Below are 55839 nucleotides of genomic sequence, written 5' to 3'. Positions count from 1 at the left end.
CAGCGGCGATCATTATTCCGTTCGGTCAGGGCAACGTGGCGTGGTTCGGTCTGTTCGCGGTGTTTGCGCTGTTCGTGCTGTACCGCATCAGTCGCTGGTACGCCCATCACTTGAACCTGTTCAAGCTCAAGGCCGGGCAGGCGGCGACTCACGGGCTGTCGAAGGGCAGGGTGATCAGTGCGCTGGTGGTGCTCGGCTTGCTGGTGTTTTCCAAGTATTTCTACATGGCCAGCCTTACCAGCTATTTCACCTTCTACCTGATCGAGAAGTTCGACCTGTCGGTGGCCAGTTCGCAGTTGCACCTGTTCCTGTTTCTCGGTGCGGTGGCGGCGGGGACGTTCTTCGGCGGGCCGATTGGCGACAAGATCGGGCGTAAAGCGGTGATCTGGTTTTCGATTCTCGGCGTGGCACCGTTCACCTTGCTGATGCCGCACGTCGATCTGTTCTGGACCTCTGTCCTCAGTGTGGTGATCGGCTTCATTCTCGCCTCGGCGTTCTCGGCGATTGTGGTGTATGCGCAGGAACTGGTGCCGGGTAACGTCGGGATGATTGCCGGGGTGTTCTTCGGCTTGATGTTCGGTTTTGGCGGGATCGGTGCGGCGTTGCTCGGGCATCTGGCGGATGTGCACGGGATTGAGTACGTGTATTTCCTGTGCTCGTTTTTGCCGTTGTTTGGCGTGCTGGCGATCTTCTTGCCACGAACCAAGAAGGCCTGACCCCACACCATTTCCAACTGTGGGAGCGAGCCTGCTCGCGAATGCGGTGTGGTATTCACAGAGGTGTGACTGACACTCCCTTTTCGCGAGCAGGGGAAATATGTTCAGCAGTAAATTTCAGGCACAAAAAAGCCGCGTATCAAACGCGGCTTTTTCTTGGACGTAACGTTTACACGTTGAAGCGGAAGTGCATCACGTCGCCGTCCTTGACGATGTAGTCCTTGCCTTCCAGGCGCCATTTACCGGCTTCCTTGGCACCGGCTTCGCCCTTGTACTGGATGAAGTCGTTGTAGGCGATGACTTCGGCGCGGATGAAGCCTTTCTCGAAGTCGGTGTGGATCACGCCAGCGGCTTGTGGTGCGGTGGCACCGACGCGGACGGTCCAGGCGCGGACTTCTTCGACGCCAGCGGTGAAGTAAGTCTGCAGGTGCAGCATTTCGTAGCCGGCACGGATCACGCGGTTCAGGCCAGGCTCTTCCAGGCCCAGGGCCTCGAGGAACATGTCCTTCTCTTCGCCGTCTTCGAGCTCGGCGATTTCCGCTTCGATCTTGTTGCACACCGGAACCACCATGGCGCCTTCTTCTTCGGCGATGGCCTTGACCACGTCCAGGTGCGGGTTGTTCTCGAAACCGTCTTCAGCGACGTTGGCGATGTACATGACCGGTTTGGTGGTCAGCAGGTGGAAGCCCTTGATGATCGCCTTCTCGTCGGCGCTCATGTTCTTCATCAGGCTGCGCGCAGGCTTGCCTTCGGTGAAGTGAGGGATCAATTGCTCCAGCAGGGCTTTCTGAGCCACTGCGTCCTTGTCACCACCCTTGGCATTGCGCGCGACTTTCTGCAGTTGCTTCTCGCAGCTGTCGAGGTCGGCGAAGATCAGTTCCAGGTCGATGATTTCGATGTCGCGCTTCGGGTTGACGCTGTTGGACACGTGAATCACGTTGTCGTCTTCGAAGCAGCGCACCACATGAGCGATGGCGTCGGTTTCACGGATGTTGGCCAGGAACTTGTTGCCCAGACCTTCACCTTTCGAGGCGCCGGCCACCAGGCCTGCGATGTCGACGAATTCCATGGTGGTCGGCAGGATGCGTTTCGGATTGACGATGGCCGCCAGAGCGTCCAGACGCGGATCCGGCATCGGCACGATGCCGCTGTTCGGCTCGATGGTGCAGAAGGGGAAGTTCTCGGCCGCGATACCGGATTTGGTCAGGGCGTTGAACAGGGTGGACTTGCCGACGTTAGGCAGGCCGACGATGCCGCAATTGAATCCCATGGTGTTTCCCCTCGGATTAGAGTCAGGCCTTCTGGCTGTGCAGGTTTTTCATCGCGCGGTTCCATTCACCGGCGAGGATATCCGGCAGCACGCCGAGGGCAAAGTCGATGCTGGCATCGAGTTTTTCCTGTTCGGCGCGTGGCGCACGACCCAGGACGAAATTTGAAACCATACTGGCGACGCCCGGGTGGCCGATGCCAAGCCGCAGGCGGTAGAACGTATTCTGATTGCCCAGTTGCGCGATGATGTCGCGCAACCCGTTGTGACCGCCATGGCCGCCGCCCTGCTTGAGCTTGGCGACGCCCGGAGGCAGATCGAGTTCGTCGTGCGCCACCAGGATTTCTTCAGGCTTGATGCGGAAGAAACCGGCGAGTGCCGCCACGGCCTGGCCGCTGCGGTTCATGTAGGTGGTGGGAATCAGCAGACGAACATCCTGACCCTGATGCGAATAGCGTCCGGTCAGGCCGAAATATTTGCGATCGGCCACAAGGTTCACACCTTGCGCGGCAGCGATGCGCTCAACAAAAAGGGCCCCTGCGTTATGCCGGGTCTGTTCGTATTCAGCGCCTGGATTTCCCAGGCCAACGATCAGTTTGATGGCAGTCACGATAGGGGCCCTTCCTTGGAGTGGTCGTTGACATCGCCGCGATCAGTGAAGGCGGCGAAAGTGGACGAAAATTGCTCATTTACCATGAATGTAAACTCCGCGTTCCCGCCCGCTTTCTCGCTACGTTCCAGTCCGCGATGTTTCACTCACTCCGACGAACAGAGTGAAATTACTCTGCTGCGCCTTCTTCGGTAGCTTCTGGAGCAACACGTGGAGCGTGGACGTTGGCTACTGCCTTGTCATCGCCGTGTGCCAGAGCAACGAACTCGACACCTTTAGGAGCTTTGAGATCCGACAGGTGAACGATGGTGCCGATTTCAGCGTTAGCCAGGTCGACTTCGATGAACTCAGGCAGGTCTTTTGGCAGGCAGGAAACTTCGATCTCGGCAACAACGTGCGAGATTTCGCCGCCTTTCTTCACTGGAGCAGCTTCGTTGATGAAGTGCACAGGAACGATAGCGGTCAGTTTCTGGCCAGCGACAACGCGTACGAAGTCAGCGTGCATCACGTGGCCTTTGGCCGGGTGACGTTGCAGAGCTTTGATGACGACGTTTTGTTTCTTGCCACCAACGTTCAGCTCGATGATGTGGCTGTAAGCCGCTTCGTTTTCGAGCAGTTTGGCAACTTCTTTGGCCAGCATGCTGATGGATTCAGGGGCTTTGTCGCCACCGTAAACAACAGCTGGAACCAGAGCGGCGAGACGACGCAGGCGGCGGCTCGCACCTTTCCCCAGGTCGGAACGCACTTCAGCATTCAGAGTAAAATCGTTCATTTTGTATCTCCAAAATAGCCATGACCGAGCGGCGTTTGCGACCAGCGCCAAACACGGTATGGGCAAAAAAGCCCCGCCCCGACAGGTATGCCGGGGCGGGGCGCTTTTCGTCAACGAGACATTTCGAGAAGGGCAGGGCCCTTAACGGAACATCGCGCTGATCGATTCTTCATTGCTGATGCGGCGAACCGCTTCGGCAACAACCGGTGCGATATCCAGTTGACGGATACGTGCACAGGCTTGTGCTGCAGCGGACAGCGGGATGGTGTTAGTCACCACCAGCTCGTCCAGCACGGAATTTTCGATATTCTCGATGGCCCGACCCGACAGCACAGGGTGTGTGCAGTAGGCAAAGACCTTGGCTGCGCCATGCTCTTTCAGGGCCTTGGCCGCGTGGCACAGAGTGCCGGCGGTATCGACCATGTCATCGACCAGAATGCAGGTACGCCCTTCGACATCACCAATGATATGCATCACTTCAGAGTGATTGGCTTTCTCACGGCGTTTGTCGATGATCCCGAGATCCACGCCCAGCGACTTGGCAACGGCACGTGCACGCACGACGCCACCAATGTCCGGGGACACGATCATCAGGTTTTCGAAGCGCTGATCTTCAATGTCATCCACCAGAACCGGGGAGCCGTAGATGTTATCTACCGGAATATCGAAGAAGCCCTGAATCTGGTCAGCATGCAGATCAACCGTGAGCACACGGTCGATGCCGACTACGGTAAGCATGTCAGCAACGACTTTCGCGCTGATAGCCACACGTGCGGAACGCGGACGGCGATCCTGACGGGCATAACCAAAATAAGGAATAACAGCAGTGATACGAGTAGCCGAGGAGCGGCGGAAGGCATCAGCCATCACTACCAGTTCCATCAGGTTATCGTTGGTCGGGGCGCAAGTCGGCTGAATAATGAAAACGTCTTTACCGCGAACGTTTTCATTGATCTCGGCAGTAATTTCGCCGTCGGAAAACTTGCCGACAGAGATGTCACCGAGAGGGATATGCAGCTGACGTACAACACGCCGAGCCAGATCGGGGTTAGCGTTCCCCGTAAAGACCATCATCTTGGACACGCGCAGTACCTAGAGGCTGAGGGTAACCTGGATGAGTATAGAAAATGGCAGGGGCGGCTGGATTCGAACCAACGCATGGCAGGATCAAAACCTGCTGCCTTACCGCTTGGCGACGCCCCTGTATCTGTTGCTTCAAGTGCCTGGCACTTGATTCCTTTTAGAGCAGACTTTGTAGCTTGCGATGCAACATCGAAACGTTGCTTCCTTTTGCTACAAACCCTGTAAGGGTCTCTGTAAGAAGGGCCGAGACTTTATCAGCTTCAGCTTTGCTTGGGAAGCCCCCAAACACACAACTTCCAGTTCCGGTGAGTTTTGCTTCGGTAAATTTACCTAACAAATCCAATGCGTTACGTACCTCTGGATAACGCCTTGCAACCACCGGCAAGCAGTCATTTCGACTGTTTCCCTCGGGAACGGGGCGCACTTTAATGGGCGGCGTGTTACGTGTCAACAAAGGATCGGAAAAAATTTCTGCCGTACTTACAGAGACTTGCGGCACGAGCACCAGATACCACGGTTCTTCGGGGTCGACCGGGGTCAGTTTTTCGCCCACGCCTTCGGCAAATGCCGCGTGGCCACGAACGAAAACCGGCACGTCAGCGCCGAGCGAAAGGCCCAGTGCAGCGAGGCGATCTTCATCCCAGCCCAGTTGCCACAGGTGATTGAGACCGAGCAGGGTAGTGGCCGCGTTCGAGCTGCCGCCGCCGATGCCGCCACCCATCGGCAGCACCTTGTCGATCCAGATGTCGATGCCCAGTGTGCAGCCGGACTGTTGCTGCAGCATTTTCGCCGCGCGTACGATCAGGTTGCTGTCGTGGGGCACGCCAGCGAATTCGGTGTGCAGATGAATCACGCCATCATCGCGCACGGCGAAGGTGATTTCGTCGCCGTAATCGACAAACTGAAACAGCGTCTGCAGTTCGTGATAACCGTCTGCACGGCGCCCGAGAATGTGCAGCATCAGATTGAGCTTGGCCGGCGACGGCAGCGTCAGACGTGGAACGGTCATGGGTTATTGCCCCAATTTACGCGGTTGCCAGGTCTTGATCACCAGCGTCACGTCCAGATCGGTGCCATGCAGTTTGATCCGCTCGGGCAGCCAGTAACCGTTCTGCTCGGCGTAGCTGAGGTACTCGACCTTCCAGCCGTCCTGTTCCAGATTGGCCAGGCGACTGTCGTTATCCAGGGTCAGACGGCTTTTGCTGCTGGGCGCCGGCAGGCCACGGACCCACCAGGCCAGATTCGACACGGGCAACTTCCAGCCCAGTTGCTCTTCGAGCAGCGCTTCCGGCGACTCGGCGTCATAGCGGCCCTGATTGGCGACTTCCAGCGAGACCTTGCCCGGACGCCCGGTCAGACGCGCCGCGCCACGACCCAGCGGGCCGGACAGACGAATGTCGTAATAATCCTGGCGTTGCAGCCAGAACAGCGTGCCGCTACCGGAATCTTTCGGTGCGCGGATGCCGATCTTGCCGTCGATCTGCCAGCCGTCGAGGCCGGTCAGCTGTTGTTTGTTCGCGGCCCACTGAGCCGGACTGCCGTGGCCCTCGACCGATTCGCGAGCACCGAAGCCCGCGCAACCGGCGAGCAGGGCGATGAAACTGAAAACAATAACGTGGCGCAAAAACATGAGTTAAAGAGTCTCGGATCCGGTCAGGCGCTTGATGGTGCTGCGCAGGATGGTGCTGTCGGGCTGATCCTTGAGGAATTTGCCCCAGACTTGTTTGGCTTCGCGCTGATTGCCCTTGACCCACAGGACTTCGCCCAGGTGCGCGGCGACTTCGTGGTCCGGGAAGCGCTCGAGAGCCTGACGCAGATACTTCTCGGCGTCGTCCAGATTGCCCATGCGGAAATTCACCCAGCCAAGGCTGTCGAGTACCGCCGGGTCTTCCGGATTGATCTGGTGCGCCTGTTCGATCAGGGCCTTGGCTTCTGCATAGCGGGTAGTGCGATCGGACAGGGTATAGCCCAGCGCATTGAGCGCCATGGCGTTGTCCGGGTCGCGCTTGATGATCAGGCGCAGGTCTTTTTCCATCTGCGCCAGATCATTGCGTTTTTCCGCGAGCATGGCCCGGGTGTAGAGCAGATTCAGATCGTCCGGGTATTGCTGCAAGGCTTTATCCAGCGTTTTCCAGGCCTTGTCGTCCTGTTTGTTGGCCGACAGGGTTTCGGATTCGATCAAATACAGCTGGATCGCGTAATCCGGCTGGGCATCGCGCTCGGCCGCCAGTTTGCTCTGGGCCTCGGCGGTCTTGCCGTTGTTCATGAGGATGTCGGCCTGACGCAGTTGCGCCGGCAGATAGTCATTGCCCGGGCCGACCTGGGCGTATTCGATCAGTGCGCCCTGTGGATCGTTGCGCTCTTCAGCAATGCGGCCGAGGTTCAGGTGCGCCGAATCGACGTGGCTTTCCCGGGCAATCAGGTCTTCCAGATAACCTTTGGCCTCGTCCCAGGCCTTGGCTTCCAGGCAGACCAATGCCAGCGAGTAACGCAGTTCGTCATCTTCCGGGTATTGCTGAACCAGGGTGGAGAACTCGACTTTGGCGTCGTCCATCCGGTCCTGTTCGACCAAGGTGCGCGCATACGTCAGGCGCAGGCGCTTGTCGTCCGGGTATTTCTTGATGCTTTTGCGCAGCAGTGGCAATGCTTCGTCGCCACGATTCAGGGTTTGCAGCAGGCGCGCGCGCAACAGGATCGGAGCAATCTCGCCTTCTTCCGGCGGGTTGTCTTCGAGCAGGGTCAGGGCGGCTTTATTGTCGCCGTCCTGTTGCAGCAACAGGGCCTTGCCGAAAATCAGCTGACTGTTCTTCGGGTGGCGCTGCAGCAGACGGTCGAAACTTTTCATCAAACCGTTGCGGGTTTCCTGATCGGTATCGGCCGCCGACAGTGCGAGGAAGTCGAAATGAGTGTCGCCCTTGCCCTGCAGGACTTTCTCCATGTAGACCATGGAGTCGTCGTAACGCCCGGCGCGGGCCAGTTGTACGGCGGCGGCGCGTTGCGCTTCGAGGTCGTCCGGGGCGTTTTTTGCCCAGATCAGCGCGGTATCCAGCGCAGGCTGGTCGGCACCGAGGTATTCGGCGATGCGGAACGCGCGCTCGGAAACCCCCGGATCCTGGGTGTTGATCGCCTGGGTCACGTAGTTGTCCAGGGCAATGTCGAAACGATTGCGCTGGCCGGCGAGTTCGGCGCTCAGCAGGCTGAAGACGGTTTCCTCGCTGAACGAGCTGTAAACCTTGGGTTTTTCAGGCGCGGGCGTGGTGTCTTCAACCGGCGGGGTACCGTCCGGCGAAACGGGTGCCATGGCCTGGCAGCCGCTGAGGAAGACAAAAGCAAGGAGCAACGCGGAAGATCTATTCATATAGGAGAAGGACGACTAACCTGCGGTCGGATCATCATGACACAAGCCTTCGGTCAAACATAACCGAGTCTCGAATGTGGCCTTTATAGTGGCCGACAATTGGGACAATAGTCAGCGGTAGTTGTTCTGAATCTGACGAAGTAGGACAATTGCCGGCTTCACGTCACCATCAGCGACCTTGAATGGCCTTCCTTGCACTCGGTATTAACCACAAGACTGCTTCAGTAGACGTCCGCGAGCGCGTGGCCTTTACCCCTGAGCAGCTGGTGGAGGCCTTGCAGCAGCTCTGCCGACTCACCGACAGCCGCGAAGCTGCGATCCTCTCCACCTGCAATCGCAGTGAGCTTTATATAGAACAGGATCAGATTTCCGCTGATCTGGTTCTGCGCTGGCTGGCCGATTATCACCATTTAAGCCTCGATGAGCTGCGCGCGAGCGCTTATGTGCACGAAGATGATGCGGCAGTTCGTCACATGATGCGCGTCGCCTCCGGGCTCGACTCGCTGGTGCTGGGCGAACCGCAGATCCTCGGCCAGATGAAATCGGCCTACGCCGTGGCGCGTGAGGCGGGCACCATCGGCCCGCTGCTGGGGCGACTGTTTCAAGCGACGTTCAATGCCGCCAAGCAAGTGCGTACCGACACCGCCATCGGCGAAAACCCGGTGTCCGTGGCGTTTGCCGCCGTCAGCCTGGCCAAACAGATTTTCAGTGATTTGCAGCGCAGCCAGGCCCTGTTGATCGGCGCCGGCGAGACCATCACGCTGGTCGCCCGCCATTTGCACGAGCTGGGGGTCAAGCGCATCGTGGTCGCCAACCGTACGCTGGAGCGCGCCAGCCTGCTGGCCGAGCAGTTCGGCGCGCATGCGGTGCTGCTATCGGACATTCCGGCAGAACTGGTGCGCAGCGATATCGTGATCAGTTCGACCGCCAGTCAGTTGCCGATCCTCGGTAAAGGCGCCGTCGAAAGCGCGCTGAAGCAGCGCAAGCACAAGCCGATCTTCATGGTCGACATCGCCGTACCCCGCGACATCGAGCCGGAAGTTGGCGAACTCGACGACGTTTACCTGTACAGCGTCGACGATCTGCACGAAGTGGTTGCCGAGAACCTCAAGAGTCGGCAGGGCGCAGCCCAGGCGGCGGAAGAGATGGTCTCGGTCGGCGCCGACGATTTCATGGTGCGCCTGCGCGAGCTGGCGGCCGTCGATGTGCTCAAGGCCTATCGGCAACAGAGTGAACGTCTGCGCGACGAGGAGCTGCAAAAAGCCCTGCGCCTGCTGGCCAACGGCGGCAACGCCGAAGACGTGCTCGGGCAACTGGCCCGTGGCCTGACCAATAAACTGCTGCATGCGCCCAGCGTGCAGTTGAAAAAGCTTTCTGCCGAAGGCCGCCTCGATGCGCTGGCCATGGCCCAGGAACTCTTCGCCCTCGAGGGCTCACCGGATAGTTTTTCGGATAAAAAACCGCAATGAAAGCGTCACTGCTCAACAAGCTGGACACCCTCCAGGACCGTTTCGAGGAACTGACCGCGCTGCTCGGCGACGGCGAAGTCATTGCCGACCAGGCCAAATTCCGCGCTTATTCCAAGGAATACGCCGAACTCGATCCGGTGGTACAAGGTTATAAAAAGCTGCTCGGCGTACAAAGTGATCTTGAAGGCGCCCAGGCGCTGCTCAAGGACAGCGACCCGGACATGCGTGAAATGGCCGTGGAAGAAGTCCGCGAAGCCAAGGAATTGCTGATCAGACTGGAAGATGATCTGCAGCGCATGTTGCTGCCCAAGGATCCCAATGACGGGCGTAACGTCTTTCTCGAAATTCGCGCCGGTACCGGTGGCGACGAAGCGGCGATCTTCTCCGGCGATCTGTTTCGCATGTACTCGCGTTACGCCGAACGGCGTGGCTGGCGCGTGGAGATCCTTTCGGAAAACGAAGGCGAGCACGGTGGGTATAAAGAAGTCATCGCCCGCATTGAAGGCGACAACGTTTACGGCAAGCTGAAATTCGAGTCCGGCGCGCACCGCGTACAGCGTGTACCCGCCACCGAATCCCAGGGCCGTATCCACACCTCGGCCTGCACCGTGGCGGTGTTGCCCGAGCCGGACGAGCGGGAAGCCATCGAGATCAACCCGGCGGATCTGCGTGTCGACACTTACCGCTCCTCCGGGGCCGGTGGTCAGCACGTCAACACCACCGACTCGGCGATCCGCATCACGCACATACCGACCGGCACCGTCGTCGAGTGCCAGGAAGAACGTTCCCAGCACAAGAACCGCGCGCGGGCGATGGCCTGGCTGTCGGCCAAGCTCAACGACCAGCAGACCGCCGCAGCGGCCAATGCGATTGCCAGCGAGCGTAAATTGCTGGTCGGTTCCGGCGACCGTTCCGAGCGTATTCGTACTTACAACTTTGCTCAGGGCCGGGTCACCGACCATCGCGTCAACCTGACCCTGTACTCCCTGGATGAAATCCTCGCCGGTGGCGTTGAAGCGGTGATCGAGCCTTTGCTGGCCGAATACCAGGCCGACCAGCTTGCAGCGATAGGTGAATAAATGACCATCATTGCCAGTCTGCTGCGTGCCGCCGAACTGCCGGATTCGCCAACGGCGCGCCTGGATGCCGAATTGCTCCTGGCAGCGGCACTGGGCAAATCGCGAAGCTTCCTGCACACCTGGCCCGAGCGCATCGTACCCAGCGAAGCGGTGCTGATTTTTACCGAGTACCTGCAACGGCGTCGAAGTGGCGAGCCGGTGGCCTACATCCTCGGTCAGCAGGGTTTCTGGAAACTCGATCTGGAAGTCGCGCCGCACACGCTGATTCCGCGCCCGGACACCGAATTGCTGGTCGAAGCCGCGCTGGAGCTGCTGGCGGCAACGCCGGCGAAAGTCCTCGATCTTGGCACCGGCAGCGGCGCGATTGCCTTGGCCCTGGCCAGCGAACGCCCGACGTGGCAAGTCACGGCGGTGGATCGCGTGCTGGAAGCCGTGGCCCTGGCCGAGCGCAACCGCCAGCGCTTGAGCCTGAACAACGCCACGGTGCTGAGCAGCCATTGGTTCAGCGCCCTCCAAGGCCAGCGCTTCGATCTGATCATCAGCAACCCGCCCTACATCGCCGCTGCCGACCCGCATCTGGTCGAGGGCGACGTGCGTTTCGAACCGGCCAGTGCGCTGGTGGCCGGTGTCGACGGGCTCGACGATCTGCGCCTGATCGTCGCCCAGGCGCCGGATCATCTGGAAGCCGGCGGCTGGCTGATGCTCGAACACGGCTATGATCAAGCCGAGGCCGTGCGTGATCTGCTGCTCACTCGCGGTTTTGAACAAGTCCACAGCCGCATCGATCTGGGCGGCCATCAACGGATCAGCCTGGGGCGCCTGCCGTGCTGAATGATCAGGAATTGCTGCGCTACAGCCGGCAGATTCTGCTGCAACACATCGACATCGATGGGCAACTGAAGCTCAAAGACAGCCGCGTGCTGATCGTCGGCCTCGGCGGTCTCGGTGCGCCGGTCGCGCTGTATCTGGCAGCGGCCGGTGTCGGTGAGTTGCATTTGGCGGATTTCGACACGGTCGACCTGACCAACCTGCAGCGCCAGATCATTCATGACACCGACAGCGTCGGCATGAGCAAGGTCGACTCGGCGCTCAAGCGCCTCGGCGCGATCAACCCCGAGATTCAACTGGTGCCGCACCGTCAGGCGCTGGACGAGGACTCCCTTGCCGCCGCCGTGTCGGCGGTGGATCTGGTGCTCGACTGTTCCGACAATTTCTCCACCCGCGAAGCGGTCAACGCCGCGTGCGTGGCCGCGCGCAAGCCGCTGGTCAGCGGCGCGGCGATTCGTCTGGAAGGGCAGTTGGCGGTGTTCGACCCGCGTCGCCCGGAAAGTCCGTGCTACCACTGCCTGTACGGGCATGGCAGCGAAGCCGAACTGACCTGCAGCGAGGCCGGTGTGGTCGGGCCGCTGGTGGGGCTGGTCGGCAGCCTGCAGGCGCTTGAAGCGTTGAAAGTGCTGGTCGGTTTTGGCGAACCGTTGGTGGGTCGTTTGCTGTTGATCGATGCCTTGGGTTCGCGCTTCCGTGAATTGCGGGTCAAGCGTGATCCGGGTTGCAGCGTCTGTGGTTCGCAGCATGCGTGAGGCGCCGATCGCGGTGTTCGATTCCGGTGTCGGCGGCTTGTCGGTACTGGCCGAAATCCAGCGGTTGCTGCCCCATGAGTCACTGCTGTACTTCGCCGATTGCGGGCACATTCCCTACGGCGAGAAATCCCCTGAGTTCATCCGCCAGCGCTGCAATGTGATGGCCGGTTTTTTCCGTGAGCAGGGCGCCAAGGCCCTGGTGATCGCCTGCAACACGGCGACGGTGGCCGCTGTTGCCGATCTGCGCCGGGATTTCCCCGAGTGGCCGATCGTTGGCATGGAGCCAGCGGTCAAACCCGCAGCTGCCGCTACCCGCAGCGGTGTGGTTGGCGTACTTGCCACCACCGGCACGTTGCAGAGCGCCAAGTTCGCCGCGTTGCTCGATCGTTTCGCCACCGACGTTCGCGTCATCACCCAGCCGTGCCCCGGCCTGGTGGAACTGATTGAAAGCGGTGATCTGCAAAGCGCCGAGTTGCGCACATTGCTGCAGCATTACGTCGACCCGCTGCTGGCCAACGGTTGCGACACGATCATTCTCGGTTGCACTCACTATCCGTTTCTCAAGCCGATGCTCAAGACGATGATTCCCGACAGCATCAGCCTGATTGACACTGGCGCAGCCGTAGCGCGGCAACTGCAACGGTTGCTGGCCGAATGTGATCTGCTCGCCGAAGGGCCGAACCGCCCGGTCAGATTCTGGACCAGTGCCGACCCCGCGTTCTTCCGCAAGACCCTGCCCCTGCTGGGTCAGGTTGCCGGCGACGTCGAAAAATTCAGCTTGTAAAAAAAATGTGAAATAACTAAAAAAACAGCTGAACTTCTAATCAGGCGCTAGCTTCTATAGCGATGAGTTATCTAGAAAACCAAACGATCGTTCCGGAAAAGGAAGTTTCAAAGTGAAGCGACTATTCTGCTTGGCCGCGATTGCGGCCGCACTGATGGGGCAAAGTATTACCGCGCAAGCTGCAGGTGTTGAATTTGCAGTGGGTGCGACCAGCGATTCGACCATGACGTATCGCCTGGGCATGAATTTCGATTGGGACAAGAGCTGGCTGCAAAGTGACGTCGGTCGCCTGACTGGTTACTGGAGCGGTGCCTACACGTATTGGGAGGGTGACAAGACTTCCAGCAACAACAGCCTGTCGTTCTCGCCGGTGTTCGTTTACGAGTTTGCCGGTCAGTCGGTCAAGCCGTATGTTGAGGCGGGCATTGGTGTCGCAGCGTTCTCCAACACCAAATATGAAAGCAACAACATCGGCGGCTCCTTCCAGTTCGAAGACCGCATCGGTTTTGGCCTGCGCTTCAATGGCGGGCATGAAGTCGGGATCCGTGCGACGCACTATTCCAACGCCGGCCTGGCCAGCAGCAACGACGGTGTAGAAAGCTACGCGCTGCATTACACGATGCCGCTGTAAGCAAGATCAAAAGATCGCAGCCTGCGGCAGCTCCTACAGGAAAACCCAATCCCCTGTAGGAGCTGCCGCAGGCTGCGATCTTTTTGCATCTAATCAGCGGTAGGCCGTGGCAATGCCTTTGCGTTCTTCAATGCACTCCGGTGCACCCATCTCGAACTCGCGACAGATCAGCGGACGTCTTTCGTAAATCGTGCACATCATGCTGTCGCGATCCAGCGCCGCGCACCAGCCGTCGTCCAGACGCAGCATGACTTCACCGCCCCACTCATCGGTATCGATAAAGCGCTCAGGCACGCCGGTGTCGGTGATCAGCATCACCTCAAGCTGGCAGCAGCACGCCGCGCAGGTCGAACAGGTGACCGCTGGCTCGGTGATTTGCTGGTGGGGAATGTTTTTCATGCCGGGCAGTGTAAGGCAGCCGCCGGTTGTCGTGTGAAAGGTCTGACAGACGCTCAGTGGCTCAAGCGCCGCGCCATGGCATGCAACAACGGAAACAGCAGGGCCCACAGCAGGCCGATGCCGATCAGGGTCGGCACTTCACCGTAGGGGAATCGCACGCCGGCCAGATGTCCGCCGCCGTAATAGGAGACAGCGCCGCCCACTGCGCCGAGTGCGCTGGCCAGCCACCAGGGACGGGCGCTCCATTGCAGGCAATGACGCAACGTGGTGGCGAGCAAGGCCCAGAGCAGCATTAGCCACAGCGGAATCAGTGGCGACAGATCCTGGAATTCGAACACCCCGGCAGCCCGCAACAGGCTGTCTACCGCCGTGCCGACAATCACCACGCTGAGGATCAGGCGACCTTCCGCCGCCCAACTGCTGATCCAGCCCAGATGAATCACCAGCACCGCCAGCGCCAGCAGCAGCCACAGACTGTTGCCGCCGATGACACAGGCCAGCCAGCCGACCTGAAACAGCACGGCATTGGCCACTCGCTCAAGCATCGAAGCGCCCGAGCAACGGCGCCGGCATGGCCGCCGGTTTCGCCAGCAGCAATTGCGCCGTGCCGATGGTGCGCTCCAGAAACCCGCCTTCGCAGTAGCACAGGTAAAACTCCCACAGCCGCAGGAAGTAATCGTCGTAACCCAATTCGCTCAAACGGCCATGGGCGCGGCGGAAGTTTTCGTGCCACAGGCGCAGGGTACGGGCGTAGTGCAGGCCGAAGTCTTCCATGTGCAACAGGTTCATGTCGGTCTCGCGGCTGACCACTTCAAGCATCTTTTGCACGCAGGGCAGGGCGCCGCCGGGGAAGATGTAGCGCTGGATGAAGTCGACGCCGCGCTTGGCCTGTTCGTAGCGCTGCTCGCGGATGGTGATTGCTTGCAACAGCATCAGGCCGTTGCTCTTGAGCAGGTGCGCGCATTGTTTGAAGTAGGTCGGCAGGAAGCGATGGCCAACCGCTTCGATCATCTCGATCGACACCAGTTTGTCGTACTCGCCGGTGAGGTCGCGGTAATCCTTGAGCAGCAGCGTCACCCGATCCTGCAACCCCAGGGCTTCAATGCGCTTGGCGGTAAACGCGTACTGCTCTTTCGACAGGGTCGTGGTGGTGACGCGGCAACCGTAATGCTGCGCAGCATAGAGCGCCATGCTGCCCCAGCCGGTGCCGATCTCCAGCAGGTGGTCTTCGGGTTGGAGCGCGAGCTTCTGGCAGATCCGTTCCAGCTTGTTCAGTTGAGCCTGTTCCAGGCTGTCCTCGGGCGTGAGGAACTGTGCGGCTGAATACATCATGGTCGGGTCGAGAAACTGTTCGAACAGATCGTTGCCCAGGTCATAGTGCGCGGCGATGTTTTTCTGCGAGCCCTTGCGCGTGTTGCGGTTGAGCCAGTGCAGGCCTTGCACCAGTGGCCGGCTGAGGCGAGCCAGGCCGCGTTCCATGGCGTCGAGTACGTCGAGGTTGCTGACGAACACGCGCACCACCGCGGTCAGGTCCGGCGAACTCCAGTAACCGTGGATAAACGCTTCGCCGGCACCAATCGAGCCGTTACCGGCGACCATGCCCCACACCGCCGCGTCTTGCACATGGATTTCACCGAGCAGGTGGCTGCCCGGCGTACCGAACATCAGGCGCTCGCCGTCCTCGACCACCAACAACTGCCCGTGTTTGAGTCGGCTCAGTTGCCGCAATACGCCGCGCCGCAGCAGCGAGCCGGTCAAGCCGTTGGTGCTGAAGCGACTGACAGTCAGGCTAGAGGATTTCATGGCGGTGCTCCTTGGGAGGCACAGTGGCGATTTGGAAGCTGCCGTCGGCAGCCTGATGAGCAAAAATCGGCGCGCGTTTGAGCAACAGGCGCAGGGCTTGCCAATAAATGGCCAGACAGGTTTTCGCGGTCATCCACGGAAAGCGCCGCAAGTAGCGGTGCAGGCTGCGGCGATCAAGGGGCTCGCGCTGCAATTTCAGCGTGGCGTCGAACAGCTTGAGGTCGCCCTGCCAGTCGGCCATGTGCACGCCGAGGCTTTGCGCGGCCGGGCTGAAACTCATGCGGTACTCCAGATCGCGCGGCAGGAACGGCGAAACATGAAAGGCCTTGGCCACGGCGAAATGCTGATGAAAGTCTTGCAAGTGGGTCGGCGTGCGGGCGGGCAATACGTAGTGATAACGTTCGCGCCACGGCGTGTTGGTCACTTCGCAGAGAATCGCCGCCAGTTGCCCGTCGGCCTCGTGACAATAAAAGAAACTCACCGGATTGAACGCCAGACCCCAACTGCGCGGCTGGGTCAGCAGGCAGACCGAACCTTGCGGCTGGTAGCCAAGGGCGGTTGCGACCTGCTGGCGCACCGCGTCGATCAGGCGCATGCCGCTGCCGGTAAAGGTTTTCAGGTAATCGGTTTCGCGAAACGAAAACGGCGCAAAACGGCTGCGGCTGGCGAACGGCGACAGTTCGAACACGGCGTCCTGTTCGGCCAGATCGAGGTACAGCAGACCGATGCGGTAGCGGAATTCGTGGCGTCTGGGTGAGAAGCGTCGATGGCCGATCCAGCCGCTGTACAGGGCGCTGTTCATAAGCTTTCCCCGAACGCGGCGGCCACGCGCAATGCGCTGACCACGCCGTCTTCATGAAAACCGTTGGCCCAGTAAGCGCCGCAATAGTGGGTGTGCTGCTGACCGTCGATTTCGGCCCAGCGGTTCTGCGCCGCGACCGCCGCGAGGCTGAATTGCGGGTGGGCGTAAGTGTATTTGGCCAGCACTTTGAACGGGCTGATGCCGGCGCTCTGATTGAGGCTGACGCAGAACGTGGTTTCGCTGTGAATACCCTGCAGGATGTTCATGTCGTAAGTGACGGCCGCGTGTGTATGGCCGGCGCCGCTCAAGCGATAGTTCCAGCTGGCCCACGCGAGTTTGCGCGAGGGCAGCAAGCGGGTATCGGTATGCAGCACGACTTCGTTATCGGCATAGGGCAGGGCGCCGAGGATCGAGCGTTCCGCCTGGCTCGGCGTGCCCAGCAGTTGCAGGGCCTGATCGCTGTGGCAGGCGAGCACGACCTTGTCGAAACGCTCGATGCCGGCCGGGCTGTGGATAACCACGCCGTGCTCGTCGCGGTCGATACGGGTCACTGGGCAACTGAGGCGGATCTTGTCCTTGAATGCAGCCGTCAGCGGCGCGACATAGGCACTTGAGCCGCCCTCGATCACTTGCCATTGCGGGCGATCACTGACTGACAACAGGCCATGGTTCTTGAAGAAGCGCACGAAGAATTGCAGCGGAAAATTGAGCATCTCGGCCATCGGCATCGACCAGATCGCCGAGCCCATCGGCACGATGTAGTGCAGGATGAAACGTTCACCGTAACCGCCAGCCTTGAGGTAATCGTCGAGGGTGGTGTCGGCGGCGATCCGCTGTTCGGCGAGGTCGCGCTGGGCTTCTTTATTGAAGCGCAGGATGTCGCGCAACATCCCCCAGAACCCCGGTGACAGCAGGTTGCTGCGCTGGGCGAAGAGGCTGTTGAGGTTGTTGCCGTTGTATTCCAGACCGGAATCCGGGTCGGTCACCGAGAAGCTCATTTCGGTCGGTTTGAACGACACCCCGAGCTGGCCGAGCAAACGAATGAAATTCGGGTAGGTCCAGTCGTTGAACACGATGAAACCGGTGTCCACGTGGTATTCGCGGCCGTCGACGGTTACCTGCACGGTGTGCGTGTGGCCGCCCACCCAGTCGCTGGCCTCGAACACCGTGACGTCGTGTCGGCGATTGAGCAGGTAGGCGCAGGTCAGGCCGGCAATCCCGCTGCCGACAATGGCAATCTTCATATCGGGTCTCGCAGCGGTGGGTTGCTGCGCACCATGCGCTTGCCGATCGCCAGTTGCAGACGCGCCGGCAGTTTCGACAGGGGCCACAGTGCCGCCATGAACAGTGCCGGAAAAGCGATTTCCAGAGGCCGGTTATCGAGATGGCTGAAGATATGCCGCGCGGCTTTATCCACAGGCCAGCTCAACGGCATCGGGAAGTCGTTCTTTGCGGTGAGTGGCGTTTCGACAAAGCCCGGGCTGATGATTGTGACATCGATGCCCTCGACCGCCAGGTCGATACGCAGCGATTCAAACAGGTAACGCAGCCCGGCCTTCGACGCGCCATAGGCTTCGGCCCGGGGCAACGGCAGGTAGGTCACGGAGCTGGCCATGCCGATCAGATGCGGCGCGGTGCCTTTGCGCAGCAACGGCAGGGCGGCTTCGATGCAGTAGCTGCTGGCGAGCAGGTTGGTACGCACTACGTGTTCGATGATCGAGGCGTCGAACTGTCGGGCGTCCACGTATTCGCAGGTACCGGCATTGAGAATCACGCTGTCCAGTGAACCCCAGGCCTGTTCGATCTGCTGACCGATTTCGCGCACGGTCTGACTGTTGGTCAGATCGCCCGCCACCACCAGCACTTGCCCCGGATAGCGTTGCGACAGCACTTTGAGCGGTGCCACCTGACGCGAGCTGACCGCCAGATGCGCGCCACTTTTCAGAATCTCTTCGGCCAGCGCTGCGCCGATGCCGCTGCTGGCACCGGTCAGCCAATACCGCCGTGGAGGTGTACGACTCATCCCATTCTCCTTTTCAGCCAGGCGATCACCCGGCCCAATACGGGTAAATGTTCATACAGCATGGCCCCGGCATCGAAATAATCCCGGTGGCGATACACCTTGTCGCGCCACAGCAGGTGTGAACACCCGGAGACGCGAATCAACTGACCACCCGCCAGGCGCGGGTGGCGATAACTCATGACCCAGCGCAGGTAACCTTCACCATCAGCGATCTGGTCGAAACCGTGAAAGTCGAAGCGCAATTCGCTGACATTGGCGTACAGCTCGCTGAAGTAGTTGCACAGTTGCTTGAGCCCCTGCACTTCATGCAGCGGATCGGTGAAGTGAATGTCATCGCTGTACAGCTCGCCCAGACGTTGCAAGTTGTCTTTGTTCAACTCGGCGAATTGACGGGCGAAGCGGCGCAGGAATTCACTCATGGACTTGTTCCATAGACGAGCGCGACGTCAGGTTCTTGAAGGCGGCCAGCGCGCGTTCGCGCGAAGCCCCGAGATTGACGATCGGCGACGGATAGTTGGCGACGCCGAACAGTCCGCCGGCGCTGGCCGGGTTATGTACTTCTTTCTTGTTCAAGCCAGCCAGCTCAGGCAGCCAGTGCTTGATGAACAGGCCTTCGCTGTCGAATTTTTCCGATTGGCTGATCGGGTTGAAAATACGGAAGTACGGCGCCGAATCGGTGCCGGTCGAGGCGCTCCACTGCCAGCCACCATTGTTCGCCGCCAGGTCGCCGTCGATCAGGTGACGCATGAAAAAGCGCTCGCCTTCTCGCCAGTCGATCAACAGGTTTTTGGTCAGGAACATCGCCACCACCATCCGCAGACGATTGTGCATCCAGCCGGTTTCCAGCAATTGGCGCATGGCCGCATCGACGATCGGCAAACCGGTGCGCGCTTCTTGCCACGCGGCCAGATCGTCCGGCGCATCACGCCAGGCCAGGGCCTCGGTTTCCGGGCGAAACGCGCGGTGACGCGACACCCGTGGATAACCCACCAGAATGTGCTTGTAGAACTCACGCCACAGCAGCTCGTTGATCCACGTCACTGCGCCGACCTTGCCGCTGTCGAACTCGCCCTGATTGCTTTGCAGGGCCGCATGCAGGCATTGGCGCGGCGAAATCACCCCGGCGGCCAGATAGGCCGAGAGTTGACTGGTGCCGGGTTTGGCCGGGAAGTCGCGTTCGCTCTGGTAGTAGTCGATTTGCGCGTCGGCGAAGGTGTCGAGACGGCGCCGGGCTTCCTGCTCGCCGGCCGGCCACAGGGCGCGCAATGACTCGCTCGGTGGTGCAAAACCTTTGATTGAGGCCGGCACCGGATCGCTGTCGATATTCAGCTTCGCTTGCTTGCCGGGGGCTTTTACCAACGCTGGTACCGAGCGATGCAGGCGCTCATAGCAGACCTTGCGGAATTGGCTGAACACCTGAAAGTATGTTTCGGTTTTGGTCAGTACCGTGCCGGGTCTGAACAGCAGTTGGTCGAGGTAGCTGTGAAAAGTGATGCCTCTGGTTTTCAGGGCCGCAGCGACGGCGGCGTCGCGCTGGCTTTCGTGGACGCCGTATTCTTCATTGACGTGCACGGTTTCCACGTTCAGTTGCCGGCAAAGCTCAAGCAACACCGCCGGGGCCTGATCCCAATGGTCGGCAGTGCGCAGCAGCAACGGGATATTCAGCGCACCAAGGCTGGCACTCAATTCACGCAGGTTGCGCAACCAGAAGTCGATCTTGCACGCCGCGTCGTCATGTTCCAGCCACTGCTGCGGGCTCAACAGATACACGGCAACCGTCGGGCCGCGCGCAGCGGCAGCCGCGAGGGCGGTGTTGTCATGTTGGCGCAAGTCGCTGCGCAGCCAGATCAATTGCATCGCGGTTTCCATTAAATCAGCCCACGCTGAACGAGTACCTGATGGGCCGAGAGCGAATCTTCGGCCAGGATCAAATCAGCGATCTCAAGGGTTCTTACGGACAACTCGGTCTGGTGGATGCATACCGTTGGTCCGACGAGCATTTTTGCCGCGCTGATGCCGTTCAGCAGTTTCGGCAACTGCGCCAGGTTCATTGCCTTGCTGGAATACAGCAGCACTCCTCGCGCTTGCAGGTGATCGACCGCCAGCGCCAGTTCTCCGGCCGGAAGAGGCCAGTCGAACACTTGTACCGGGCAGTCGGCACTGCTGATCAGCCACGCGCAGAGCCACAGGTGTGGTTCCAGCGCCAGATCCGAGTGATTGATCAGCAGCAGCGGTGCAGCGTGCAATTGCCGATTGTTATGGTAGATGCGTGCGCCGAATTTGCTGCGCAACCACGAATAAAAGAACACACGTTCCATCTGCGCACCGAACTGTCCTTGCCAGCGCTGTTCGAGTTCGGCCAGCAGCGGCAGGAGTAATTGCTCGCACAGCGTGCGTGGCGGGTACAGGGCCATGGCCTGGTTGATGCTGTCGTCGAGATTGCGCTCATTGAGCTGGATGACGGCGCCGAGCAAGGACTGACGCTGTCGTTGCCAGTCGTTCTCCACCGTCTCGGTAAAAGCTTGCGGCGCGTCGAGCAACGGTTTGACCTGACTGACCGCCACGCCTCGGTTGAGCCAGGTCAGAATGGTCAGGATTCGTTGCACATGTTCGCTGGAGTACAGGCGATGGCCCTTGGGCGTGCGCTGCGGCACGATCAACCCGTAACGGCGCTCCCAGGCGCGCAGGGTAATGGCGTTGACCCCGGTCTGCCGCGCCACTTCGCGGATGGGCAGCCAGCCCTCGTCGAGGGCTTTCTTGAAGTCCGCACCGAGGTCTTCCCGGGCGCTGCTGTCGAGTGTGTCGTTCATCAAATGGCGTTTCGCAGGCTGAGGTTTTCCGGATGCGGCTGCAGGTACACCTGTTGCGCGATGTACGGATCCGGGTGTTGGCGAAAATGATGCTTGAGCAAGGTCAGCGGCACCACCAGCGGCACGATGCCGTGACGGTACTGGCCGATGACATGCTGCATTTCCTGTTTGTCTTCAGGGCTGATCGCCTGTTTCAGATAGCCGCTGATGTGCTGCAGGACGTTGCTGTGGGTGCGGCGGGTGGCGCATTTCTTCAACGCGCTCATCAACTCGCTGAAATAGCGCGGGCCGAGTTCGACCGGATCGGTCTGAGCCATGTTGCCCAGCAATTTGCCCAAAGCTTTGTATTGCTCAGGGTTGTGCGCCATCAGCAGGTATTTGTAGCGCGAGTGGAATTCGGTCAGTGCGCGGCGGCTCAAGCCTTGTTTGAGCACTTGTTGCCAGGCGCTGTAGGCGAGTACGCGGGTGATGAAGTTTTCCCGCAGCACCGGATCGTTCAGGCGTCCGGCTTCTTCCACAGGCAGATCCGGGTGCTGTGCGCAAAACGCCTGGGCATAGATGCCACGGCCGCCGCCATTCACTGGTGCGCCGTTGGCGTGATAGACCTTGACCCGCTCCAGGCCGCATGAAGGCGACTGCTGCATGAAGATGTAGCCGCAGATGTCATTGAGCTCGCCGGCCATTTTCTGCCCGTAGGCCGCCAGCGGTTCGGTGACATTGATTTGCGGGTTGACGGTGCCGACCGCTTCGGGAGTGTCCGGATCCCCGACCAGGCGGATCGGCTCGCGAGGAATGCCCAGGCCAATCGCGACTTCAGGACAAACCGGGACGAATTCGAAATGCTCGGCGAGGGTGCGGCTGCACAGCCGCGATTCCTTGTGCCCGCCGTTGTAGCGCACTTCGGCGCCCATCAGGCAGGCGCTGATGGCGATTTTGGGCCGCAAAGCAGAAAGATTGGACATGCACACCTCGAATCTATTCCTGTACAGGTATTTATTTCTGTACAACTTTTCCTCAGCATAGATTCATGCGTGTACAAGTCAACTCATTTGTATAAGTTTTTCAGGTTTAACGCTGTCAACTGTGGGAGCGGGCTTGCTCGCGAAGGCGTCGGATCAGGGGGTAGTGTTTACTTCCAGCCCTGGAGCCATTCAGTCGAAATTTTCAGGCGCTGCCAATCAAGCCTTTCGCTGCGCTGCGTCAGGACTGCCTGCAACTCGATCTCCAGCACCGTACCTTCTTCATCACGGAACAGCTCGGTGACCAGAAAATGCTTTTCACGGTTTTGCGGGTGGGCTGCTGTCCACTTCGAGAGCAGCAGCTTTTGCGGATTGATGCGGTTCATTGCAGGTGTTCGTGCAAACGGCGGGCAGCTTCCTGGCCGCTGAGCCAGGCCCCCTCGACGCGCCCCGACAGGCACCAGTCGCCGCAGGCATACAAGCCCAGATCGGCGTCGGCCAGCGTGCCCCATTCGTGGCCGGTCGCAGGGCGCGCGTAGAGCCAGCGGTGGGCGAGGCTGAAGGTCGGCGCAGGCATGGCGCTGTGCAGCAGTTCGGCGAAGGCACCGTGCAGTTGCTCGATCACCGCTTCCTTGGGCAGGTCGATGTGTTGCCGGCTCCAAGCGCTGCTGGCGTGCAGCACCCAGGTGTCGCACGTCGTGTCACGTCCCGGTTTGCTGCGATTGCGTGCCAGCCAGTCGAGCGGGCTGTCCTGCACAAAGCAACCTTCGATCGGGGTGTCCAGTGGCGTATCGAAGGCGAGGGCGACGGCCCAGGTCGGGTCCATTTTCACCCCGGCGGCCGCGCCGGCGAGTTTCGGTGCAGCGGCCAGCAATGCGGTGGCTTGCGGCGCCGGGGTGGCGATCACCACATGGCTGAAGGGGCCATGGGTGAAGCCTTCGGCGTCCTGCAAATGCCAATGTTCTTCGCCGCGAAACACCTCGGTGATGCGGCAGGCAAAGTGCACTTCCAGGCCATTGAGCAAGCCGCGGGTGATGGCGCTCATGCGCGGCGTGCCGACCCAACGGGTCTGCTCGTCCGGCGACAGATTCAATTGTCCGCCCTGACAGGTGTAGAGCTGCGGTTGCCATTCGGCGACCCAGCCCTGGCTTTGCCAGCGTTGCACCTCGGTGACGAAACGCCGGTCGCGGGCGGTGAAATATTGCGCGCCCATGTCCAGAGAACCGGCGTCGCTGCGTTTGCTCGACATGCGCCCGCCGCTGCCGCGGCTTTTGTCGAAGAGCTGGACGGTGTGTCCGGTCTCTGTCAGCGCCTGCGCGGCGGAGAGTCCGGCGATGCCGGTGCCGATGATTGCGATAGGTACAGTCATAGGGGCCTCGTTTACCTTTCTGTACAGACTACGCCGTCAATGAAACCTGTACAATTTTGTTTTTTGGTATAACTTCTAGCGTTCTCGTTCTGACAGCTTGGCCTATGGTTAAACAATAGAGCCTGCCCGATAGAAAAGATCCCTGCTTATAAAAATAGACTAGTGATCCGGGTAAAACGCCACGCGAGGAAGAAGTCATGCGCATATTGCTGACCGGCGGTACTGGTTTGATCGGACGTCAGCTCTGTCAGTATTGGTCCAGGCAAGGCCATCAACTGACGGTGTGGAGTCGGCGTCCGGAGAAGGTCGCGCAGATCTGCGGTGCGCAGGTGCGTGGTATTGCCCGTCTCGAAGACTTCGGCAACGAGCCACTGGACGCAATCGTCAATCTGGCTGGAGCACCGATCGCGGATCGGCCATGGACCCATCGGCGCAAAGCGTTGTTGTGGAGCAGCCGCATCACCCTGACCGAAACCCTGCTGGCGTGGCTGGAAACACGACAACAGAAACCGGCGTTGTTGATTTCCGGTTCTGCAGTCGGTTGGTACGGTGACGGCGGTGAGCGCGAGCTGACCGAGGATTCACCGCCGGTGATCGACGATTTTGCCAGCCAGTTGTGCATTGCCTGGGAGGAAACCGCGCAGCGTGCCGAAGCGTTGGGCGTGCGCGTGGTGCTGGTACGAACCGGGCTGGTGCTATCAGCCGAGGGCGGCTTTTTGTCGCGGCTGTTGCTGCCGTTCAAGCTTGGGCTGGGCGGGCCTTTGGGCAATGGTCGGCAGTGGATGCCATGGATTCATATTGATGATCAAATCGCCCTGATTGATTTTCTTCTGCACCGCGATCAGGCGAGCGGTCCTTATAATGCCTGCGCACCGAAACCGGTGCGCAATCGCGAGTTTGCCAAAACGCTGGGCAGCGTGCTGCACCGTCCGGCGTTCATGCCGATGCCGGCCCTGGCGCTGAAGGTCGGGCTTGGCGAAATGTCATTGCTGTTGCTGGGCGGCCAACGGGCCGTGCCGGCACGCTTGCTGGAAGCGGGTTTCACTTTCCAGTTCACGGATTTGCGCGCGGCTCTGGATGATCTCTCCGGCCGCCTTTGAAATAGGACGATGCATGACCGATCACGCCTTGCTTCTGGTCAACCTGGGCTCCCCGGCCTCCACTTCGGTGGCCGATGTACGCAGCTACCTCAATCAGTTTCTGATGGACCCGTACGTGATCGACCTGCCGTGGCCGGTGCGGCGGCTGTTGGTGTCGCTGATTCTGATCAAGCGCCCTGAGCAATCGGCCCATGCCTACGCGTCGATCTGGTGGGAGGAGGGTTCGCCGCTGGTGGTGCTGAGCCGTCGTCTGCAACAGCAGGTGACCAGCCAGTGGACCCATGGCCCGGTGGAACTGGCCATGCGTTACGGTGAGCCGTCGATTGAAACGAAATTGCTGCAACTGGTCGCCGCCGGGCACAAGCGCATTACGCTGGCGCCGCTTTATCCACAGTTCGCCGACAGCACCACCACCACGGTGATCGAAGAAGCCAAGCGGGTGATTCGCGAGAACAAGCTCGACGTGAAACTGTCGGTGCTGCAACCGTTTTACGATCAGCCGGAATACCTCGATGCACTGGTCGCCAGCGCCCAATCGCACTTGCAGCAGGATTACGATCACTTGCTGCTGAGTTTCCATGGCTTGCCGGAGCGGCACCTGACCAAGCTCGATCCGACTGGCAATCACTGCTTGAAAAACGCGGATTGCTGCAAGAACGCTTCGCCGGCTGTGCTGGCCACCTGTTACCGCGCCCAGTGCATACGCACCGCCGCCGAGTTCGCCAGGCGTGCGGGCATTGCCGATGGCAAATGGTCGGTGTCGTTTCAGTCGCGTCTGGGGCGGGCGAAGTGGATCGAACCCTACACTGAAGCGCGGCTGGATGAGTTGGCGAAAAGCGGCATGAAAAAGATTCTGGTGATGTGCCCGGCGTTTGTCGCCGATTGCATCGAGACGCTGGAAGAGATCGGGGATCGCGGCCAGGAACTGTTCCGTGAGGCGGGGGGTGAGGAGTTGGTGCTGGTGCCGTGCCTGAATGACGACCCGCAATGGGCGAAGGCGTTGGCAATCCTGTGTGAAAGAGCGCCGTTGGCCCTCTGAAAGCATCGCGAGCAGGCTCGCTCCCACAGGGGATCTTCAGCGCACCGAAGATCAATGTGGGAGCGAGCCTGCTCGCGAAAGCTATCTGTCAGATAATAAAGATCTAAAGCCTTAGATCAGCGGCTCATCGGCCTTCTTGTTCTTCCAGCCATCATTGCCCGGCAGAATCAGGTTCAGTGCAATCGCCACCACCGCGCACAACGCGATGCCTTTGAGGCCGAAGTCGTCGGGGCCAGTGCCGGTGCCGACCAGCACACCGCCGATACCGAACACCAGAGTCACCGAGACGATCACCAGATTGCGCGCTTCGCCCAGATCGATCTTGTGGCGGATCAGGGTGTTCATCCCCACCGCGGCAATCGAGCCGAACAGCAGGCACAGAATCCCGCCCATCACCGGCACCGGAATGCTTTGCAGCAGCGCGCCGAACTTGCCGATGAACGCCAGGGTGATGGCGAAGATCGCCGCCCAGGTCATGATTTTCGGGTTGTAGTTCTTGGTCAGCATCACCGCGCCGGTCACTTCCGCGTAGGTGGTGTTCGGCGGGCCGCCAAACAGGCCGGCGGCCGTGGTGGCGATGCCGTCACCCAGCAAGGTGCGATGCAGGCCCGGCTTCTTCAGGTAGTCACGACCGGTCACGCTGCCCACGGCAATGACGCCGCCGATGTGCTCGATGGCCGGCGCCAGCGCCACCGGAACGATGAACAGGATCGCCTGCCAGTTGAACTCGGGGGCGGTGAAGTGCGGCAGGGCGAACCATGGCGCCGCCGCAATCTTCGCGGTATCGACCACGCCGAAATAGAACGACATGGCAAAACCGACCAGCACCCCGGAAATGATCGGCACCAGGCGGAAGATGCCTTTGCCGAACACCGCCACGATCAACGTGGTCAGCAGCGCCGGCATCGAGATCATCATCGCGGTCTGGTAATGGATCAGCTCGGAACCATCACCCGCCTTGCCCATTGCCATGTTCGCGGCAATCGGCGCCATGGCCAGGCCGATGGAGATGATCACCGGACCAATCACTACCGGTGGCAGCAGACGGTCAATGAAACCGGTGCCTTTGATCTTCACGGCAAGGCCGAGGAAGGTATAGACGAAACCGGCCGCCATCACGCCGCCCATGGTCGCGGCGAGGCCGAACTGGCCCTTGGCGAGAATGATCGGAGTGATGAACGCAAAGCTCGACGCGAGGAACACCGGCACCTGACGCCCGGTGACGATCTGGAACAGGATCGTCCCCAGACCTGCGGTAAACAGTGCCACGTTCGGGTCAAGACCCGTGATCAGCGGCATCAGCACCAGGGCGCCGAAAGCCACGAACAGCATCTGGGCACCGGACAGCACCGTGCGCCAGAGCGGATCGTTGAACTCTTGCTGCATGTTTACGCGTCCTTCTGCTTGGTGCCGAAGATCTTGTCACCGGCGTCGCCAAGCCCAGGGATGATGTAACCGTGCTCGTTCAAGCGCTCATCGATGGACGCGGTGTAGATGGTCACGTCCGGGTGAGCCTTTTCTACGGCAGCAATGCCTTCCGGCGCTGCGACCAGCACCATCGCGCGGATGTCCTTGCAGCCGGCTTTCTTCAACAGGTCGATGGTCGCGACCATGGAGCTGCCGGTGGCGAGCATCGGGTCGATGATCATCGCCAACCGTTCGTCGATTTCCGGAACCAGTTTTTCCAGGTAGGTGTGCGCTTGCAGGGTTTCTTCGTTGCGGGCGACGCCCACTGCGGAAACCTTGGCGCCCGGGATCAGACTCAGCACGCCTTCGAGCATGCCGATGCCGGCGCGCAGGATCGGCACGACGGTGATCTTCTTGCCGGCGATTTTCTCCACCGACACGGTGCCGCACCAACCTGGAATATCGTAGGTTTCCAGGGGCAGGTCTTTGGTAGCTTCATAGGTCAACAGGGCGCCGACTTCCTGAGCAAGCTCACGGAAATTCTTGGTGCTGATGTCAGCGCGGCGCATCAGGCCGAGTTTATGGCGGATCAGCGGATGGCGGATCTCGAGGATGGGCATGGAAAAACTCCGGCGGCGGGCAAAAAAACCGGCCTAGATTAATCTATCCGAGGGTGATGTCCTATAGGACATTGAGTACGTTAGTCCATTAACGCTTGATTCGACCTCGCGGGATGCGTACCTTTGCCCGCTTTTCCAATTCCGCCACCCCTGGAGAGCGCCATGTCCGCTGATCTCGAGCATATCCGTCAAATCATGCGAGAGGCTGACTGCCTGTACACCGAAGCTGAAGTCGAGGCCGCCATCGCCCGCGTCGGTGCACACATCAACGAACAACTGGCCGACAGCAACCCGGTGGTGTTCTGCGTGATGAACGGCGGCCTGATCTTCTCCGGCAAACTGCTGACTCATCTGCAGTTCCCGCTGGAAGCCTCCTACCTGCACGCCACCCGTTATCGCAACGAAACCAGCGGCGGCGACCTGTTCTGGAAAGCCAAGCCGGAAGTCTCGTTCATCGACCGCGACGTGCTGATCATCGACGACATCCTCGACGAAGGTCACACCCTGGGCGCGATCATCGACTTCTGCAAACACGCCGGCGCGCGCAAAGTGCACACCGCCGTGCTGATCGACAAGGACCACGACCGCAAGGCGCGTCCTGACCTGAAGGCAGACTTCGTCGGCCTGCCATGCGTTGACCGCTACATCTTCGGTTACGGCATGGACTACAAAGGCTACTGGCGCAACGCCAACGGGATCTTTGCCGTTAAAGGCATGTAAGCAAGATCAAAAGATCGCAGCCTTCGGCAGCTCCTACAGGGGGATTGATGTACACCCTGTAGGAGCTGCCGAAGGCTGCGATCTTTTGCTTTTAATCCCATGCTAGAGTGCTCGGCCCCGCCCCCGGAGCCTGTCATGAGCCTTCTGATCCGCAGCTTTGCCGCCCTGTTGCTGACCCTCAGCCTGCCTCTGGCCGCCGCCCCGGCGCCGATGCACAGTCAGTTTCTACCGCCGGACGACCTGACCCTGCGCGACGCTGAGCCCGAGCAGCAACAACTGCTGCAGGTCACCGATTATTCGGTGGTGGTCGGTGCGCAACGCCAGTCCAATCAGCAGCCGATTCCGGTGACCTCACCGCTGATGATCCGCCTCAAGGGCAAGTCGCTGAACAAGGGTGCAACCATCACTCAGGTGCTGGTCAATTTCGATGGCGAAAGCAAAAGCCTGAAAAAACCGGTTTATGACGACAAGAGCAAGACCCTGACCCTGTTCTACCCGTTGGCCCAGTACCGAGTGGTGGTCGATCTGCTGCGCAACGACACCGTGTATGTACAGTTCCTCAGTTATGCCAACGGCCACATCTGGGCCGATCTGCACACCGGGGCCGTGCGTTCGCGTTGAGCCTTGTGGCTGGGCAGGGGTAAACTGCCCGCCCCGTGTAATGTCTGCGAGCTGGAGTCGGCAATGCGTAAAGATAAGAAACAGGTGATTGGTGACGAGATCGGCGATGAGCAGATCAAGCTGTTCCTCGATTTTGAACCGGTCGACGCCACTTCGCCGTCGCTGCACAAACTGATCAAGGCCTACCGTGGCCTGCGCATCGACGATTTCGAGCGCTTCCTGACGTTCTTCGTCGCCGCCGGTTACGACGTGGATGGCAAGGATGAGCAGGGCCAGACGTTTGTTGATCTGATCAAGGATCAGCGTAACGCGGCCGAGTACATCGAGCTGATCGACAAGGCTCGCGGTTAAGATCAAAAGACAAGATCAAAAGATCGCAGCCTTCGGCAGCTCCTACACAGGATTTGTGTTTACCCTGTAGGAGCTGCCGAAGGCTGCGATCTTTTGCTTTTCAGGGTCAATAAAAAACGCCCCGCACTCACTGAGTACGGGGCGTTTTTTTTGCCGCAAGATCAAGCGAAGCTTGGGGTCTCGCTGCTTTCTTCAACCAGTTCCAGGGCGATGTTGTTCTGCGTGTTGATCTTGCGATACAGCGCAGCATCGGTTTCCAGAACCTTTTCACGGGCCGGGAAGATCTCGGCCAGTTTGGCCGCCCACTCACCCTTGGCCTTGGCCGGGAAGCATTTCTCGATCAGTTCCAGCATGATCGAAACGGTCACCGAAGCGCCTGGCGAAGCGCCGAGCAGGGCGGCGAGGGAGCCATCTTTCGCCGCGACCAGTTCGGTACCGAATTGCAGGATGCCGCCCTTTTTCGGGTCTTTCTTGATGATCTGTACCCGTTGGCCGGCCACTTCCAGGCGCCAGTCTTCGGCTTTCGCCTCCGGGTAGAAGCGGCGCAGGGAGTCCAGGCGCTGCTCCATCGATTGCATCACTTCGCTGACCAGGTACTTGGTCAGGTCCATGTTGTTTTTCGCCACTGCCAGCATCGGCCCGATGTTGCCGGCGCGAACGGACAGCGGCAGGTCCATGAAGGAGCCGTGCTTGAGGAACTTGGTGGTGAAACCGGCGTATGGCCCGAACAGCAGGGATTTCTTGCCGTCGACCACGCGGGTGTCCAGGTGCGGCACGGACATGGGTGGCGAACCCACCGCGGCCTGACTGTAGACCTTGGCCTGGTGGTGCTTGACCACTTCCGGGTTATCGCAACGCAGCCACTGGCCACTGATCGGGAAGCCGCCGAAGCCTTTGCTTTCCTCGATACCCGAAGCCTGCAGCAGCGGCAGGGCCGCGCCACCGGCGCCGAGGAAGACGAATTTGGCATCGACTTCACGGCTGTTGCCGCTGTTGACGTCCTTGATGCTGACGGTCCAGCCGGCGCCGTTACGCTTGAGGCCGGTCACGCGCTTGCAGTACTTGACCTGGGTGTCCGGTGCGCTGGTCAGGTGCTTGAGCAACTGATTGGTCAGGGCGCCGAAGTTGACGTCGGTGCCGTTCATCACGCGGGTCGCGGCCAGGACTTCGTCCGGCGAACGGCCCGGCATCATCAGCGGCATCCACTCGGCCATCTTGGCTTTGTCTTCGGTGTATTCCATGTCGGCGAAGGCGTGGTGCTTGTGCAGCACGTTGAAGCGTTCCTTGAGGAACGACACGCCTTTGTCACCCTGGACGAAGCTCAGGTGCGGCACCGGGCTGATGAAGGACTTGCACGAGCCGAAGGTGCCTTTTTTGGTCAGGTACGACCAGAACTGCTTGGACACTTCGAACTGGGTGTTGATGTGCACGGCTTTCTTGATGTCGACGCTGCCGTCGGCGGCCTGCGGCGTGTAGTTCAGCTCGCACAGGCCGGCGTGGCCGGTACCGGCGTTGTTCCACGGGTTGGAACTCTCCGCGGCCCCGGAATCCATCAACTCGACGACTTCCAGCTTGATCGTCGGGTCGAGTTCTTTGAGCAGTACTGCCAGGGTGGCACTCATGATGCCGGCCCCAACCAGAACTACGTCGACTGCTTCGTTATGCGCCATTTAACGCGTCTCCAAAATCTGCAGCACCAAATTGTCGGCATGGCTGCCAGGGCGTGGCGGGGCAGGTCAGTTAAGCCCCGGATAACCCATGGTCAGGTTCGTCATGTCCGAATCTTCGCAATTTTTCGCAACTTCGACGGATGCATGCGGCCTGGCTTCAAGAGTTGCATGAACTCATTTCAGCACGCGGCTGGCAATTCGACTTATGGTCGAGACATCCGTTTTGTGCAACCAAATCCGTAGCGGACAGGCTTCAGGCTCCGATGTTCGAGGTATCCCCGGTCCTGTGTCGTTGGGCTGTTACAGACGCTAATGGTGCATGTTCAGACGCAAAACTATTCATTTGCTCGCCACACTCTTGTGAAGTTGTGAAAACCCGTTTTTTTCACGCTCTTTTGAAGACGTGAACCTCAAAAAAGGGCTGTCCAGGCCTGGCACCGTGCCCGCAAAGGCAAAACAACGCGGTGGCCGAGCATATGACAGCTCTGCAGATTCGCGAAAAGCGGGGTTTTGCCGGAAGAACAGGCAAGCGCGCCAACTTCACTCGATCTGTGTGGGCGGCTCTCTGTGGGCGATTTTGATGGCGAATGCAGGGCATTGCCGGTGTTGCGGGGCCCGATCAGGAGACGTCCTTATAATCGGGGGGAGATTGTATCGAAGAAATGCGGGCAGTTGGTCGAGTTTAATGACTTTTATTAGGCATCCGGTCAGATGCTCAACATCGCCTGGGCACGTGCGCGAGGTTGTTGCTCGATGACCCGGGCGCTGGCGGGCAGCGGCTGGTGCAACCAGTTGAGGCGGATTTCTTCGATTTCCACCCAGCCGTCACCCATTGGCTTGAGGCTGCACTGTTTGAAGGCCTGGCAGTGACCGTTGCGATCCAGCAGGGCGAAGCTGCGGTGCAGCGGACGTGGCGCGAACAACGAGATCAGATAACGCATGGCAAGTACCTTGTTGGGGACTGGTTTGAAGCTTGCCAGGCGGCCGTGACGCCAAGGTGTATGGGCGGTGAATAATCTGTGACAGGAACCGCATTCTCTCGGCTGGGTCAGACATTTGAGTATTCACTGTCGAGTGCTGGTTACCCGCAGTGGCCCACCGCTATACTGCCGGCCTGTTTGTGCCTGATTCTGGAGAAAAGAGCATGTTGCAACGCCTGTTGTTCGGTTTGATCACTGTGACCAGTTTGACCCTGGTTGGCTGCGCCCACAGCCCGCAACAACTGAGCCCGGAACCGAAGCTGACCACGCAGTTGGCCCCGGTCGGCCATGGCCAGCAAGTGGTGGTGCGCGTGGTTGACGGTCGTCCGTCGCCAACCCTCGGCACCCGTGGCGGCCTGTACCCGGAAACCAGCGCCATCACTGTACAGCGCGAGCAGATCCTGCCGAAGTTGCAGGCCCAGGCTGAAGCCGCCGTGCGTCTGCTCGGCTTTACCCCGACCAGCAACGCGATGAATGCGCCGCAATTGACCGTGACTCTGACCGAGCTCAAGTACCAGTCGCCGAAAGAAGGCATGTACGTGACCGAGGCCACCATCGGCGCGACCTTCCGTTCCGACGTGCAGAGCGGCAACCGTCGCTACAGCGGCCGCTACGGTGCTTCGCTGGACCAGCGTTTCGGCATGGCGCCGAACCAGGAAACCAACACCAAGCTGGTCAGCGACGTGTTGAGCGACGCCTTGACTCGCCTGTTCAAGGACCCGACCGTGGGTCAGATCCTCGCCGAGTAAGCTTCGCGGCTGATGTGAAAAAGCCCGGGCCAGTGATGGCGCCGGGCTTTTTAATGTCCACTGATTCCCCGCTGATCCCCTGTAGGAGCTGCCGCAGGCTGCGATCTTTTGACTTTGATTGTCAAAAACAACATCAAAAGATCGCAGCCTGCGGCAGCTCCTACAGGGGGGCGGTGTGGGTCAGGCGGCCTGGGAGTAGAAGTCGAGCACGCTCACGCCCGTCAGCAGGTCAGTCTCCGGCAAATCCGCATGTTGATGCCCGCCGAGGGCGCAATACACCAGCCAGTGGCGATCCTGAACATTGAAGGCGAGACTGCCGACGAGGCTTTGTTGTTCGTCGGACGGGGTGATGAGGTACAGGCGATCCTGGTTTTCGGCGTGAAGCATGTCGCGTTCCATGTGTGTTTCGAGGCGCGCATGGTGGCCGATGTAAATGACGATGCCGTGACACAGGACAGCCATCGGTCGATTGTCAGGTTATTTGTCGCAAAGGGTAGGGCAGGGGCGAAGGGTTTGGGTAGAATCCGCGCCGCGGTCGTCGATCGGGCGCCTGCCACACTGATTCAGATTCGAGGTCTGTGATGTCGCTGCACTTGATGACGCTGTTTACCGCCCATCCCGCCAAATTGATCAACCTGCTGGCGCTGGCTCTGGCTTTCCCGGGCAGTTGGCTGCTGCATGCGACTCGCCGTCGTGAACAACGCGCCATGGCCAGCATCGCCGCACAGCGCCAGGCCCAACCGAACGCCGAACCGATTCTGGATTGGGCGACCTTGCGCATGAACCGCTTTTTCTACCGCTTCGGTTTTGCCTGCCTCGGCCTGGCCCTGATCGTTTCCTGGATCAGCACGCGCTTCTGAAAGCAAAAGATCGCAGCCTGCGGCAGCTCCTACAGGAGATTGGTGTAGGAGCTGCCGCAGGCTGCGATCTTTTGATCTTGCTTTTGTTTTACAACGGCAACCCGGCCTTCACCCGGTACTGATTGCGCACCGGCGTCGCATATTGCAGCACCAGATACGGACGGTGCTCCTCAGGGCAAGCGTCCAGGCGGCTCTGCCATTCTTCCTGCGCCTTGGCCAGTTCGTCGGCGGGGAACAGCTCGGCAGCCTTCGGCACGTTCAGTTGCGGATCGGCGTCGGCCCACTGCGCGTACGCCAGGTAATGCACCGGGAACAGGCGATAACCGCCGAGAATCTGCTTGTCCATCTCGACCGCCAATTGCTTGGTGTCTTCGAACAGCTCGGTGATCGGCGCGGCGAAGTTCACGTGCACCCGGCCCTTGTAGCCGGTGATGCCCTTGGCAATGCTCACATCATCCTCGCCCGGCGCCTTGGCGTAGGTGCCGGTGGTAGCGCGGATGTACAGCTCGCGGGCCTTGGCCTGGTCGCACGGGTCGTATTCGTAACTGATCGACACCGGGGTCAGGTTCAGCGACTGGATCACTTCGCCGAACGGTTCGTCCTTGCGGCTCATATGGAACATTTTGAGGATCGCCGACTCGGTACGGTCGTCACCGTCCTTGGCCCGGCCTTCGGCCTGCGCGATCCAGATCGAGGCGCAATCGTTGCGGATCGAGTGGTTGATGTACGCCGACAGCAATTGATACGCCGCCATCTTCTCGCGGCGCCCGGTGATCGAACGGTGCACGATGAAGCTCTTGTTCAGGCGCATCAGATCGCTGACAAAGGGCTTTTGCAGCAGGTTGTCGCCGATTGCGATGCGCGGCGTCGGCAGGCCGGCGTGGTACACCGCATAGTTAACGAAGGCCGGGTCCATCACGATATCGCGGTGGTTGGCGATAAACAGATAAGCGCTGCCGGACTTGAATTGCTCGACACCCGTGTAGGTCACGCCGTCGGTGGCGCGCTCGATGGTGTGGTCGACGTAGGACTCGATCTTGTCCTGCAACGTCGCCACCGAGGTCACGCTGGCGAACTCACGACGCAGCCGATGGGCTATAAGTGGTTTGAGCATCCAGCCGAAGGCACCGGCAAAACGCGGGAAGCGGAAGTGGGTGAGGATATCTAGAAACGCCTTGTCGCCGAGCAGTCTTGCCAGTACCACAGGTACTTCGCTGTCGTCGTAAGGTCGGATGGCATCGAATTCGCCCATCATGCTCTCTTGTTGGAAACGGCTAGGGTAAGTAAAGGTTTTGATCGAAAACCGACGGGGCACGGTCTGAAAAAGTAGCCAGACAAAAATAGCCCTGCAAATAGACCGGCGATTATACGCACAAGTCACCTGGGAGACCGCGATGCTGGAAAGCGCACTGTATGAATGTCCGTATTGTGGTGAAGAGGTCGAGACAACAGTGGACTTGTCTGACGGCGATCAGACCTACATCGAGGACTGTCAGGTGTGTTGTCGACCGATCACCTTTGTCCTGCAGGTGCATGGCGAGGACTGGTTTCTGGAAGTGTTCAGTGAAAACGAATGAGGGGCGCCCATGCAGCGAATCTACGAGCCGGAAAACCTGATGGAAGGCGAGATGCTCAAGGGCATGCTCGCCAGCGAAGGCATCGAGGCGCACCTGGTGGGCCGGGATCTGCTCGGCGGCACGGGGGAGTTGCCGATTTTTGGCCTGCTGGGGTTGTCGGTCGAAAACGATCAGGCCGAATACGCCCGCGAGCTGATCACCGCGTACAATGCCGCGCTGCCGCTGCCCGGCGATGAACCGGAGAGCTTCCCCGGGACGCTGGTCTGTTAGGCTGACGTTCGTTTTATTGCTGAGTCGTGTTGCCCCATGTGTGGACGTTATGCCCTGTTTCGCTGGAACCGCGACTTCGCGGCCCTGCCCGGATTTCCCGCCGATCAGCAGGCGCAGTGGAATATTTCTCCCAATGATTCGGTGTTGATGCTGCGTGCCGAGGCCAACGGCCAACGCACGCTGGCCCGCGCCCGTTGGGGGCTGACGCCGCCGTGGCTGACCGATCTGTCGAAGACCCCGACGCATGCCCGGGCGGAAACCGTCGCCGAACAACCGATGTTCCGTGAAGCGCTGCGCCTGCGTCGTTGCCTGCTGCCGGCCAACGGTTTCTACGAATGGCGCGGCAATCTGCGCAAGCGCCCGTACTGGCTGACGCCGGGTGAGGGTTCATCGCTGTTTTTCGCGGCGATCTGGGAGGCGTATCCGGTGCAGGAGCAGGTGTGGCTGAGCACCGCGGTCATCACGCAGCCGGCGGCCAGTCAGCGCCGACCGTTGATTCTCGATGAGGCGGGGCAGGCGGCCTGGCTCGATCCTGCGACGCCGCTGCATGTGCTGCAGGGCTTGCTCGCCAGTGAGCCGGCGGCATTGCGCGAGCGGGTGCTGGCGAATCTGGTGAATGATCCGAAGCTCAATGGGCCGGAGTGTCTGACCCCGGGTTGATGTGAAAGCGAAAAGATCGCAGCCTGCGGCAGCTCCTGCATCGATCCTCTAGGAGCTGCCGCAGGCTGCGATCTTTTGACCTTGCTGTTAAACCTTGAACTGATTGATCAAGCGCCGCTGCTGCTCCGCCAGTTTGGTCAGGCCGGCACTCGCCGAACTCGACTCATCCGCACCGCCCGCCACTTCATTCGCTACCTGACCGATATTGATCACGTTGCGGTTGATGTCATCCGCGACGGCGCTTTGCTCTTCAGCGGCACTGGCGATCTGCGTATTCATGTCATTGATCACCGACACCGCCTGAGTAATCGTCTCCAGCGCCTCGGCGGCTTTCGCCGCGTGCTGCACGCTTTCGTCGGTGCGGTTCTGGCTGTCCTCCATGACCCGCACCACGTCGCGGGTGCCCTGTTGCAGTTGCTGGATCATGCTCTGGATTTCTTCGGTGGCCTTCTGGGTCTTCTGCGCCAGATTGCGCACCTCGTCCGCCACCACGGCAAAGCCGCGCCCCTGTTCACCGGCACGCGCCGCTTCGATCGCGGCGTTCAGCGCCAGCAAGTTGGTCTGCTCGGCGATCCCGCGAATGGCAGTCAGGATCGCGTTGATGTTTTCACTGTCCTTGGCCAGGGTCTGCACCACGCCCACGGCTTTGCCGATTTCCAGCGCCAGCGCACCAATCGAATTCGAGGTATCACGGACGATCTGCATGCCCTGGCCAGCGGCCTGATCCGCATGGCTGGCGGCTTGCGCCGCCTGGGTGGCGTTGCGCGCCACGTCTTGCGCAGTGGCGGTCATTTCCTGCACGGCAGTGGCGACCTGATCGATCTCGGCCATTTGTTTCTGAATGCCGATGTTGGTGCGAATGGCGATGTCGGCCGTGTGTTCGGAGGAATCGCTGACGCTCTGCACCGAGGTCACCACCTGCGTGATCATCGCCTGCAACTTGGCGAGGAAGGTGTTGAAGCCTTTGGCAATCGAGCCGAGTTCATCGCTGCGATCACTGCTCAGGCGGCGGGTCAGGTCGCCTTCACCTTTGGCAATGTCATCGAGCATGGCGACCATCTGCTTCAGGGGGCGGGCGATGCCGTGCCCCACCAGCCAGATCACCAGCAAACCGATGGCGGCAATGATCAGGCCGACCATGGCCATGCCGAAGGTGTCGGACTTGCGTTGCGCATCAAGGTCGGCCTGAAGTTTTTGCAGATCCGCCATCACCGCGTTCAACGGCAGTTGCAGCATCAGGGTCCAGCGCGCGTCGGTCTGGCCGATGCCGAATGGCAGGTACAACTCGATACGGCCCTTGTCCTTGTTGACGGAGTAGGTGACTTCGCCGCGTTTGAGATTGGCCATGTTGGCAATTTGTTCGGCGTCGAGAATGTCGCTGACCTTTTCACCGAATTTGCTCGGGTCCTGGGTGTAGGCCACGATCCGCCCGTTACCGCCGATCAGGGCCATTTGCCCGGCGCCGCTGTACAGCTTCTGGTTGGCGGCGAGGAGCATGTCCTGAATGAAGTTCACCGACAGGTCGGCGCCGACGATGCCCTGGAACGCGCCGTTGAGCATGATCGGTTCAATGAACGAGGCGAGCATGACGACTTTGTCGCCGACTTTGTAAGGTGCCGGATCGATCACGCAGGGTTTTTTGGTTTCCTTGGAACAGAGGTAATACTCACTGGCGCGCACCCCTGTGGACAGGGTTTTCTGATCGTCGACATCGGCCAGTTTGTCCACGCCCAGACTGCCGTCGGTATTGCGGAACCACCACGGCAGGAAGCGTCCGTTGGCAGGGTCGATACCGATCACGGCGCTGCCGACGTAGGCCGCGTCATTGTGATCCAGTGCGTTCTTTTCCCAACCGATGTAGGTACCGAGAATCTTCGGGTTCTGCTCGACGTTTTCCTTGATCAGGCTGATCAATTGCTCGCGGCTGATGCTCAGTCGCGGCTGGCCGTCGGCGCCCGGTGTACCGAGCAGCGCATTGACCCGCACCAGTCCGCCGGCAATCAGCAGCGGCGCTTCGAGTTCGCGCTGGATCTGGCTGACCTGGGTCTGCGCCAGCGAGGTCAGGCGCTGTTCGATGACCTGCTCGAACTGCACCTGGGTGCGCTGTTGCACCATCTCCTGGGTGCGGGCGCCGGAAAACAGCGCGTACAGCACCAGCGCGGCGACCACGCTGAGGACGATGGCGCCAGCCAGGGCGGCGACGGAAAACTGGATCGACTTGAACTTCATGGGAGCTCCGCACGCAAGAGGACGTCTGCGCTGTTGTATCGGCAGCAGGCATTGCGCCATGAGTGGCGAGCGGAACATTCGGCGGGTGATGTCGCAAATGGATCGGTGCGCGACGCAGCGGCAACAGGCAGGCCGGTTGCTGTGAATTTTTTACGACAGCAGTCGTGGGAAACTTCCGAAAGACGCTGCAACACGTCTGTTGTATCTGGCGCCGATACAATTCACCCCCTACGATACGCGGCAGGTTTTCAGGGAGCTTTTGAATGAACAAGACATTGGTTGTAAGTGCACTGAGCGCAGCGCTGTTGCTGGCCGGTTGTCAGTCGGTCAACACCACCAGCGGCGGAGCCGTGGGCGTGGAGCGCAAGCAGTACATGTTCAGCATGCTGTCCTCGCAAGAGGTCGACCAGATGTATGCCCAGTCCTATCAGAAGACCGTCGGCGAGGCGTCGAGCAAAGGCGTGCTGGACAAGACCAGCCCGGAGGCCAAGCGGGTTCAGGCGATTGCCAACCGGCTGATCGCCCAGGCACCGAATTTCCGCCCGGATGCCGCGCAGTGGCAGTGGGAAGTCAACCTGATCAAGAGCGATGAGCTCAACGCCAACTGCGGCCCTGGCGGCAAGATCATTTTCTACACCGGGCTGATCGACAGCCTGAAGCTGACCGACGATGAAATCGCCGCAGTCATGGGCCACGAAATCGCCCACGCCCTGCGCGAGCACGGTCGTGAAGCGATGTCCAAGGCTTATGGCATTGAAATGGCCAAGCAGGGTGCCGGTGCGCTGTTCGGTCTGGGCCAGGACAGCCTGGCGCTGGCCGACACCGTGGCCAACTACGGCATGACCTTGCCCAACAGCCGCGCCAATGAAAACGAAGCCGATCTGATTGGCCTCGAACTGGCCGCGCGCGCCGGCTATAACCCGAATGCCGCGATCACCTTGTGGAACAAGATGAGCAAAGCCTCGGAAGGCGCACCGCCGGAATTCATGAGCACTCACCCGGCCTCGTCCAGCCGGATCGCCTCGTTGCAGGCGGCGATTCCGAAGGTGATGCCGCTGTACGAGAAAGCCCCTAAATCCTGATGGTTTTGCCGCAAGGCTGATGGCCCCTTCGCGAGCAGGCTCGCTCCCACCTTTGGAATGCATTCCACTGTGGGAGCGAGCCTGCTCGCGAAGAACGATAACTCGGTCTACCGACTTACGGGTTTAAATCCAGCCACTGCTCTGCATCGCCTTGTACACCGCAACGATCGCCAGAATGAAGAACGCCGAAGCCGCCAGGCGACGGATCAACGTCAGTGGCAATTTCTCCGCAGCAAAGTTACCCGCCAATACCACTGGCACGTTGGCAATCAGCATGCCTGCCGTGGTGCCGATAATCACCAGCCACAGCTCAGGGTATTGCGCCGCCAGCATCACGGTGGCGATCTGGGTCTTGTCACCGATTTCCGCCAGGAAAAACGCGATCAGCGTCGTCAGGAACGGGCCGAACTTGCGCGCGGTGCTGGCTTCATCGTCATCCATCTTGTCCGGGACCAGCGTCCACAGTGCAGTGGCGGCGAAGCTCGCGGCAAGAATCCAGTGCAACACCGAGTCGGAGAAGAAGCTGCCGAACCAGGCGCCTACCGCACCGGCTGCTGCGTGGTTGGCCAGGGTCGCGGCGACGATACCGGCAATGATCGGCCAGGGTTTGCGAAAGCGAGCGGCGAGAATCAGCGCGAGCAGTTGCGTCTTGTCGCCGATTTCGGCCAAGGCAACGATTGCGGTGGGAACGAGTAACGAGTCCAGCATCAGGATTTCCTAAGGGGCGGGTCGACACGGCTATGACACGTACAGCCTTCCCGCCCCGGGTAAGGTGTGCGTGTCATAGGTCTTGTCAAACCCTGCGATCCGTCTGGTGCGGACGCTTGGGTCGCATACGCCATGATCTGAGGATCAAGTATGTTGACGTATGCCGGACGAGCTTGGCGCTCGTGGGAGACTACTCCCCTAGGACGGAGCGGATTCTGCCTAGGCAGAATCCATTCGGCAAGTGCTAATTTTCAGCCGCGCTTGGCCCGGTAAATCCGGAAACCATTGCCTTCGGCTTTGATCGCGCACACGCCCAGATGCTCTTCGATCAGTGGCTGATACTTCAGGAAGCTGTTCGCAACCAAGCGCAGTTCGCCGCCGTTTTTCAGATGTTTGGCTGCTTTTCGCAGCAAGTTCTCGGTAGCGAAATAATCCGTATGCACCCCGACATGGAACGGCGGGTTGCTCAGAATCGCGTTCAAACCCATCGGTGCAGCGTCGATACCGTCGCCGGTCAGCACTTCGGCTTCCAGACCGTTGGCCGCCAAAGTAAGACGACTGCTGGCGGCGGCGAAGGCATCGACGTCGAGCAGGGTCACCTGATTGTGCGGATAACGCCGTTTGACCGCCGCGCCCAAAACCCCGGCGCCACAACCGAAATCCAGCAGATGACCGCTCGGCAGTTTGTCCAGATGCTCCAGCAGCAGCGCGCTGCCACGATCCAGCCGGCCATGACTGAACACACCGGGCAGGCTGATGACTTTAAGCGGGCCTTCGGCCAGTGGCAGCTCGTAAGTCTGCGCCAGGCTTTCCAGCGATTTGGCTTCCGGCGCGTTGGCGACAGTCACTTGCCACAGTTGGCAATGGCGCGCGCTGTCGAGTTTGCGCGGTTTGCCAAACGGGTTGAGCTGCTTGGAAGCGCCCTCGATACCGCTGCGTTTTTCCCCCACCAGAAACACCTCGCGCCCGGGCAGACGTGCGGCCACCGCGTTGAGGATGTAATCGGTCAGGTCCTTGGACTTGGGCAAAAACACCACGGCGCTGTCGAACTCGCGCTCCGGCACGTTTACGCCGAAATGGCTGCGACCTTCGAAACGTGCATCGAGTGCGGCCTGATCGCCGGCATGCCAGCACCAGCCGAACGCATTGGGCAGGCGCCCGAGCAGATCGTCGGCAGGCAAACCGGCCAACAACAGCGAACCCTGGAATAACTCGGCCTGACGAAGCAGTACTTCACTGCGCGGATCCATAACTGCTCCTTGGAAAAAAGTGCCGCAGTTTATCAACTGACGACCCGCAGCGCTGTACCGCTGAAGAACGCCTGGGCGTTTTCGGTCAATTGGCCAACGATACGTTGCCGCGCTTCGCGACTGCCCCAGGCGTTGTGCGGGGTGATGATCAGCCGTGGAATATCGCCCGCCAGCAGCGGATTGCCGTTGACCGGCGGTTCGACACTGAGCACATCGGTCGCCGCACCGCCGAGGTGACCGTTGCGCAGGGCGTCGGCCAAGGCTTGCTCGTCGATCAAGCCGCCACGGGCGGTGTTGACCACGAAGGCGCCCGGTTTCAGCGCCGCCAGCTCGCGGGCGCCGATGAAGTGTCGAGTGTGTTCATTAAGCGGGCAGTGCAACGTCAGGGCGTCGATCTGCGGCAGCAGTTCGTCCAGGGGCAGACGATCCGGGCGTGCCGGGCGGCCGGGAATCTGCCCGAGCAACACGCGCATGCCAAACGCTTCGGCCAAGCGCGCTACCGCACCGCCGAGTTCGCCATGACCAAGCAGGCCGAGGGTTTTGCCCTCCAGTTCGACGATCGGATAGTCGAGCAGGCAGAACTGTCTGGCCTGCTGCCAGCGACCTTCGCCGACGGCTTTTTGATAATCCGCGAGGCGGGTGGCGAGGTTGAGCAGCAACATGATCGTGTGCTGCGCCACCGACGGTGTGCCGTAACCCTGGCAATTGCACACAGTGATGCCGTGGGCGCGGGCCGCGTCCAGATCGACGTTGTTGGTGCCGGTGGCAGTGATCAGGATCAGTTGCAGATCGGGGTTGGCGGCCATCGTGGCGGCGTCGATGCGGATCTTGTTGGTGATCGCCACGCGGGCACCCTGCAGGCGCTCGCTGACCTGTTCGGGCAAGGTCTGGGCAAACAACTGCAGGTCGCTGAAGCAGGCGCGCAACGGGCTGAGGTCAAGATCGCCGAGATCCAGAGACGGGTGATCGAGGAATACGGCGCGGCGCGGGTTCGTCATCAACTGTACCTTTTGTGCTTGGAACGGAAGGCGTAATCTGCCGAGCCTACCAGATGAAACAATTGGTTACGCACAGCGCCCGCAATACCCTGTGGCGAGGGAGCTTGCTCCCGCTCGGCTGCGCGGCAGCCGTAACCTGAAACACCGGTGTGCCTGACACAGCACGGTGAATGGGTTTGGGTCTGCTTCGCAGCCCAGCGGGAGCAAGCTCCCTCGCCACAGGGTTTGAGCCAGTTGATGAATTGTTTTTACTCATTAAAGAGGAGCCCCCATGTACTGGACCGAGTTCTTGACCGTTGCCCTGATCCACCTGCTGGCCGTGGCCAGTCCCGGCCCGGACTTTGCCGTGGTGGTGCGTGAGAGCGTGACCCATGGTCGTCGCGCCGGCACCTGGACCGCGCTGGGTGTGGGCACGGCGATTTTCCTGCATGTGGGTTATTCGCTGCTGGGCATCGGCCTGATCGTGTCGCAGTCGATCGTGCTGTTCAACGCCTTGAAATGGGCCGCCGCCGCGTACCTGCTGTACATCGGCTTCAAGGCCTTGCGCGCGCAGCCAGCGAAAACCGTTACCGATGATCTGCACAAGGAGGCAGGCGTGCGCACCGCGCGCGGCGCCTTCACTTCGGGCTTCGTGACCAATGGTCTGAATCCGAAAGCCACGCTGTTCTTCCTGTCGCTGTTCACCGTGGTGATCAACCCGCACACCCCGCTGGCGGTGCAGGCCGGGTACGGGGTTTACCTGGCGGTGGCGACTGCGACCTGGTTCTGTCTGGTGGCGATGCTGTTCAGCCAGCAACGCGTACGCGCCGGTTTCGCCCGCATGGGCCATTGGTTTGACCGCACCATGGGCGCGGTGCTGATCGCTCTCGGCGTGAAAATCGCGTTCACCGAGTTGCATTGATCTCAGAACCGCGACTTAAAACTGTGGGAGCGAGCCTGCTCGCGAATGCGTTGGATCAGTCGACATTACTGGTGGCTGAAAGACCGCTTTCGCGAGCAGGCTCGCTCCCACAGGGCCTTACACAAGCTCGCTGAGTTTACTCAGATTATTCAAATACTCCCGGGGATTTTCCCCGAGCAAACGGCGAAACATCGCGCTGAACGCCCGCGCGCTGCCGTACCCTAGGTCCCGCGCCACGCGCTGCACGCTGTCCCCGGCGAGCAGGCGCGGCAGCGCTTCCATCAGGCGCAGTTGCTGGCGCCAGGCGTTGAAACTCATCTTCAGTTGTCGCTGGAACAGCCGCGCCAGAGTGCGTGAGCTGGCGCCGACCTGCTGCGCCCAGTCTTCCAGGGTGTTGGGGTGATCCGGGGTGTGCAGCAACGCCAGACAGATGTTCTGCAGGCGTCGGTCGGTGGGCATTGGAATGTGCAGCGGCAGGTTTTCCAGGCTGGCGAGCTCTTCCAGCATCAACTGCTGGATCAGCGGATTGTCCGCGTGCGGCGGGCCTTGTACGGCGCGCAGGATCAGCTCGCGCAGTAACGGCGTCACCGCCAGCACGCAGCACTGTTGCAGGCTGGCCGGTGACAGCTCGGGGGCAATGAACAGCGAGCGCATCTGCACATCGCCGGACATGAATATCTCGTGCGCGACTTGCGGTGGAATCCATACCGCGCGGCTTGGCGGAATCACCCAGGCACCGAGGGCGGTGACCACCCGCATGATCCCTCTGACGGCATACAGCAACTGCGCCTCGCGGTGCAGGTGCAGCGGCTGGTGCGCGCCGTCCAGATAATCTCGGGGATAGGCACTCACCGGGCCGTGTTCGAAGTGGCTGATCAACATGTCGGATTCGATGACCTGGTTGGCAGGTATGCGCTTTTTTGCCAACTTAGCATAAAGCCGCTGACAACCCTCCACCCATAACAAACACAAGCGTGCTGCCATGAATCAATCTCGAAATGTGATCCGCTACGTCAATGCTGCCCATGTGATCGATCACATGTTCATGCTGATTTTCCCCGCCGCCGTGCTCGGCATGACCCAGGCCTTCGGCCTCGACTACGCCGCGCTTATTGGCCTTTCGCTGGGTGGGTTCATTGCCTTTGGCGCCTGTTCATTACCCGCCGGCTGGCTGGGCGATCACTGGAGCCGGCGGCAGATGATGCTGGTGTTTTTCTTCGGCATCGGCGCCTCGGCGATCTTCACCGGGCTGAGCACCAGCCCGACGATGCTGGTGATCGGGTTGACCCTGATCGGAATTTTCGCCGCGATCTACCACCCGGTGGGCACCGCGATGCTGGTGGCCTACGCGCAGAATCGCGGGCGGGAGATCGGCATCAATGGCATGTGGGGCAACCTCGGCGTGGCGTTCTCGGCGCTGGTCACCGGGTTGCTGGTGGCGCAGTTCGGCTGGCGTTCGGCCTTTGTGTTACCGGGCGTGGTGGCGATCATGCTGGGAATCGGCTTTGCCGTGCAGGTGCGCGAAGAGCCGATCCCGCAGCGTCCACACACCGCACTGAAGGGCGCTGCCGGGCAGCGGATTTCGATGGTCATGGTGTTTGGTGTGCTGGCACTGGCGACGGCCACCGGCGGTGTGGTGTTCAACGCCACCACCATGACCTACCCGAAGCTGTTTGAGGAACGTCTGCATGACTTGTTCGCCTCGCCGCAAACCCTCGGCGTGGTGGTCAGCCTGGCGTATGCCTTCGGTGCGGTGGCGCAGTTGAGCATCGGTCAAGTGCTGCACCGGATCAGTCTGAAATGGCCGTTTCTCGTGCTGACGCTGTTTCAGGCGCCGTTGCTGTACGGCATGGCCCATGTCGATGGCTGGGCGGTGATCGTGCTCGGTGCGGCGTTCATGTTCGTGGTGTTCGGTCAGGTCACGGTGAACGACTCGATGGTCGCCAATTTTGTCGCGCCGCAGTGGCAGTCACGGGTCTTCGCCCTGCGTTACTGCCTGTCGTTCGGCGCCAGTGCGACAGCGATTCCGCTGATTGCCTATGTCGAGCCGCGTCATGGTTTCGTAGGGCTTTACTTGATTCTGGCGGGTTTCGGCGCATTGACCTTCCTTGCTGCGCTGGTTTTCCCACGGACACCTTCCGAAGCTGCTGTAGGGCAAACGGCCTGATCGGCGCTGAAATACCGGCAAATGCTGGCGCAAAGCTAGCATTTGTACGGCTGTGCAAATCATTCCTTCGGCTGATTTGGCTGGGGTATAACGGCTCTAGAGTAATGCTCTCTACGCCAACACCGTGCAGCCAGAAAAGGGATTCATATGTTGCAGACTCGCGTCATTCCCCCGGCCGATGGGGCCTACCAGTATCCATTGCTGATCAAGCGGTTGCTGATGTCCGGCGCCCGTTACGAGAAAACCCGCGAGATCATCTACCGAGACCAGTTGCGCTACAGCTATCCGACCCTGATCGAGCGGGTTGCGCGGCTGGCCAACGTGTTGACGGCGGCCGGGGTGAAGGCGGGTGACACCGTGGCGGTGATGGACTGGGACAGCCATCGCTACCTGGAATGCATGTTCGCCATCCCGATGATCGGCGCGGTGATTCACACCATCAACGTACGGCTGTCGCCGGAGCAGATCCTCTACACCATGAACCATGCCGAGGACCGCTTCGTGCTGGTCAACAGCGAGTTCGTCGGACTGTATCAGGCCATCGCGCCGCACCTGACCACGGTGGAGAAGACCCTGCTGTTGACCGATCTGCCGGAAAAGACCGCCGAGCTGCCGAATCTGGTCGGCGAGTACGAGCAACTGCTGGCCGCCGCCAGTGCGCACTACGACTTTCAGGATTTCGACGAAAACTCCGTCGCCACCACGTTCTACACCACCGGCACCACCGGCAATCCGAAGGGCGTGTACTTCACCCATCGGCAACTGGTGCTGCACACCATGGGCGTGTCGACGATCATGGGCGCGATCGACAGCGTGCGCCTGCTCGGCACCAACGACGTGTACATGCCGATCACGCCGATGTTCCATGTGCATGCCTGGGGCCTGCCGTACGTGGCGACGATGCTCGGGCTCAAGCAGGTTTATCCGGGGCGCTACGACCCGGAGTTCCTGGTCGAGCTGTGGCGCAAGGAGAAGGTCACGTTCTCCCACTGCGTACCGACCATCCTGCAAATGCTGCTCAACGCCAAAGGCGCGCAGGGCACCGATTTCGGCGGCTGGAAAATCGTCATCGGCGGCAGTGCGCTCAATCGCACGCTGTATGAAACCGCCAAGGCCCGGGGCATTCAGTTGACGGCGGCGTACGGCATGTCGGAGACCGGGCCGCTGGTCTCGTGTGCGCACCTCAACGACGAATTGATGGCCGGCACCGAAGACGAGCGCACCACTTACCGGATCAAGGCCGGTGTGCCGGGGCCGTTGGTGGAAGCGGCGATCGTCGACGCCGAGGGCAACTTCCTCCCTGCCGATGGCGAAACCCAGGGCGAGCTGGTGCTGCGCGCACCGTGGCTGACCGAAGGCTATTTCAACGAGCCGCAGAAAGGCGCCGAACTGTGGGCCGGCGGCTGGCTGCACACCGGCGATGTGGCAACACTCGACGGCATGGGCGTGATCGACATCCGCGACCGCATCAAGGACGTGATCAAGACCGGCGGCGAGTGGATCTCTTCGCTGGATCTCGAAGACCTGATCAGCCGTCATGTGGCGGTACGTGAAGTAGCAGTGGTGGGCATCGCTGATCCGCAGTGGGGCGAACGGCCTTTTGCGCTGCTGGTGATCCGCGAAGGGCACGAGATCGGCGCGCGCGAGCTCAAGGAACACCTCAAGCCGTTCGTGGAATTGGGGCACTTGAGCAAGTGGGCGATTCCGAGCCAGATCGCCCTTGTTACGGAAATTCCCAAGACCAGTGTCGGCAAGCTCGACAAGAAGCGCATCCGCCTCGACATCACCGAATGGCAGGCCAACAACAGCACCTTCCTCTCGACACTTTGAGTGTCTGCTGGCGCGCCGAAAACGGCGCGCCAGACCCACCAAGCAAGCGCTTGGCTTGTTAAATCGAAAAAATCAGCCATCCTTGCCGAGCCGACATCTGTCGGACTGGCGAAAGGACTGTTCCAGAGTGGCCGGCAGCTGCAAATCACACTTTAGAGGGATCAAGCGATACCCGCCTGCTGGCTATAGTCCGCTCAAGGATTTTTAAGAACGAGGCACACGCACGACACGGGGCGATGCAACTTTGGAGTGACGTCGGGCGGCTACTGGCTCCCGGTCTTCCAGGCGTTTTTAAAAGTACTCAATGCCATAACAATAATGCACATGGAGTAGCGTCGATGACATCAGTAAACCAGTTCTGGCGCCGGGCTAAACTGCCTCTGGCCGTCAGTCTTGCCTCTACGCTCGCCGGGCCCGCATTCGGCGTCAGTTTCAACGTCGGTGAAATCGAAGGTCAGTTCGACTCTTCGCTCTCCCTGGGCATGAGTATCTCGACTCAGCAGCCGAACAAGGACCTTATTGGTGTCAACAACGGCGGCAAGGGCCTGTCCCAGACCTCCGACAACGGCCACCTGAACTTCAAGAGCGGGCAAGCCTTCTCGAAGATCTTCAAAGGCATCCATGATCTCGAATTGAAATACGGCGACACCGGGGTCTTCGTCCGGGGCAAATACTGGTACGACTTCGCGCTGCAGAACCAGGACCTGGAATACAAGGACGTCAGCAACCACAACCGCGATGTGGCGGCGCGTTCTTCCGGCGGGCAGATCCTCGACGCCTTCGTTTACCACAACTACTCGATTGCCGATGAGCCAGGTTCGGTGCGCCTGGGCAAGCAGGTAGTGAACTGGGGCGAAAGTACCTTCATCGGCGGTGGCATCAACTCGATCAACCCGATCGACGTGTCCGCGTTTCGTCGTCCGGGTGCCGAGATCAAGGAAGGTCTGATCCCGGTCAACATGTTCTATGTGTCGCAGAGCCTCACCGAAAACCTTTCGGCCGAAGGTTTCTATCAAATCGACTGGCAGAAGACCGTCACCGACAACTGCGGCACGTTCTTCTCGCAGCCGGACATCGTCACCACCGGTTGCGACGACAACCTGCGGGTATTGAACAAGCGTTCGACCATTCCGGGGATTGCGCTCGGGCCGTTGGCCAACGCCGGTGTCGACGTCAACGAAGAGGGTGTGCTGGTGCGCCGTTCGCCTAATCGCAATGCGCGTGACAGCGGACAGTGGGGCGTTTCCGCCAAGTACATGTTCGACCCACTGGCCACCGAGTTCGGTGCCTACTTCATGAACTATCACAGCCGCGCGCCGATCTTCAGCGCCACCGGCGCGCCACAGTCGATCTATAACGGCGTGGCAGCATTGCCGGGGCCATTCCGGGCGCTGGGGCCACTGGTGGTCGCGGGCAACTCGGAATACTTCATCGAATACCCTGAAGACATTCGCCTCTACGGTCTGAGCTTCTCCACCACCCTGCCTACCGGTACGGCGTGGAGCGGTGAGGTCAGCTACCGGCCGAATGCGCCGGTACAGTTGAACTCCACCGACATCCTGTTCGCCGGCGTGCGTCCGCTGGGTGGCACGTTGAGCAATGCATCGGTCCTCAACGGCGTGCCGGGCCAGGACCTGCACGGTTACAACCGCAAAGAGATCACCCAACTGCAAACCACCCTGACGCACTTCTTCGATCAGGTGATGGGCGCCAACCGCTTGACCCTGGTGGGTGAGGTCGGCGTGACCCACGTCGGTGGCCTGGAGAGCAGATCCGAAGCCCGCTACGGCCGCGATCCGGTGTTCGGCCCGGGTGAGTTGCCTGCCACTGGCGGTCTGAACACCTGCTCGCAGATCCTCAACACCTCGACCATCAACGGTGCCGGTCCGGGGGCGTCGCGCGATAACGTGTCCAGCAACTGCAACAACGACGGTTTCACCACCTCGACCTCGTGGGGCTATCGCGCTCGTGCGATCTGGGATTACAGCGACGTGTTCGCCGGTGTGAACCTCAAGCCGAACGTGGCCTGGTCGCATGACGTGAAAGGCTACTCGCCAGGCCCTGGCGGCAACTTCGAGGAAGGTCGCAAGGCGATCAGCCTCGGTCTGGATGCCGAATACCAGAACACCTACACGGCGAGCCTGGCCTACACCAACTTCTTTGGCGGCGACTACACGACCGTGGACGATCGTGACTTCGTTGCCCTCAGTGTTGGCGTGAACTTCTAAGCACAGTTTTTTCAGGACGAACACACATATGAAAATAACAAAGAGTCTGTTCCAAGCCGGTGTTCTGGGGCTGTCGCTGCTGGCGACCAGCGTCATGGCGGCCGTTCCAGCCGCCGAAGCCGACAAACTGGGCAAGAGCCTGACGCCGATGGGCGCTGAAATGGCCGGTAACGCCGACGGTTCGATTCCGGCCTGGAAACCGCTGCCGAAAAATGCCGGCACGGTCGACAGCAAGGGTTTCCTGTCCGACCCGTTCGGCAGTGAAAAACCGCTGTTCACCATCACCGCGCAGAACGTCGAGCAGTACAAGGCCAAGCTTGCTCCGGGCCAGTACGCAATGTTCAAGCGCTACCCGGATACCTTCAAGATGCCGGTGTACCCGTCCCATCGCGGCTCGACCGTGCCGGATGCCGTGTTTGCCGCGATCAAGAAGAACGCCACCACCACTAATCTGGTTGCCGGCGGTAACGGTCTGGAAAACTTCGACACCGCCGTGCCGTTCCCGATTCCGAAAAGCGGTCTGGAGGTGATCTGGAACCATATCACCCGCTATCGCGGTGGCAGCGTGACCCGCCTGGTCACCCAGGCCACGCCGCAAACCAACGGCTCGTTCAGCCTGGTGTATTTCCAGGACCAGTTCGTGTTCCGCGACAAGATGAAGGACTACGATCCGGCCAATCCGGGCAACATCCTGTTCTACTTCAAGCAGAAAGTGACCGCGCCGGCACGTCTGGCCGGTACCGTGCTGCTGGTACACGAAACCCTCGACCAGGTGAAGGAACCGCGCAAGGCCTGGGTTTACGCCACTGGCCAGCGCCGTGTACGTCAGGCACCGCAAGTGTCCTATGACGGGCCGGGTACTGCCGCGGACGGTCTGCGTACTTCCGACAACCTCGACATGTACAACGGTGCACCGGATCGCTACGACTGGGCGCTGGAAGGCAAGAAAGAGATGTACATCGCCTCCAACAGCTACAAGATCGACTCGCCGACCCTCAAGTACGCCGACATCATCAAGGCTGGCCACATCAATCAGGATCTGACCCGTTATGAGCTGCGTCGGGTCTGGCACGTGGTGGCGACCCTGAAACCGGGTCAGCGCCATATCTACGCCAAACGTGACTTCTACATCGACGAAGACACCTGGCAGGCAGCGGTCATCGACCATTACGACGGTCGCGGTCAGCTGTGGCGTGTGGCCGAGGCGCATGCCGAGGATTACTACGACAAGCAAGTGCCGTGGTACGCGCTGGAGGCCCTGTACGACCTGCAATCGGGCCGTTACCTGGCACTGGGCATGAAGAACGAAGAGAAATCAGCATATGACTTCGGCTTCTCTGCCACCAAGAGCGAATTCCAGCCGGGCAACCTGGGCCAGGACGGTATCCGCTAAGCTTTGACCCGAGGCCGCATCCTCGAAAAAACGCCCCGACTGGTTCGGGGCTTTTTTTTGCGTCGGGATTTTGCACACGAGCGCCTGCCGGCTCGTAGTCTTTTTGTAGCCATTTGTAGCAATAACCTTCAAACCCTCTACGTTTACCGCTAGTCTGCGGACATCTGCTACGCCGCCAACAGCCATTCAAACAAGAGCCGGCCATGACTGATCTGTCCCCGCTTCCGGATCCTGCAAGCGCTGCCGTCGCAACACTGGACGGGCGTTTTTTTCGCCCGCCGTTGCCCGACGGCCATGTGTTGCGACCGCGTCTGTGTGAGCGCCTGAGTGCGGGGCTTGCGGGGCGTCTGTTGCTGGTCTGTGCGCCGGCAGGCTTCGGCAAGAGCTCGCTGGCGGTGGAGTTCTGTCAGAGCCTGCCGGCGCACTGGCGAAGCCTCTGGTTGGGCCTGAGCCCGCGGGATAACGATCCGGGACGTTTTCTCGAGCGCTTGCTGGAAGGGTTGCAGGACTACTTTCCGGATCTGGGCAGTCGCGCGCTGGGCCTGTTGAAGATGCGCCAGCGCCATCAGCCCTTTGCCTTCGAAGAATGGCTCGACGGCTTGCTCGATGAGCTGGCGCTGCAACTGCAGCCAACGGCGCCGCTGCTGCTGGTGCTCGATGATTACCATCTCGCCCAAGGCCCGGTGCTCGACCGCTGCCTGCAGTTTTTCCTCAATCACTTGCCCGATGGCTTGCTGGTCATGGTCACCAGTCGGCAGCGTCCGGACTGGCATCTGGCGCGCCTGCGCCTGTCGCGGCAACTGCTGGAACTGCACGAGCAGGATCTGCGTCTGACCCATGATGAAGCACTGACCCTGCTTGATCGACACAGCAGTTCATTGCGCGGTGAAGCCCTGGAAAATCTGATCCAGCGCAGCGAAGGCTGGGTGGCCGGGCTGCGTTTCTGGTTGCTGGCGGCATCTGAAGCCGGCAGCGAGGCCGCGTTACCGCAAGCGCTGAACGGCGGGGAGGGGCTGATTCGCGACTATCTGCTGGAGGAAGTCATCGATTGCCTGCCCGCCGAGGTACAGGCATTTCTCTACGACACCGCGCCTCAGGAACGCTTTTGCAGCGAACTGTGCGACGCGGTGCGTGAAGCCCACGACAGCGCCGAAATCCTGCGGTTTCTGCTGGCGCATCAGGTGTTCCTGGTACCGCTGGACGAGCACGGTCACTGGTATCGCTATCACCATTTGTTTTCCGATCTGCTGCGCAGCCGGCCCGTGACCCAGACGCTGGTGCCGGCGGCGACCCTGCATCTGCGCGCCTGCCGCTGGTTCAATGCTCAAGGGCTGCTCGACGAAGCGGTGGAGCAAGCCTTGCGCGCCGGCCACCTGGATGTGGCGGCGAATCTGGTGCAGAACCTGTCCGAGGAACAACTGCTCGCCGAGCAGAACGTGGGCATGCTGCTGCGCTGGAAAATGGACTTGCCCGACAGTCTGCTGATCAGCACGCCACGCTTGATCGTGCTGTACAGTTGGGCGCTGGGGCTGGCCTGTCAGTTGGATGCCGCTGAAGAGCTGGCCAGTCATTTGAGTCGCTTCCTGCCGGCGCCTTCGGCCTCTGCGCAGAAGTCGATGCTTGCACAATGGCTGGCGCTCAGCGGGATCATCGCCCGGGGCCGTGGCCAGCGTGAACTGACTCACCGCTATTGCAGCGAAGCGCTGGAAAGCCTGCCGGTAAAACGTTACGGGCAACGCCTGATGTGCTTGTCGACCCTGTCCAATCTGGCAATCGCCGACGGCGACCTGTGGCGCGCCCGGGGTTTGAACCGTGAGTCCCTCGAGCTGGCGCAGCGGGTCGGCAACCCGTTGTTTGAGGCGCTGGCGCATTACGACCGGGCGCGGGTGTTGCAGGCCCGTGGCGAGATACTGCGTGCGCTGGATGAAGTGCATCAGGGCCTGGAACGATTGCGTGGACTGTCCCCGCAACGTCTGTATGCGGTACGTGCGCGGCTGACGCTCTACGAAGGTTTTCTGTTGTCCATGCGCCTGCAACCACAGCAGGCCCGTGCTCGATTGCTGAGCGGTCTGGCGGAAGCGCGGGCCTGTCGCGATATCAGCGTGTTGATCGGACATTGCGTGATCGCACGTCTGGACGGCAGCTCAGGTGAGTTTGCCAAGGCCTTTGCCGAACTCGCTGAAGCCGAGCGCCTGATGCACATCTGGGACGTGCCGCCGATCTACTACCTGGCGATGATCACCCTGGTCAAATGCGAACTGTGGTTGGCCCAAGGGCGCATCGATCTCGCCGAAGCCTGGCTGGCGCGACTGGGTCAAACCTACACCGGCGAACACGCTGCCGCACCACCGGAATTCCATCCACAGCTGCCACTGCATGTGGAACTTCAACGGGCGCTGCTCGATTTGATTCAGGGGCAGCCGATGCTCGCTGAAGGACGGTTGAACGTGTTGCATGAGAATGGTCAGCAGACTGGGCGGCAGTTGCTCAGTGTGATGGCGTTAACGCAGAAGGTGGCGTTGTTACTGGCGGGTGGACGTGAGCCCGAAGCGCGCACAGCGTTGAATCAGGCATTGGACGCGGCTGCCGGAGGTGTACTGCAACCGTTCGATGTATTGATGAAAGGGCATGGCGACTGGTTGCGTGGGCAGGTGCAAACTTCCCCAGCGTTGCTCGGCCAGCAATTACTGAAACAATTTCCGCCAGTAGCCTTCCGTCCGGCCGCAGAATCCGCTTGCACTGAACAGCTGAGTAGCCGGGAACTGGCTGTACTGCGCCTGATCGCCCAAGGATGTTCGAATCAGGAAATCAGCGAGCAGTTGTTCATTTCACTACACACCGTGAAAACTCACGCCAGTCATATCAACAGCAAGCTTGGGGTCGAGCGGCGCACACAGGCAGTGGCCAGGGCCAAGGAGCTGGGGTTGCTGGCTTAAGGAATAAATTGCGCGAATAAAAACACCCCGCCTGGGCGGGGTGTTTTTATTGATCGGTTTCGATTGCTCGAGCGTGCAGAGGTTAGACGATTACGTCGTTGGCATTGAGCGAGTTGACACCCACCATGTGCACTTCGAAGTAACCGCCTGCGTCGGCGCTCATGTTCCCCGACAAAACACTATCCACGAAACGCAGTTGCCCGAAGCCGGTGAATTCATTCGAGCCAATGAAGGTCATGTGCTGGATGCCGACGGTCTTCGGGTTGCTGTCAAAGGTGGAGAAGTCGATCTTGTCTCCTTCCAGGGCGTTGAAATCGGTAATGACGTTTTGAGGAGAGGGTCCGCCCATTGCGGCATTGATAAGGAACAGGTTGGTGAAGGCAAAGGTGTCGGCACCGGTGCCACCGTTCAGTGTGGTATTGCCGATTCCGGCGTATAGCGTGTCGTTACCTGCTCCACCGTACAGCTGGTCGATACCGTCAAAGCCCTGGAGTTCGTTATTGCCAGAGTTTCCGATCAGGATGTTATCGCGATTGTTGCCTCTCAGGTACACATCTGCATTGCCTGTTATCGTGCCGTCCTCGAGGTCATACGCAAGGGTGTAGTCGACCGAGGTCAGGACAAGGTCGTGACCTTTATCCGCGGCCTCCATCACGACGTCATTGACGTTATCCACGATATAGGTATCGTCGCCGCCCCCGCCAAACATTTGATCGGCACCAAGGCCGCCATCGAGAATGTTGTTGCCTTCGTTACCATTCAAGAAGTTATTCTGCGCACTACCCGTCAGATTCAGATTGGCGTTGCCAATCAAGGAACCGATTTCGACGTTGTCCGAGAGCGTGAAATCGACACTGGACCAAACGGTATCATTTCCTTCATTGGCAAGCTCAATGACAACGTCCTGAAGATTATCGACGAAGTAGACATCATTGCCGGCGCCACCAATCATGGTGTCCGCGCCAAGCCCGCCATCGATATAGTTGTGGCCCGCGTTACCGGTGATGACGTTGTCCAGCTCGTTGCCCTTCAGCGAGCCATCGAAATTGCCCGTCATCGTCAGGTCTTCGATGTTGGCGCCAAGGGTATAGCCAAAGCCGGTTCGGACCAGGTCGTGGCCTTCGCCAGCCTGTTCGATCACGACATCGTTGACGTTGTCTACGACATAGGTGTCATCGCCGGCGCCCCCGATCATGGTGTCGGCACCCATGCCGCCATCGAGGATGTTATTGCCGATGTTGCCGGTGATGCGGTTGTTGACTGCGTTGCCCGTGCCGTTGAGGTTGGCACTGCCAATCAGGACCAGATTCTCGACGTTGGCGCCGAGGGTGTAGTCGATGGAGGAGAACACACGGTCGAGTGCCGTCAGCGAGGCGTCGGTCTCGATGACGACGTCATTGACGTTATCAACGTAGTAACTGTCGAAACCGTCGCCACCGATCATGGTGTCGGCACCGAGACCGCCATCGAGGGTGTCGTCACCGGCGCCGCCATTGAGCGTGTTGTTGGCGCTGTTACCCGTGAGCATGTTGTTCAGGTCGTTGCCGGTGCCATTGATGGCGCTGCCGGTCAGCACGAGATTTTCCAGATTGGCCCCCAGCGTCCAATCGACTGAAGCCCGTACGGTATCGATTTCGGTTGTCAGGACACTGGTCTCGATAATGATATCGGCAGAGTTGTCGACGACATACGTGTCGTTGCCTGCGCCCCCTATCAACGTATCGATACCGGCGCCGCCGTCGAGCGTGTTGTTTGCGTCGTTACCGGTGATGCGGTTGTTGACCGAGTTGCCGGTGCCGTTGATGGAATCGTTGCCAATCAGAACCAGATTCTCGACGTTGGCACCGAGGGTGTAGCTGATTGAGGCGAACACACGGTCTAGTGCCGTCAGCGAGGCATCGGTCTCGATAACCACATCACCGACGTTATCGACATAGTAGGTGTCGAAGCCGTCGCCGCCGATCATGATGTCGGCGCCG

At 60.2% G+C, this 55839-nt stretch carries 54 protein-coding genes, 1 tRNA gene, 2 pseudogenes and 1 riboswitch (1 of these 58 only partly in view); of the genes and pseudogenes, 24 read left to right on the top strand and 33 right to left on the bottom strand.

Going from position 1 to position 55839, the window contains the following annotated elements; all coding sequences use genetic code 11:
* Positions 1-716, top strand: the 3' portion of a protein-coding gene (locus ACM6HV_RS06050) for an MFS transporter (protein ID WP_145593144.1). Its footprint begins 502 nt before the window's first position; the window shows 716 of its 1218 coding nt (coding positions 503-1218); its start codon lies beyond the left edge, outside the window; the stop codon is at positions 714-716.
* A 169-nt stretch (positions 717-885) separates the two neighbouring features.
* Here ACM6HV_RS06050 and ychF read toward each other — a convergent pair whose 3' ends face one another.
* The 8 genes from ychF to ACM6HV_RS06010 all read right to left on the bottom strand — a co-directional run bounded on the left by ychF (position 886) and on the right by ACM6HV_RS06010 (position 7806).
* Positions 886-1986 (bottom strand): redox-regulated ATPase YchF, encoded by a 1101-nt coding sequence (ychF, locus tag ACM6HV_RS06045; RefSeq protein ID WP_041072487.1) that lies wholly within the window; start codon positions 1984-1986, stop codon positions 886-888.
* Positions 1987-2008: 22 nt separating this feature from the next.
* A complete protein-coding gene (pth, locus tag ACM6HV_RS06040; protein WP_003228164.1) occupies positions 2009-2593 on the bottom strand; it encodes an aminoacyl-tRNA hydrolase in 585 nt (194 codons plus the stop codon).
* Positions 2594-2762: 169 nt separating this feature from the next.
* Positions 2763-3365 carry a 50S ribosomal protein L25/general stress protein Ctc gene (locus tag ACM6HV_RS06035; RefSeq protein WP_007967646.1) on the bottom strand — a complete coding sequence of 201 codons (603 nt, stop codon included), beginning with the start codon at positions 3363-3365 and terminating at the stop codon, positions 2763-2765.
* A gap of 141 nt (positions 3366-3506) precedes the next feature.
* Positions 3507-4448: a ribose-phosphate pyrophosphokinase gene (locus ACM6HV_RS06030; protein WP_003171603.1), complete on the bottom strand. Its 942-nt coding sequence runs from the start codon at positions 4446-4448 to the stop codon at positions 3507-3509.
* A 45-nt stretch (positions 4449-4493) separates the two neighbouring features.
* Positions 4494-4568: transfer RNA gene (locus ACM6HV_RS06025), tRNA-Gln, on the bottom strand.
* A gap of 37 nt (positions 4569-4605) precedes the next feature.
* Complete coding sequence (gene ispE, locus ACM6HV_RS06020) at positions 4606-5457, bottom strand: 4-(cytidine 5'-diphospho)-2-C-methyl-D-erythritol kinase (protein ID WP_414903756.1); 852 nt, start codon at positions 5455-5457, stop codon at positions 4606-4608.
* Between the two features lie 3 nt (positions 5458-5460).
* Positions 5461-6078 carry a lipoprotein insertase outer membrane protein LolB gene (lolB, locus tag ACM6HV_RS06015; protein ID WP_041072477.1) on the bottom strand — a complete coding sequence of 206 codons (618 nt, stop codon included), beginning with the start codon at positions 6076-6078 and terminating at the stop codon, positions 5461-5463.
* 3 nt (positions 6079-6081) lie between these two features.
* Positions 6082-7806 (bottom strand): tetratricopeptide repeat protein, encoded by a 1725-nt coding sequence (locus ACM6HV_RS06010; RefSeq protein WP_414903755.1) that lies wholly within the window; start codon positions 7804-7806, stop codon positions 6082-6084.
* Positions 7807-7988: 182 nt separating this feature from the next.
* Here ACM6HV_RS06010 and hemA point away from each other — a divergent pair, with 182 nt between their 5' ends.
* From hemA to ACM6HV_RS05980, 6 genes are all read left to right on the top strand, one after another.
* Complete coding sequence (gene hemA / locus ACM6HV_RS06005) at positions 7989-9275, top strand: glutamyl-tRNA reductase (RefSeq protein ID WP_007967653.1); 1287 nt, start codon at positions 7989-7991, stop codon at positions 9273-9275.
* A complete protein-coding gene (gene prfA / locus ACM6HV_RS06000) occupies positions 9272-10354 on the top strand; it encodes a peptide chain release factor 1 (protein WP_414903754.1) in 1083 nt (360 codons plus the stop codon). Before hemA ends, prfA begins: the two co-directional genes overlap by 4 nt.
* Entirely contained in the window at positions 10355-11185 is an 831-nt protein-coding gene (prmC, locus tag ACM6HV_RS05995; protein ID WP_414903753.1) for a peptide chain release factor N(5)-glutamine methyltransferase, read from the top strand.
* Complete coding sequence (locus ACM6HV_RS05990) at positions 11179-11934, top strand: molybdopterin-synthase adenylyltransferase MoeB (RefSeq protein ID WP_145593147.1); 756 nt, start codon at positions 11179-11181, stop codon at positions 11932-11934. The genes prmC and ACM6HV_RS05990 overlap by 7 nt, the downstream gene beginning before the upstream one ends.
* Complete coding sequence (gene murI / locus ACM6HV_RS05985) at positions 11927-12718, top strand: glutamate racemase (protein ID WP_414903752.1); 792 nt, start codon at positions 11927-11929, stop codon at positions 12716-12718. The genes ACM6HV_RS05990 and murI overlap by 8 nt, the downstream gene beginning before the upstream one ends.
* A gap of 112 nt (positions 12719-12830) precedes the next feature.
* The gene (locus tag ACM6HV_RS05980; protein WP_027612230.1) at positions 12831-13349 is read left to right on the top strand and encodes an acyloxyacyl hydrolase; all 519 of its coding nucleotides are present in this window, start codon (positions 12831-12833) and stop codon (positions 13347-13349) included.
* Between the two features lie 93 nt (positions 13350-13442).
* Here the strand turns inward: ACM6HV_RS05980 and ACM6HV_RS05975 are convergent, their stop codons facing one another.
* From ACM6HV_RS05975 to ACM6HV_RS05920, 12 genes are all read right to left on the bottom strand, one after another.
* Entirely contained in the window at positions 13443-13748 is a 306-nt protein-coding gene (locus ACM6HV_RS05975) for a YkgJ family cysteine cluster protein (RefSeq protein WP_414903751.1), read from the bottom strand.
* A gap of 53 nt (positions 13749-13801) precedes the next feature.
* Positions 13802-14293 carry a DUF2878 domain-containing protein gene (locus ACM6HV_RS05970; protein ID WP_086791601.1) on the bottom strand — a complete coding sequence of 164 codons (492 nt, stop codon included), beginning with the start codon at positions 14291-14293 and terminating at the stop codon, positions 13802-13804.
* Complete coding sequence (locus ACM6HV_RS05965) at positions 14286-15551, bottom strand: SAM-dependent methyltransferase (protein ID WP_047296494.1); 1266 nt, start codon at positions 15549-15551, stop codon at positions 14286-14288. Before ACM6HV_RS05965 ends, ACM6HV_RS05970 begins: the two co-directional genes overlap by 8 nt.
* Positions 15538-16353 (bottom strand): DUF1365 domain-containing protein, encoded by an 816-nt coding sequence (locus tag ACM6HV_RS05960; RefSeq protein WP_414903750.1) that lies wholly within the window; start codon positions 16351-16353, stop codon positions 15538-15540. Before ACM6HV_RS05960 ends, ACM6HV_RS05965 begins: the two co-directional genes overlap by 14 nt.
* Complete coding sequence (locus ACM6HV_RS05955; protein ID WP_145593150.1) at positions 16350-17597, bottom strand: FAD-dependent oxidoreductase; 1248 nt, start codon at positions 17595-17597, stop codon at positions 16350-16352. The genes ACM6HV_RS05960 and ACM6HV_RS05955 overlap by 4 nt, the downstream gene beginning before the upstream one ends.
* Positions 17594-18376, bottom strand: a complete 783-nt coding sequence (locus tag ACM6HV_RS05950; RefSeq protein ID WP_414903749.1) for an SDR family NAD(P)-dependent oxidoreductase — start codon at positions 18374-18376, stop codon at positions 17594-17596. Before ACM6HV_RS05950 ends, ACM6HV_RS05955 begins: the two co-directional genes overlap by 4 nt.
* Entirely contained in the window at positions 18373-18795 is a 423-nt protein-coding gene (locus ACM6HV_RS05945; protein ID WP_414903748.1) for a nuclear transport factor 2 family protein, read from the bottom strand. The genes ACM6HV_RS05950 and ACM6HV_RS05945 overlap by 4 nt, the downstream gene beginning before the upstream one ends.
* Positions 18788-20233: a deoxyribodipyrimidine photo-lyase gene (gene phrB, locus ACM6HV_RS05940; protein ID WP_414903747.1), complete on the bottom strand. Its 1446-nt coding sequence runs from the start codon at positions 20231-20233 to the stop codon at positions 18788-18790. The genes ACM6HV_RS05945 and phrB overlap by 8 nt, the downstream gene beginning before the upstream one ends.
* Positions 20234-20244: 11 nt before the next feature.
* Positions 20245-21186 carry a MerR family transcriptional regulator gene (locus ACM6HV_RS05935; RefSeq protein ID WP_041072446.1) on the bottom strand — a complete coding sequence of 314 codons (942 nt, stop codon included), beginning with the start codon at positions 21184-21186 and terminating at the stop codon, positions 20245-20247.
* Positions 21186-22148 (bottom strand): YbgA family protein, encoded by a 963-nt coding sequence (locus ACM6HV_RS05930; RefSeq protein WP_414903746.1) that lies wholly within the window; start codon positions 22146-22148, stop codon positions 21186-21188. The genes ACM6HV_RS05935 and ACM6HV_RS05930 overlap by 1 nt, the downstream gene beginning before the upstream one ends.
* 167 nt (positions 22149-22315) lie before the next feature.
* Positions 22316-22531 carry a TIGR02450 family Trp-rich protein gene (locus ACM6HV_RS05925; protein WP_047296480.1) on the bottom strand — a complete coding sequence of 72 codons (216 nt, stop codon included), beginning with the start codon at positions 22529-22531 and terminating at the stop codon, positions 22316-22318.
* Positions 22528-23514, bottom strand: coding sequence for an NAD(P)/FAD-dependent oxidoreductase (locus ACM6HV_RS05920; protein ID WP_041072440.1), 987 nt, complete (start codon positions 23512-23514; stop codon positions 22528-22530). Before ACM6HV_RS05920 ends, ACM6HV_RS05925 begins: the two co-directional genes overlap by 4 nt.
* 197 nt (positions 23515-23711) lie before the next feature.
* Here ACM6HV_RS05920 and ACM6HV_RS05915 point away from each other — a divergent pair, with 197 nt between their 5' ends.
* The gene (locus tag ACM6HV_RS05915) at positions 23712-24614 is read left to right on the top strand and encodes a TIGR01777 family oxidoreductase (RefSeq protein ID WP_145593156.1); all 903 of its coding nucleotides are present in this window, start codon (positions 23712-23714) and stop codon (positions 24612-24614) included.
* A gap of 13 nt (positions 24615-24627) precedes the next feature.
* Entirely contained in the window at positions 24628-25653 is a 1026-nt protein-coding gene (hemH, locus tag ACM6HV_RS05910; RefSeq protein WP_414903745.1) for a ferrochelatase, read from the top strand.
* A 111-nt stretch (positions 25654-25764) separates the two neighbouring features.
* On the opposite strand, the gene ACM6HV_RS05905 is transcribed toward hemH, so the two are convergent.
* Positions 25765-27039, bottom strand: a complete 1275-nt coding sequence (locus tag ACM6HV_RS05905) for a uracil-xanthine permease family protein (RefSeq protein WP_003228120.1) — start codon at positions 27037-27039, stop codon at positions 25765-25767.
* 2 nt (positions 27040-27041) lie between these two features.
* Positions 27042-27680, bottom strand: a complete 639-nt coding sequence (upp, locus tag ACM6HV_RS05900) for a uracil phosphoribosyltransferase (protein ID WP_041072432.1) — start codon at positions 27678-27680, stop codon at positions 27042-27044.
* Positions 27681-27842: 162 nt separating this feature from the next.
* On the opposite strand from upp, the gene ACM6HV_RS05895 reads away from it, so the two are divergent.
* The 3 genes from ACM6HV_RS05895 to ACM6HV_RS05885 all read left to right on the top strand — a co-directional run bounded on the left by ACM6HV_RS05895 (position 27843) and on the right by ACM6HV_RS05885 (position 29372).
* Complete coding sequence (locus ACM6HV_RS05895) at positions 27843-28400, top strand: hypoxanthine-guanine phosphoribosyltransferase (protein WP_041072430.1); 558 nt, start codon at positions 27843-27845, stop codon at positions 28398-28400.
* 135 nt (positions 28401-28535) lie between these two features.
* Positions 28536-29021 carry a hypothetical protein gene (locus tag ACM6HV_RS05890; protein ID WP_414903744.1) on the top strand — a complete coding sequence of 162 codons (486 nt, stop codon included), beginning with the start codon at positions 28536-28538 and terminating at the stop codon, positions 29019-29021.
* A 63-nt stretch (positions 29022-29084) separates the two neighbouring features.
* Positions 29085-29372, top strand: coding sequence for a PA4642 family protein (locus ACM6HV_RS05885; protein ID WP_041072426.1), 288 nt, complete (start codon positions 29085-29087; stop codon positions 29370-29372).
* 161 nt (positions 29373-29533) lie between these two features.
* Here ACM6HV_RS05885 and mqo read toward each other — a convergent pair whose 3' ends face one another.
* Positions 29534-31042: a malate dehydrogenase (quinone) gene (mqo, locus tag ACM6HV_RS05880; RefSeq protein WP_041072424.1), complete on the bottom strand. Its 1509-nt coding sequence runs from the start codon at positions 31040-31042 to the stop codon at positions 29534-29536.
* 707 nt (positions 31043-31749) lie between these two features.
* Positions 31750-31983 carry a hypothetical protein gene (locus ACM6HV_RS05875; protein ID WP_041072422.1) on the bottom strand — a complete coding sequence of 78 codons (234 nt, stop codon included), beginning with the start codon at positions 31981-31983 and terminating at the stop codon, positions 31750-31752.
* 203 nt (positions 31984-32186) lie between these two features.
* Between ACM6HV_RS05875 and ACM6HV_RS05870 the strand changes: the two genes are divergently transcribed.
* Positions 32187-32771, top strand: a complete 585-nt coding sequence (locus ACM6HV_RS05870; RefSeq protein WP_025109324.1) for a YajG family lipoprotein — start codon at positions 32187-32189, stop codon at positions 32769-32771.
* 180 nt (positions 32772-32951) lie between these two features.
* Here ACM6HV_RS05870 and ACM6HV_RS05865 read toward each other — a convergent pair whose 3' ends face one another.
* Positions 32952-33158, bottom strand: coding sequence for a hypothetical protein (locus ACM6HV_RS05865; RefSeq protein ID WP_047296561.1), 207 nt, complete (start codon positions 33156-33158; stop codon positions 32952-32954).
* A 194-nt stretch (positions 33159-33352) separates the two neighbouring features.
* Between ACM6HV_RS05865 and ACM6HV_RS05860 the strand changes: the two genes are divergently transcribed.
* Positions 33353-33631, top strand: a complete 279-nt coding sequence (locus ACM6HV_RS05860) for a hypothetical protein (protein ID WP_007967709.1) — start codon at positions 33353-33355, stop codon at positions 33629-33631.
* A gap of 88 nt (positions 33632-33719) precedes the next feature.
* Here the strand turns inward: ACM6HV_RS05860 and ACM6HV_RS05855 are convergent, their stop codons facing one another.
* The gene (locus ACM6HV_RS05855) at positions 33720-34883 is read right to left on the bottom strand and encodes a 1-acyl-sn-glycerol-3-phosphate acyltransferase (RefSeq protein WP_179294961.1); all 1164 of its coding nucleotides are present in this window, start codon (positions 34881-34883) and stop codon (positions 33720-33722) included.
* A gap of 142 nt (positions 34884-35025) precedes the next feature.
* Between ACM6HV_RS05855 and ACM6HV_RS05850 the strand changes: the two genes are divergently transcribed.
* From ACM6HV_RS05850 to ACM6HV_RS05840, 3 genes are read left to right on the top strand one after another with little or no spacing between them, the layout of a single operon-like run.
* Positions 35026-35208, top strand: coding sequence for a CPXCG motif-containing cysteine-rich protein (locus ACM6HV_RS05850; RefSeq protein ID WP_108183764.1), 183 nt, complete (start codon positions 35026-35028; stop codon positions 35206-35208).
* A gap of 9 nt (positions 35209-35217) precedes the next feature.
* The gene (locus ACM6HV_RS05845; protein WP_003228093.1) at positions 35218-35478 is read left to right on the top strand and encodes a putative signal transducing protein; all 261 of its coding nucleotides are present in this window, start codon (positions 35218-35220) and stop codon (positions 35476-35478) included.
* A 36-nt stretch (positions 35479-35514) separates the two neighbouring features.
* Complete coding sequence (locus tag ACM6HV_RS05840; protein WP_414903743.1) at positions 35515-36138, top strand: SOS response-associated peptidase; 624 nt, start codon at positions 35515-35517, stop codon at positions 36136-36138.
* Positions 36139-36225: 87 nt separating this feature from the next.
* Here the strand turns inward: ACM6HV_RS05840 and ACM6HV_RS05835 are convergent, their stop codons facing one another.
* Entirely contained in the window at positions 36226-36969 is a 744-nt protein-coding gene (locus tag ACM6HV_RS05835; RefSeq protein WP_371260437.1) for a methyl-accepting chemotaxis protein, read from the bottom strand.
* A 111-nt stretch (positions 36970-37080) separates the two neighbouring features.
* A pseudogene (locus ACM6HV_RS05830) lies at positions 37081-37278 on the bottom strand (HAMP domain-containing protein); the annotation flags it as partial.
* Between the two features lie 1352 nt (positions 37279-38630).
* Here ACM6HV_RS05830 and ACM6HV_RS05825 point away from each other — a divergent pair.
* Positions 38631-39449 carry a M48 family metallopeptidase gene (locus ACM6HV_RS05825; RefSeq protein ID WP_025109318.1) on the top strand — a complete coding sequence of 273 codons (819 nt, stop codon included), beginning with the start codon at positions 38631-38633 and terminating at the stop codon, positions 39447-39449.
* Between the two features lie 123 nt (positions 39450-39572).
* Here the strand turns inward: ACM6HV_RS05825 and ACM6HV_RS05820 are convergent, their stop codons facing one another.
* The 3 genes from ACM6HV_RS05820 to ACM6HV_RS05810 all read right to left on the bottom strand — a co-directional run bounded on the left by ACM6HV_RS05820 (position 39573) and on the right by ACM6HV_RS05810 (position 42405).
* Positions 39573-40157 (bottom strand): TMEM165/GDT1 family protein, encoded by a 585-nt coding sequence (locus ACM6HV_RS05820; RefSeq protein WP_095668338.1) that lies wholly within the window; start codon positions 40155-40157, stop codon positions 39573-39575.
* A gap of 88 nt (positions 40158-40245) precedes the next feature.
* Positions 40246-40368, bottom strand: a riboswitch (yybP-ykoY riboswitch).
* A 40-nt stretch (positions 40369-40408) separates the two neighbouring features.
* Positions 40409-41407, bottom strand: a complete 999-nt coding sequence (locus ACM6HV_RS05815) for a class I SAM-dependent methyltransferase (protein WP_003228088.1) — start codon at positions 41405-41407, stop codon at positions 40409-40411.
* A gap of 32 nt (positions 41408-41439) precedes the next feature.
* On the bottom strand, positions 41440-42405 hold the full coding sequence (locus tag ACM6HV_RS05810) for a 2-hydroxyacid dehydrogenase (RefSeq protein ID WP_145593162.1): 966 nt from the start codon (positions 42403-42405) through the stop codon (positions 41440-41442).
* Between the two features lie 271 nt (positions 42406-42676).
* On the opposite strand from ACM6HV_RS05810, the gene ACM6HV_RS05805 reads away from it, so the two are divergent.
* Complete coding sequence (locus ACM6HV_RS05805) at positions 42677-43306, top strand: LysE family translocator (RefSeq protein WP_414903742.1); 630 nt, start codon at positions 42677-42679, stop codon at positions 43304-43306.
* A gap of 117 nt (positions 43307-43423) precedes the next feature.
* On the opposite strand, the gene ACM6HV_RS05800 is transcribed toward ACM6HV_RS05805, so the two are convergent.
* On the bottom strand, positions 43424-44188 hold the full coding sequence (locus ACM6HV_RS05800; protein ID WP_041072403.1) for an AraC family transcriptional regulator: 765 nt from the start codon (positions 44186-44188) through the stop codon (positions 43424-43426).
* Between the two features lie 100 nt (positions 44189-44288).
* Here ACM6HV_RS05800 and ACM6HV_RS05795 point away from each other — a divergent pair, with 100 nt between their 5' ends.
* From ACM6HV_RS05795 to ACM6HV_RS05775, 5 genes are all read left to right on the top strand, one after another.
* On the top strand, positions 44289-45473 hold the full coding sequence (locus tag ACM6HV_RS05795; RefSeq protein ID WP_414903741.1) for an MFS transporter: 1185 nt from the start codon (positions 44289-44291) through the stop codon (positions 45471-45473).
* 147 nt (positions 45474-45620) lie between these two features.
* The gene (locus tag ACM6HV_RS05790; RefSeq protein WP_222018415.1) at positions 45621-47303 is read left to right on the top strand and encodes a fatty acid--CoA ligase; all 1683 of its coding nucleotides are present in this window, start codon (positions 45621-45623) and stop codon (positions 47301-47303) included.
* 338 nt (positions 47304-47641) lie between these two features.
* Complete coding sequence (locus ACM6HV_RS05785) at positions 47642-49531, top strand: DUF1302 domain-containing protein (RefSeq protein WP_145593164.1); 1890 nt, start codon at positions 47642-47644, stop codon at positions 49529-49531.
* A gap of 28 nt (positions 49532-49559) precedes the next feature.
* A complete protein-coding gene (locus ACM6HV_RS05780; protein WP_145593165.1) occupies positions 49560-50924 on the top strand; it encodes a DUF1329 domain-containing protein in 1365 nt (454 codons plus the stop codon).
* Positions 50925-51127: 203 nt separating this feature from the next.
* The gene (locus ACM6HV_RS05775) at positions 51128-53860 is read left to right on the top strand and encodes a LuxR C-terminal-related transcriptional regulator (protein WP_414903740.1); all 2733 of its coding nucleotides are present in this window, start codon (positions 51128-51130) and stop codon (positions 53858-53860) included.
* Between the two features lie 82 nt (positions 53861-53942).
* On the opposite strand, the pseudogene ACM6HV_RS05770 reads toward ACM6HV_RS05775, so the two are convergent.
* Positions 53943-55839, bottom strand: a pseudogene (locus ACM6HV_RS05770) (calcium-binding protein); the annotation flags it as partial.

It is taken from the genome of Pseudomonas sp. IT-P260 (assembly GCF_949768395.1).
Lineage (GTDB): Bacteria > Pseudomonadota > Gammaproteobacteria > Pseudomonadales > Pseudomonadaceae > Aquipseudomonas > Aquipseudomonas parakoreensis.
The sequence above is the reverse complement of the archived record's forward strand: the minus strand, read 5'-3'. Positions and strand labels throughout refer to the sequence as shown.

Coding starts and splice junctions, on each gene's coding strand:
- ychF (WP_041072487.1), bottom strand. CDS start 1,986: ATGGGATTCAATTGCGGCATCGTCGGCCTGCCTAACGTCGGCAAGTCC.
- ACM6HV_RS06035 (WP_007967646.1), bottom strand. CDS start 3,365: ATGAACGATTTTACTCTGAATGCTGAAGTGCGTTCCGACCTGGGGAAA.
- ispE (WP_414903756.1), bottom strand. CDS start 5,457: ATGACCGTTCCACGTCTGACGCTGCCGTCGCCGGCCAAGCTCAATCTG.
- lolB (WP_041072477.1), bottom strand. CDS start 6,078: ATGTTTTTGCGCCACGTTATTGTTTTCAGTTTCATCGCCCTGCTCGCC.
- ACM6HV_RS06010 (WP_414903755.1), bottom strand. CDS start 7,806: ATGAATAGATCTTCCGCGTTGCTCCTTGCTTTTGTCTTCCTCAGCGGC.
- hemA (WP_007967653.1), top strand. CDS start 7,989: ATGGCCTTCCTTGCACTCGGTATTAACCACAAGACTGCTTCAGTAGAC.
- prfA (WP_414903754.1), top strand. CDS start 9,272: ATGAAAGCGTCACTGCTCAACAAGCTGGACACCCTCCAGGACCGTTTC.
- prmC (WP_414903753.1), top strand. CDS start 10,355: ATGACCATCATTGCCAGTCTGCTGCGTGCCGCCGAACTGCCGGATTCG.
- murI (WP_414903752.1), top strand. CDS start 11,927: ATGCGTGAGGCGCCGATCGCGGTGTTCGATTCCGGTGTCGGCGGCTTG.
- ACM6HV_RS05975 (WP_414903751.1), bottom strand. CDS start 13,748: ATGAAAAACATTCCCCACCAGCAAATCACCGAGCCAGCGGTCACCTGT.
- ACM6HV_RS05970 (WP_086791601.1), bottom strand. CDS start 14,293: ATGCTTGAGCGAGTGGCCAATGCCGTGCTGTTTCAGGTCGGCTGGCTG.
- ACM6HV_RS05965 (WP_047296494.1), bottom strand. CDS start 15,551: ATGAAATCCTCTAGCCTGACTGTCAGTCGCTTCAGCACCAACGGCTTG.
- ACM6HV_RS05960 (WP_414903750.1), bottom strand. CDS start 16,353: ATGAACAGCGCCCTGTACAGCGGCTGGATCGGCCATCGACGCTTCTCA.
- ACM6HV_RS05955 (WP_145593150.1), bottom strand. CDS start 17,597: ATGAAGATTGCCATTGTCGGCAGCGGGATTGCCGGCCTGACCTGCGCC.
- ACM6HV_RS05950 (WP_414903749.1), bottom strand. CDS start 18,376: ATGAGTCGTACACCTCCACGGCGGTATTGGCTGACCGGTGCCAGCAGC.
- ACM6HV_RS05945 (WP_414903748.1), bottom strand. CDS start 18,795: ATGAGTGAATTCCTGCGCCGCTTCGCCCGTCAATTCGCCGAGTTGAAC.
- phrB (WP_414903747.1), bottom strand. CDS start 20,233: ATGCAATTGATCTGGCTGCGCAGCGACTTGCGCCAACATGACAACACC.
- ACM6HV_RS05935 (WP_041072446.1), bottom strand. CDS start 21,186: ATGAACGACACACTCGACAGCAGCGCCCGGGAAGACCTCGGTGCGGAC.
- ACM6HV_RS05930 (WP_414903746.1), bottom strand. CDS start 22,148: ATGTCCAATCTTTCTGCTTTGCGGCCCAAAATCGCCATCAGCGCCTGC.
- ACM6HV_RS05925 (WP_047296480.1), bottom strand. CDS start 22,531: ATGAACCGCATCAATCCGCAAAAGCTGCTGCTCTCGAAGTGGACAGCA.
- ACM6HV_RS05920 (WP_041072440.1), bottom strand. CDS start 23,514: ATGACTGTACCTATCGCAATCATCGGCACCGGCATCGCCGGACTCTCC.
- ACM6HV_RS05915 (WP_145593156.1), top strand. CDS start 23,712: ATGCGCATATTGCTGACCGGCGGTACTGGTTTGATCGGACGTCAGCTC.
- hemH (WP_414903745.1), top strand. CDS start 24,628: ATGACCGATCACGCCTTGCTTCTGGTCAACCTGGGCTCCCCGGCCTCC.
- ACM6HV_RS05905 (WP_003228120.1), bottom strand. CDS start 27,039: ATGCAGCAAGAGTTCAACGATCCGCTCTGGCGCACGGTGCTGTCCGGT.
- upp (WP_041072432.1), bottom strand. CDS start 27,680: ATGCCCATCCTCGAGATCCGCCATCCGCTGATCCGCCATAAACTCGGC.
- ACM6HV_RS05895 (WP_041072430.1), top strand. CDS start 27,843: ATGTCCGCTGATCTCGAGCATATCCGTCAAATCATGCGAGAGGCTGAC.
- ACM6HV_RS05890 (WP_414903744.1), top strand. CDS start 28,536: ATGAGCCTTCTGATCCGCAGCTTTGCCGCCCTGTTGCTGACCCTCAGC.
- ACM6HV_RS05885 (WP_041072426.1), top strand. CDS start 29,085: ATGCGTAAAGATAAGAAACAGGTGATTGGTGACGAGATCGGCGATGAG.
- mqo (WP_041072424.1), bottom strand. CDS start 31,042: ATGGCGCATAACGAAGCAGTCGACGTAGTTCTGGTTGGGGCCGGCATC.
- ACM6HV_RS05875 (WP_041072422.1), bottom strand. CDS start 31,983: ATGCGTTATCTGATCTCGTTGTTCGCGCCACGTCCGCTGCACCGCAGC.
- ACM6HV_RS05870 (WP_025109324.1), top strand. CDS start 32,187: ATGTTGCAACGCCTGTTGTTCGGTTTGATCACTGTGACCAGTTTGACC.
- ACM6HV_RS05865 (WP_047296561.1), bottom strand. CDS start 33,158: ATGCTTCACGCCGAAAACCAGGATCGCCTGTACCTCATCACCCCGTCC.
- ACM6HV_RS05860 (WP_007967709.1), top strand. CDS start 33,353: ATGTCGCTGCACTTGATGACGCTGTTTACCGCCCATCCCGCCAAATTG.
- ACM6HV_RS05855 (WP_179294961.1), bottom strand. CDS start 34,883: ATGGGCGAATTCGATGCCATCCGACCTTACGACGACAGCGAAGTACCT.
- ACM6HV_RS05850 (WP_108183764.1), top strand. CDS start 35,026: ATGCTGGAAAGCGCACTGTATGAATGTCCGTATTGTGGTGAAGAGGTC.
- ACM6HV_RS05845 (WP_003228093.1), top strand. CDS start 35,218: ATGCAGCGAATCTACGAGCCGGAAAACCTGATGGAAGGCGAGATGCTC.
- ACM6HV_RS05840 (WP_414903743.1), top strand. CDS start 35,515: ATGTGTGGACGTTATGCCCTGTTTCGCTGGAACCGCGACTTCGCGGCC.
- ACM6HV_RS05835 (WP_371260437.1), bottom strand. CDS start 36,969: ATGGCCGAGATCGATCAGGTCGCCACTGCCGTGCAGGAAATGACCGCC.
- ACM6HV_RS05825 (WP_025109318.1), top strand. CDS start 38,631: ATGAACAAGACATTGGTTGTAAGTGCACTGAGCGCAGCGCTGTTGCTG.
- ACM6HV_RS05820 (WP_095668338.1), bottom strand. CDS start 40,157: ATGCTGGACTCGTTACTCGTTCCCACCGCAATCGTTGCCTTGGCCGAA.
- ACM6HV_RS05815 (WP_003228088.1), bottom strand. CDS start 41,407: ATGGATCCGCGCAGTGAAGTACTGCTTCGTCAGGCCGAGTTATTCCAG.
- ACM6HV_RS05810 (WP_145593162.1), bottom strand. CDS start 42,405: ATGACGAACCCGCGCCGCGCCGTATTCCTCGATCACCCGTCTCTGGAT.
- ACM6HV_RS05805 (WP_414903742.1), top strand. CDS start 42,677: ATGTACTGGACCGAGTTCTTGACCGTTGCCCTGATCCACCTGCTGGCC.
- ACM6HV_RS05800 (WP_041072403.1), bottom strand. CDS start 44,188: ATGTTGATCAGCCACTTCGAACACGGCCCGGTGAGTGCCTATCCCCGA.
- ACM6HV_RS05795 (WP_414903741.1), top strand. CDS start 44,289: ATGAATCAATCTCGAAATGTGATCCGCTACGTCAATGCTGCCCATGTG.
- ACM6HV_RS05790 (WP_222018415.1), top strand. CDS start 45,621: ATGTTGCAGACTCGCGTCATTCCCCCGGCCGATGGGGCCTACCAGTAT.
- ACM6HV_RS05785 (WP_145593164.1), top strand. CDS start 47,642: ATGACATCAGTAAACCAGTTCTGGCGCCGGGCTAAACTGCCTCTGGCC.
- ACM6HV_RS05780 (WP_145593165.1), top strand. CDS start 49,560: ATGAAAATAACAAAGAGTCTGTTCCAAGCCGGTGTTCTGGGGCTGTCG.
- ACM6HV_RS05775 (WP_414903740.1), top strand. CDS start 51,128: ATGACTGATCTGTCCCCGCTTCCGGATCCTGCAAGCGCTGCCGTCGCA.